The organism is Variovorax sp. GW821-FHT10D07 (assembly GCF_059415325.1).
In genome coordinates this window covers 501,237-558,907 of the sequence record NZ_JBWKMZ010000001.1, presented here as the reverse complement: position 1 = coordinate 558,907, position 57,671 = coordinate 501,237, and the positions used below count along the sequence as shown (strand labels likewise).

Annotated in this window: 45 protein-coding genes and 1 pseudogene (2 of these 46 cut by a window edge); 28 read left to right on the top strand and 18 right to left on the bottom strand. The window is 69.8% G+C overall.

What is annotated here, in order from left to right:
* Positions 1 to 86: the beginning of a cyclase family protein gene (locus AC07PU_RS02580; RefSeq protein WP_495314975.1), read on the bottom strand. Its footprint begins 937 nt before the window's first position; 86 of the gene's 1,023 nt are visible here — the first part of the coding sequence; it begins with the start codon at positions 84 to 86; the stop codon falls past the left edge of the window.
* A gap of 290 nt (positions 87 to 376) precedes the next feature.
* Between AC07PU_RS02580 and AC07PU_RS02575 the strand changes: the two genes are divergently transcribed.
* The gene (locus AC07PU_RS02575; RefSeq protein ID WP_495314973.1) at positions 377 to 1,066 is read left to right on the top strand and encodes a hypothetical protein; all 690 of its coding nucleotides are present in this window, start codon (positions 377 to 379) and stop codon (positions 1,064 to 1,066) included.
* Here AC07PU_RS02575 and AC07PU_RS02570 read toward each other — a convergent pair.
* The 6 genes from AC07PU_RS02570 to AC07PU_RS02545 all read right to left on the bottom strand — a co-directional run bounded on the left by AC07PU_RS02570 (position 1,063) and on the right by AC07PU_RS02545 (position 17,559).
* Positions 1,063 to 1,677 (bottom strand): RNA polymerase sigma factor, encoded by a 615-nt coding sequence (locus AC07PU_RS02570; protein WP_495314971.1) that lies wholly within the window; start codon positions 1,675 to 1,677, stop codon positions 1,063 to 1,065. The genes AC07PU_RS02575 and AC07PU_RS02570 overlap by 4 nt on opposite strands.
* Positions 1,678 to 1,768: 91 nt before the next feature.
* Positions 1,769 to 13,945, bottom strand: a complete 12,177-nt coding sequence (locus tag AC07PU_RS02565; protein WP_495314969.1) for a filamentous hemagglutinin family protein — start codon at positions 13,943 to 13,945, stop codon at positions 1,769 to 1,771.
* 203 nt (positions 13,946 to 14,148) lie between these two features.
* A complete protein-coding gene (locus AC07PU_RS02560) occupies positions 14,149 to 15,129 on the bottom strand; it encodes a FecR family protein (RefSeq protein ID WP_495314967.1) in 981 nt (326 codons plus the stop codon).
* 5 nt (positions 15,130 to 15,134) lie between these two features.
* Complete coding sequence (locus AC07PU_RS02555; RefSeq protein ID WP_495314965.1) at positions 15,135 to 15,683, bottom strand: RNA polymerase sigma factor; 549 nt, start codon at positions 15,681 to 15,683, stop codon at positions 15,135 to 15,137.
* An 8-nt stretch (positions 15,684 to 15,691) separates the two neighbouring features.
* Entirely contained in the window at positions 15,692 to 16,441 is a 750-nt protein-coding gene (locus AC07PU_RS02550; protein ID WP_495314963.1) for an STN domain-containing protein, read from the bottom strand.
* A gap of 236 nt (positions 16,442 to 16,677) precedes the next feature.
* A complete protein-coding gene (locus AC07PU_RS02545) occupies positions 16,678 to 17,559 on the bottom strand; it encodes a LysR family transcriptional regulator (protein WP_093352438.1) in 882 nt (293 codons plus the stop codon).
* Positions 17,560 to 17,711: 152 nt separating this feature from the next.
* Between AC07PU_RS02545 and AC07PU_RS02540 the strand changes: the two genes are divergently transcribed.
* The 4 genes from AC07PU_RS02540 (at position 17,712) to AC07PU_RS02525 (ending at position 19,890) form a co-directional block, all read left to right on the top strand.
* Positions 17,712 to 18,365 (top strand): hydrolase, encoded by a 654-nt coding sequence (locus tag AC07PU_RS02540; RefSeq protein ID WP_208508035.1) that lies wholly within the window; start codon positions 17,712 to 17,714, stop codon positions 18,363 to 18,365.
* A 242-nt stretch (positions 18,366 to 18,607) separates the two neighbouring features.
* A complete protein-coding gene (locus AC07PU_RS02535; protein ID WP_093352444.1) occupies positions 18,608 to 18,964 on the top strand; it encodes a hypothetical protein in 357 nt (118 codons plus the stop codon).
* 77 nt (positions 18,965 to 19,041) lie between these two features.
* Complete coding sequence (locus tag AC07PU_RS02530; protein ID WP_495314960.1) at positions 19,042 to 19,440, top strand: hypothetical protein; 399 nt, start codon at positions 19,042 to 19,044, stop codon at positions 19,438 to 19,440.
* 69 nt (positions 19,441 to 19,509) lie between these two features.
* Positions 19,510 to 19,890, top strand: a complete 381-nt coding sequence (locus tag AC07PU_RS02525; RefSeq protein WP_495314958.1) for a hypothetical protein — start codon at positions 19,510 to 19,512, stop codon at positions 19,888 to 19,890.
* 652 nt (positions 19,891 to 20,542) lie between these two features.
* Here AC07PU_RS02525 and AC07PU_RS02520 read toward each other — a convergent pair.
* Positions 20,543 to 21,334 carry an SDR family NAD(P)-dependent oxidoreductase gene (locus AC07PU_RS02520; protein ID WP_093352452.1) on the bottom strand — a complete coding sequence of 264 codons (792 nt, stop codon included), beginning with the start codon at positions 21,332 to 21,334 and terminating at the stop codon, positions 20,543 to 20,545.
* 39 nt (positions 21,335 to 21,373) lie between these two features.
* Complete coding sequence (locus tag AC07PU_RS02515; protein ID WP_495314956.1) at positions 21,374 to 22,321, bottom strand: alpha/beta fold hydrolase; 948 nt, start codon at positions 22,319 to 22,321, stop codon at positions 21,374 to 21,376.
* Positions 22,322 to 22,440: 119 nt separating this feature from the next.
* Here AC07PU_RS02515 and AC07PU_RS02510 point away from each other — a divergent pair, with 119 nt between their 5' ends.
* Entirely contained in the window at positions 22,441 to 23,346 is a 906-nt protein-coding gene (locus AC07PU_RS02510) for a LysR family transcriptional regulator (protein ID WP_093352459.1), read from the top strand.
* A gap of 678 nt (positions 23,347 to 24,024) precedes the next feature.
* Positions 24,025 to 25,641, top strand: coding sequence for a patatin-like phospholipase family protein (locus AC07PU_RS02505; RefSeq protein ID WP_495314954.1), 1,617 nt, complete (start codon positions 24,025 to 24,027; stop codon positions 25,639 to 25,641).
* Positions 25,642 to 25,668: 27 nt separating this feature from the next.
* On the opposite strand, the gene AC07PU_RS02500 is transcribed toward AC07PU_RS02505, so the two are convergent.
* Together AC07PU_RS02500 and AC07PU_RS02495 are read right to left on the bottom strand one after the other, a co-directional pair.
* Positions 25,669 to 26,160, bottom strand: a complete 492-nt coding sequence (locus tag AC07PU_RS02500; RefSeq protein ID WP_495314951.1) for a GNAT family N-acetyltransferase — start codon at positions 26,158 to 26,160, stop codon at positions 25,669 to 25,671.
* A gap of 31 nt (positions 26,161 to 26,191) precedes the next feature.
* Positions 26,192 to 27,142, bottom strand: coding sequence for an AraC family transcriptional regulator (locus AC07PU_RS02495; RefSeq protein ID WP_495314949.1), 951 nt, complete (start codon positions 27,140 to 27,142; stop codon positions 26,192 to 26,194).
* Between the two features lie 258 nt (positions 27,143 to 27,400).
* Here AC07PU_RS02495 and AC07PU_RS02490 point away from each other — a divergent pair, with 258 nt between their 5' ends.
* From AC07PU_RS02490 to AC07PU_RS02480, 3 genes are read left to right on the top strand one after another with little or no spacing between them, the layout of a single operon-like run.
* Positions 27,401 to 28,888 (top strand): aldehyde dehydrogenase family protein, encoded by a 1,488-nt coding sequence (locus AC07PU_RS02490; RefSeq protein WP_495314947.1) that lies wholly within the window; start codon positions 27,401 to 27,403, stop codon positions 28,886 to 28,888.
* A gap of 58 nt (positions 28,889 to 28,946) precedes the next feature.
* A complete protein-coding gene (locus AC07PU_RS02485) occupies positions 28,947 to 30,050 on the top strand; it encodes an NAD(P)-dependent alcohol dehydrogenase (RefSeq protein WP_495314945.1) in 1,104 nt (367 codons plus the stop codon).
* Between the two features lie 32 nt (positions 30,051 to 30,082).
* Complete coding sequence (locus AC07PU_RS02480; protein ID WP_495314943.1) at positions 30,083 to 31,573, top strand: DUF1214 domain-containing protein; 1,491 nt, start codon at positions 30,083 to 30,085, stop codon at positions 31,571 to 31,573.
* A 9-nt stretch (positions 31,574 to 31,582) separates the two neighbouring features.
* Here the strand turns inward: AC07PU_RS02480 and AC07PU_RS02475 are convergent, their stop codons facing one another.
* From AC07PU_RS02475 to AC07PU_RS02465, 3 genes are all read right to left on the bottom strand, one after another.
* Positions 31,583 to 31,969 (bottom strand): response regulator, encoded by a 387-nt coding sequence (locus tag AC07PU_RS02475; RefSeq protein WP_093352478.1) that lies wholly within the window; start codon positions 31,967 to 31,969, stop codon positions 31,583 to 31,585.
* 30 nt (positions 31,970 to 31,999) lie between these two features.
* Positions 32,000 to 33,022, bottom strand: coding sequence for an alpha/beta hydrolase (locus tag AC07PU_RS02470; RefSeq protein ID WP_495314940.1), 1,023 nt, complete (start codon positions 33,020 to 33,022; stop codon positions 32,000 to 32,002).
* A 144-nt stretch (positions 33,023 to 33,166) separates the two neighbouring features.
* Positions 33,167 to 34,708, bottom strand: coding sequence for an alpha/beta hydrolase fold domain-containing protein (locus AC07PU_RS02465; protein WP_495314938.1), 1,542 nt, complete (start codon positions 34,706 to 34,708; stop codon positions 33,167 to 33,169).
* Positions 34,709 to 34,887: 179 nt separating this feature from the next.
* Here AC07PU_RS02465 and AC07PU_RS02460 point away from each other — a divergent pair, with 179 nt between their 5' ends.
* The 15 genes and pseudogenes from AC07PU_RS02460 to AC07PU_RS02390 all read left to right on the top strand — a co-directional run bounded on the left by AC07PU_RS02460 (position 34,888) and on the right by AC07PU_RS02390 (position 50,691).
* Positions 34,888 to 35,763 carry a fumarylacetoacetate hydrolase family protein gene (locus AC07PU_RS02460; RefSeq protein WP_093352675.1) on the top strand — a complete coding sequence of 292 codons (876 nt, stop codon included), beginning with the start codon at positions 34,888 to 34,890 and terminating at the stop codon, positions 35,761 to 35,763.
* Positions 35,760 to 36,557, top strand: a complete 798-nt coding sequence (locus AC07PU_RS02455) for an alpha/beta fold hydrolase (RefSeq protein WP_495314936.1) — start codon at positions 35,760 to 35,762, stop codon at positions 36,555 to 36,557. The genes AC07PU_RS02460 and AC07PU_RS02455 overlap by 4 nt, the downstream gene beginning before the upstream one ends.
* Before the next feature lie 2 nt (positions 36,558 to 36,559).
* Entirely contained in the window at positions 36,560 to 37,867 is a 1,308-nt protein-coding gene (locus AC07PU_RS02450; RefSeq protein WP_495314934.1) for a metal-dependent hydrolase family protein, read from the top strand.
* Positions 37,868 to 37,895: 28 nt separating this feature from the next.
* Positions 37,896 to 39,191: a metal-dependent hydrolase family protein gene (locus AC07PU_RS02445; protein WP_208512425.1), complete on the top strand. Its 1,296-nt coding sequence runs from the start codon at positions 37,896 to 37,898 to the stop codon at positions 39,189 to 39,191.
* Complete coding sequence (locus tag AC07PU_RS02440; RefSeq protein WP_208512424.1) at positions 39,188 to 40,138, top strand: branched-chain amino acid ABC transporter permease; 951 nt, start codon at positions 39,188 to 39,190, stop codon at positions 40,136 to 40,138. The genes AC07PU_RS02445 and AC07PU_RS02440 overlap by 4 nt, the downstream gene beginning before the upstream one ends.
* Complete coding sequence (locus AC07PU_RS02435; RefSeq protein WP_495314931.1) at positions 40,135 to 41,292, top strand: branched-chain amino acid ABC transporter permease; 1,158 nt, start codon at positions 40,135 to 40,137, stop codon at positions 41,290 to 41,292. The genes AC07PU_RS02440 and AC07PU_RS02435 overlap by 4 nt, the downstream gene beginning before the upstream one ends.
* A gap of 13 nt (positions 41,293 to 41,305) precedes the next feature.
* Positions 41,306 to 42,568: an ABC transporter substrate-binding protein gene (locus AC07PU_RS02430; protein ID WP_208512422.1), complete on the top strand. Its 1,263-nt coding sequence runs from the start codon at positions 41,306 to 41,308 to the stop codon at positions 42,566 to 42,568.
* Positions 42,569 to 42,724: 156 nt separating this feature from the next.
* Positions 42,725 to 43,546: an ABC transporter ATP-binding protein gene (locus AC07PU_RS02425; protein WP_203207019.1), complete on the top strand. Its 822-nt coding sequence runs from the start codon at positions 42,725 to 42,727 to the stop codon at positions 43,544 to 43,546.
* Positions 43,546 to 44,043: pseudogene (locus AC07PU_RS02420) on the top strand (ABC transporter ATP-binding protein); the annotation flags it as partial. The gene AC07PU_RS02425 and the pseudogene AC07PU_RS02420, both read left to right, overlap by 1 nt.
* Before the next feature lie 537 nt (positions 44,044 to 44,580).
* The gene (locus tag AC07PU_RS02415; RefSeq protein ID WP_493206048.1) at positions 44,581 to 45,798 is read left to right on the top strand and encodes a Tm-1-like ATP-binding domain-containing protein; all 1,218 of its coding nucleotides are present in this window, start codon (positions 44,581 to 44,583) and stop codon (positions 45,796 to 45,798) included.
* A 31-nt stretch (positions 45,799 to 45,829) separates the two neighbouring features.
* Positions 45,830 to 46,660, top strand: a complete 831-nt coding sequence (locus tag AC07PU_RS02410) for a phosphoenolpyruvate hydrolase family protein (RefSeq protein WP_208512419.1) — start codon at positions 45,830 to 45,832, stop codon at positions 46,658 to 46,660.
* A gap of 17 nt (positions 46,661 to 46,677) precedes the next feature.
* Positions 46,678 to 48,366, top strand: a complete 1,689-nt coding sequence (locus tag AC07PU_RS02405) for a flotillin family protein (protein ID WP_495314928.1) — start codon at positions 46,678 to 46,680, stop codon at positions 48,364 to 48,366.
* A 3-nt stretch (positions 48,367 to 48,369) separates the two neighbouring features.
* Positions 48,370 to 48,810 (top strand): SRPBCC family protein, encoded by a 441-nt coding sequence (locus AC07PU_RS02400; RefSeq protein WP_203207015.1) that lies wholly within the window; start codon positions 48,370 to 48,372, stop codon positions 48,808 to 48,810.
* Positions 48,810 to 50,282 (top strand): SRPBCC family protein, encoded by a 1,473-nt coding sequence (locus AC07PU_RS02395; RefSeq protein ID WP_495314925.1) that lies wholly within the window; start codon positions 48,810 to 48,812, stop codon positions 50,280 to 50,282. The genes AC07PU_RS02400 and AC07PU_RS02395 overlap by 1 nt, the downstream gene beginning before the upstream one ends.
* Positions 50,283 to 50,313: 31 nt before the next feature.
* The gene (locus tag AC07PU_RS02390; protein ID WP_431514265.1) at positions 50,314 to 50,691 is read left to right on the top strand and encodes a VOC family protein; all 378 of its coding nucleotides are present in this window, start codon (positions 50,314 to 50,316) and stop codon (positions 50,689 to 50,691) included.
* A 4-nt stretch (positions 50,692 to 50,695) separates the two neighbouring features.
* Here AC07PU_RS02390 and AC07PU_RS02385 read toward each other — a convergent pair whose 3' ends face one another.
* The 4 genes from AC07PU_RS02385 to AC07PU_RS02370 all read right to left on the bottom strand — a co-directional run bounded on the left by AC07PU_RS02385 (position 50,696) and on the right by AC07PU_RS02370 (position 54,171).
* On the bottom strand, positions 50,696 to 51,670 hold the full coding sequence (locus AC07PU_RS02385; RefSeq protein ID WP_495314922.1) for a hypothetical protein: 975 nt from the start codon (positions 51,668 to 51,670) through the stop codon (positions 50,696 to 50,698).
* Positions 51,671 to 51,847: 177 nt separating this feature from the next.
* A complete protein-coding gene (locus AC07PU_RS02380; protein ID WP_495314920.1) occupies positions 51,848 to 53,068 on the bottom strand; it encodes a type II toxin-antitoxin system HipA family toxin in 1,221 nt (406 codons plus the stop codon).
* Positions 53,058 to 53,336, bottom strand: a complete 279-nt coding sequence (locus AC07PU_RS02375) for a helix-turn-helix domain-containing protein (RefSeq protein ID WP_495314918.1) — start codon at positions 53,334 to 53,336, stop codon at positions 53,058 to 53,060. Before AC07PU_RS02375 ends, AC07PU_RS02380 begins: the two co-directional genes overlap by 11 nt.
* 64 nt (positions 53,337 to 53,400) lie before the next feature.
* The gene (locus AC07PU_RS02370; RefSeq protein WP_495314916.1) at positions 53,401 to 54,171 is read right to left on the bottom strand and encodes an IclR family transcriptional regulator; all 771 of its coding nucleotides are present in this window, start codon (positions 54,169 to 54,171) and stop codon (positions 53,401 to 53,403) included.
* 175 nt (positions 54,172 to 54,346) lie between these two features.
* Between AC07PU_RS02370 and AC07PU_RS02365 the strand changes: the two genes are divergently transcribed.
* The 3 genes in view from AC07PU_RS02365 to AC07PU_RS02355 are tightly spaced (at most 53 nt apart) and all read left to right on the top strand, a layout consistent with a single transcriptional unit that may run on beyond the window.
* Positions 54,347 to 55,336, top strand: a complete 990-nt coding sequence (locus AC07PU_RS02365; protein WP_495314914.1) for a tripartite tricarboxylate transporter substrate binding protein — start codon at positions 54,347 to 54,349, stop codon at positions 55,334 to 55,336.
* A 23-nt stretch (positions 55,337 to 55,359) separates the two neighbouring features.
* Positions 55,360 to 56,367, top strand: coding sequence for a 2Fe-2S iron-sulfur cluster-binding protein (locus AC07PU_RS02360; protein WP_495314912.1), 1,008 nt, complete (start codon positions 55,360 to 55,362; stop codon positions 56,365 to 56,367).
* A gap of 53 nt (positions 56,368 to 56,420) precedes the next feature.
* Positions 56,421 to 57,671, top strand: the 5' portion of a protein-coding gene (locus AC07PU_RS02355; protein WP_203207009.1) for an aromatic ring-hydroxylating oxygenase subunit alpha. 114 nt of this gene lie beyond the right edge of the window; 1,251 of the gene's 1,365 nt are visible here — the first part of the coding sequence; the start codon lies at positions 56,421 to 56,423; the stop codon falls past the right edge of the window.

Below are 57,671 nucleotides of genomic sequence, written 5' to 3'. Positions count from 1 at the left end.
AGGTTCATGCGGCCGATCTGGTCGTCGGGGCCGAAATCGCCCCAGTTCGATCCTTCGGGGCGGTGTTGCCAGCGTGGCTTGTCCATGGGCGGAGCTTTCTTGAAGAGAGAGGCCAAAGAAGGGCTGCGCGCGTGGAGTCGTGTCCCGTCTGCCGGCAGCAGACGAAACATACTATTAGGTATGGCACGCAGTCAATCGAGGCTGACCCTCGGGCTCGAGGACAGGTTCTATATCGATCCCTTGACCATCGAGCGCCGATCATTGCCATTCTTCTCGATAGATACCAATCAGTATGTACTGGCAGGGGATGGCTCGTGCGAGAGCGGTCCGTCACCGATACGGATGCGATGGCAGTCGCCGCCGATACCATCGGTCCATGCCGAGCGATTCCTCCTCTCCTCCCCACGCCCCGGAATCGCCCGAGGCCCTCTCGGCGACTGCGCGACAGACGCTCGATGCGTATCTCGCGCGAATCGATGGCCAGGACTTCTCCGGCGCGTCATTGCTTTCCGCCGCCGACATCGTCCGCTGGAGCCTGGACCTGCGATCGCTCCCGATACCGCGGCGGCTCGATGGCCTGGTGCTCGACGATCCGCAGACGAGCAACCATCACCTGCTGCTGGCCGCGCCGCCGCTGGCCGGCGCGGTCCTGTACCTGAGCCATGACGGCGACTCGCGCGTGGTGTTCGCCGACGTCGAGGACTTCCTCGATGCGGTCCGGCGCGCCGCCGCCGACGATGGGGAGGTCGAGGACTTCCATCCTTCGGTATCGCCGCTCGCGGACGACCAGGCGGGCGTGGGCGCGCTGATCCGCTCGCTGCTCGCCTCCGCGGACGACGAGGATGCGGCCGTCGCCTTCATTCCCTCGCTGGACCTGCGCGATACCGGGCTGTTGCGCGAACTCGCGTCGCACGAGAACTTCTTCGTGACGGAAGCGCTCGCGGTGGAGATAGCGAAGCGTCCATCCGCAGCGCTGCGCGACATCGCATCGATGTGCGCGGCGCACGCGCACCCGCAGGCGGCGAATGCGGGCAAGCGAGCCGTGGCGGCGGTGGCGTCGCTCTAGAGCCGGTCGACGCTGACCGACGACGCGCAGTGGTCCAGCGTCCGTCGCAGCACCGTGTCGACCCGCCGCAGGCTCAGGTCGCAGCGCCGGGCGACCTCCTCGCGCGTCATCTCCTCGATGCGCAACCCGATCAGCACCGAGCGATGGCGCTGCGGCAGGTGCTGCAAGGCGCGCTCCACCGCCGCGAGTTCGGAACGCGCATCGGCAATGGCCTCGGGGCCCGGCGAGAGATCGGCGAGGTGCTCGAGCTCGGTCTCGGCATCGCTCGCGTACTGCCACGGCCTGTCGGCGCGCAGCCGGTCAGTCGCCGCGTTGCAGGCGACGCGGTAGACATAGGCCTCGGGGCTTTGCGCCGCCTGCGCGGAGGTTCGATCGCCAAGGCGGATCCACGCATCGTGCAGGCTGTCGCTGGCCAGGTCGGGGCATCCCAGGTGGTGCATCAGGCGCCGGTGCAGGCGCGCGTAGTTCGCCACCAGGAACACCTGCAGATCGGGGCCGATGCCCGCCGCGCCGCGGTCCTCTTCGCGCCCGAAGGCCAATGGCTCGAAGGACGCGGCCCAGCGGCCACCGGATGCCGGACGCGCCGCGCTCGCATGAAGGGAGGGGGTCATGGTGGTGATGCTCGGGTGAAGAAGGCATGCGGCGGCCGGGCCTGCCGGTCGCGGCAGCCCGAATCCACCGAAGGCGCGCCGGTCCGGCGCGCTACAGGCCGAGGTTGGCGCGCTCCCGCGGCGTGAGTTGCCTGCGTGCCGAATCGGGCAGGTCGCCGACGCCCAGCACGCGCACCGAACTGGTCGCGTCGTAACTGGCGGGTTCCCTGCGCGGCGCGTTCACCGGCGCATCGGGACTGCCCGCCGGGCTCTCGTTGCCGAAGCCCAGCACGCGCACCGTGAAGACCGAGGGCAAGGCCTGCCGCGCGGCCGTGCGTTCGCGCTGCACCGTGTCCTGCGCCGCCATCGCGGCCTGCGAGGCGGCGGCGCTGGCATTGGTCAGCGCACCCACGTTCACCGCGGCCACCACGGGAATGCCGGCGCTCTTTCCCTGCACCTGGATGTTGGCCGCGTTGACCACCTGCAGCGCCGCGAGGTTGACGTTGCCCGACACGCGGATGCCCGCCTCGCCCGCGTCGATGGTGCCCAGCGGCGCGATCAGGTCCACGTCGCCCGGCGGCACTTCGGGAATCGGGTTCAGCGTCGCGATGCCCGCGCCCGTGCTCGGCACGTTGGGCGAAAGTTTCACGTTGCCCAGCGTGTCGTACTCGCGCTTGGGCGGCGTGTAGACCAGCGTGGTCTTGGCGCCGCGGCCGGCGTTGATGTCGCCCGTGGCCGACCACGCGAGGATGTCGCCGCCGAAGGTGGTCATGATGCGCGACAGGCCCAGCAGGATGCTGCCCTCGCTGTACATGTCGATGCTGCCCTCGCCCTGCGTCACGAGGCCCGCGGGCGTGACGCCCGCGAGGCTCGATGGCGTGATGCCCTCCACGCCCACCAGCGTCGTGCCGCCGGGCGCCAGCGTCTGGATGTCGCCGCCCGCCACGGTGCGCACGCCGGCATTGGTGTTCGCGCCCTGGTACAGCGTGATGCCACCGTCGTGCACGATGACCCGGCCCTGCGCATCGACGCCCGGGAACAGCGCCGCGATGGCATCGCGCCCGCGCAGGTAGCTGCCGAAGCGCTTGCTGCTCGCGTCGTTGTATTCGCGCCCGCCGGCCGTGAGCTCGGCATAGAACACCTGGCGCACGAAGATGCGCTGCTGCTCGGGCGCCAGGGCCTCGAAGTAGGCCAGCGCATCGGCGGCCGACGCGGCCGCGTAGCCGAAGCGCTCCCGCAGCCATTGCGCCAGTTCGGCGTCGTAGGTCTTGGCCACCTTGCCCGGCTGGTCGGCCAGCGCGCGCGAGGCATCGCTGGCATGGGCCGGATCGAGGTAGCGCGCCGCGAAGCCCGCGAAATCGCTCGCGCCCTGGCCGGGCAGCCCGGCGCCCAGTCCGGCCTGCAGCACGATGCTGGCGCCCGGGCGCAGGTCGCCGCTCTCGATGCCGCCCAGGCTGGTGAGGCTGGCGCTGTTGCCCTGGTAGATCTGCCGCCCCGCGCTGACCTCGAGCGTGCCCGGCCCGGCGATGTCGAAGTTGCTCTGGATCACGCTGCCGCCGGCCGCGATCATCGACACGTCGGTGGTCGCGTCGTGCACGATCAGGCCGCGGCTGCCGACGATGTCGCCGCCCGCGAGAACGCGCACCGGCTTCGAGGCCTGGTAGTACAGCGGCCCCGGCGAGTTCGGCGCGCTGGTGTCGGTCACCAGCTCCAGGCCCAGCTGCAGCCCGAGCACGTCGCCGTGCACCGCATAGACGTGGATCGGCGTGCCGTTGCCGGCCGCGCTGTCGTCGGTCAGGGTGTTGGGCCCGAACACGAACGGCGTGCCGCCGATGCCCATGTAGCCGTGGGCGCCGTAGTAGTCGTACAGGTGCTCGTAGATCGCCGTGTAGTCGAACGGGTCGATGTACGAGAAGGGATAGGGCGCGGTCCAGTAGTTGCTCGCGACGATGTAGTCGCCGACGGTGCCGGTCTGGACCACGCGCCAGGCCGGGTTCAGCGGCGTCGCCAGCGTCGCGCGCGAGCTGCCGAGCAAGCCGATCTGCCCGGTGTTGTTGGCCGGGTTGTTGGCCGAGTCGCCCACCACGCTGCCCTTGGCGAGCAGGTCGAGCGCGCCGCGCGGCGAGGGCAGCATCAGGGTGGCCGAATTGGCCGGGGCGTTGTAGATGCTGCCGCCCGCGGCCACCGCGCGCATCACCGGCGGCAGGAACTGCGTGAGCGTGGTGCCGAAGGCCGTGAGGTTGCCGCCGGCCGAGAACAGCTCGGCGCCGCTGTCCTCGGACCACAGCGTGAACCAGGTCGCGCCCGCGCCGCCGGTGGGATTGCCGTCCAGCGGCACCGCGGTGTCGACGTGCTGGCCCACACGGCCCGGGTCGATCAGCGTGTTGAGCGCCAGGTCGCCCAGCGTGCGCACCGACACCGTGCCGTCGCCGGGCGCGAAGTTCAGCGCATCGCGCGTCTCGGCCGCATAGGCGGTGCGCGGATCGAGCGTGCGCGGGTCGGTGTTGCGCGCGCCGTAGTTCTTGAGCTCGAGCGTGCCCGCATGCTGCGCGTCGACCAGGGTGTCGCCGCGCAGGTTGGCGTACACGCCGGCGTAGATGCCGCCGCCCGCGCTCACGCGCAGCGTGCCGCCGCCGGTCTGCTGCAGCCGGCCGTCGACCACGCGCCCGCTGCCGCCCACCGCGACCGCGATGCCGTCCAGGCCGGGCTTGGAGGTCGAATCGTTCCAGCCATGCGGGCTGCCGATGTTGCCGCCGGCGCGCACCGACACGTTGCCGCCGCCGAGCGCGCCGATGCCCGAGAAGGCCGGCAGCGTGAGCGAGTAGTTGAAGCCGTCGCTGTCGACCGCATAGCTGCCGAAGTTGATGCCCCAGCCGGTCTTCTGGCCCAGCGCATCGCCGCCCTGGCGCCAGAGCCATTCGCCGACCGATTGCGTGCCGGCGTCCTGGAAGCCCGTGATGTCGCCCTGTGTCCAGAGGTTCAGGTCGCCGCCGCCGCCCGTGTACCACATGCGCTGCGCGCCGAGGGTGGCGCCGTAGGCGTCCTGGTAGGGACCGAAGGCCGTGCCGTCGGACTGCAGCGAGCGCGGCGCGTTGTAGCCCGAGTCGGGGCCGGTGTCCGCCAGCTGCGTGCCGGCGGTGTAGACGCCGAACGGCGACTTCTGCACGTAGCTGCCGCCGGCATAGAGCCCGAGGTCGCCGGTGCCGGTGCGCACCACGCTCACCGCGGCGAAGGGCGCATCGCCCGGCATGCCCGCAGTGCCCGCGTAGTGCAGGTCGTCTAGCACCAGCGCGCCCTTGCCGCCGAGCCGCGACGACGGCAGCACGACGCGGCTGTCGGCGCTCTGCAGGTCGGCGCCGCTGACCAGCCGCATCGACCAGGACTGCATGCCGGGCGCGAGCATCGGCGCCGTCGCCCACATGCGGCCCTGCGTGCCGTCGGCACCGGTCGGGCGGTCCGCCCAGCCGTTGTCGTCGGGCGTGGCGCCCGGTGGCGCGAAGCCGTCGTTGATGCTGCCGCGGATGTTCAGGTCGCCCGCGGCGCGCAGCACGATCGTGCCCGGCTCGCCCGCGCCGCGCCGCGCGGGATCGGCCTGCGGGCCGTAGCGCAGGCCCGAGAGATCGAGGTCGCCCTCGGTGCTCAGGTCGCCGCTGGCGCGGATCTCCACGCCGGGGCGCAGATGGAAGGCATCGCCATAGGCCGTGAGCCCCGCGAGCCGGCCGCGCAGCCCGGCGTTGGCCCAGGCCGCGTCGATGAAGGCGGCGTTGCGCCGGTCGACCTGGTTCAGGCCCACCTTGCCATTGGCGCCGACCGCGCCGCCGGCCGCGTCGCCGTTGTCCTGCGTGACGGTGCCGTTCGCATCCGTGGGCGTGTAGGTCCAGAAGGCATCGAGCGCGATGCTCGCGGCGCCCTTGATCGACAGCGCGCCGCCGGCCTCGATCCTGAGGTCGCCTGCGGTCTCGCCGAGGCGCGGCGCCGCGAGGCCGAGCTGGCCGCGCGCCACGTCGTCGGCCGCGCGCAGGTCGACGCTGGCGCCGCCGGCCAGCCGCAGGGTGCCGGCCGTGGTGGCCAGCGACACCCGGGCCCGGTTCGAGGCATCGATGGCCTGGCCCTGGCTGTCGACCGCGAGCCGCGTGCCGTGCGCGTCGAGCACCGCGCCGGCACCCAGCGAGAGATCGTCGCGCGCCGCCAGCGCGATGCTGCCCACATCGGCGCCCGAGGCGTCGATGCGGCCGTCGATGGCCAGGCTGCCGCCATTGACCGTGATGCTGACTTCGTGGGCACGCAGGCTGCCCACGCGCAGGTCGCCGCTGCCGAGCGTGAAGTCGCGCGCGCCGAAGAAACCCGCGCCGTCGAGCTGCGTGTTGTAGGCCGCGAAGTCGGCATCGCCGAAACGGTCGGCCGCCAGCGTGAAGCGGCCGTCCGCGAAGCCGCGGCCCTCCTGCGTGCCGCCGCCCTGCCCGCGCAGCGTGCCGCCGAGCCGGACCTGCCCGCCCGCGCCGAGCGCGCTCGCGCTCAGCGAGCCGGCGTCGTTGTGGGCGGCCGAGACGTCGATGCGCGAGCCCGCGCCCTGCTCGATGCTGCCGCCGGTGCTGGTCAGCGTCACGCTGCCGCCCCAGCTGTAGCGCGTGAGGTCGAAGAAGGCGATGCCGCGACCCGCCAGGTCGATCTGCGCCTGGTCGCCGAGCGCGATGTCGCCCTCGGCCTGCACGTCGAGCCTGCCGCTGGGCAGCGCCACGGCGGTGTCGAGCGACACCGAACGCCCCTGCAGCGCGATGCGGCCGCCGAGTTCGTCGAAGGCGGCCGTGTCGGCGACCGCCACGCCTTCGGGCGTGGCGATGCGCAGCGCGCCGCCCGCGGCGTAGCGCATCGACGAGCCGGCCTGGCCCGCGAGCAGCGGCGTGTTCATGCGCAGGTCGCCGTCCACCAGCCGGCCGTCGGCGCCGCGCGCATGGCCGACCGAGAGCGAGCCGGCGCTGTTGGACACGATGCTGTCGCTGGCATTGATCTCGACGCCGGCGAAGCCCAGCGCGACGCGGTCGAGCGTGGCCTGCGCCTGCGGCCGGCTCAGTGCGTCGTAGCCGAACTGCACGCTCTGCGCATCGATCACCAGCCGGCCGCTGCCGGTGCCCGGGCCGCCGGCCTGCACCGGCGCGGGCAGCGCGCTGGCGTAGGGGCTGGCGACGGTGCCGGCACCGGTCGCGACGCCGTTCCACACCAGCGAGCGGGTCGCGATGCGCACCGTGTCCGCGCTGTCGCCCCAGCCGTAGAAGGCCGGCGTGTTGAGCACCAGCTGGGCCTGCGCGTTGCCGGTGTCGAGCGAGAGCGAGCCGAAGAAATTGAAGGCCCCGCCGGCCGACAGGCTCAAGCGCTCGAGCGCCGGAACGCCCGCGTCGGCGACCGGGCGCAGCAGCCGGTCGAGCACGTCCTGGGTCAGTTGCCAGCCCGCGGGCAGCGCACCGGCGGCCCGCGCCGCGGCGAGCGAATCGGCGGTGCCGATGTTGATCTGGTTCTGCGACACCGAGAGGTAGCGCGCGCCCAGCCGCGCATCGCCGAGCACCAGATCGCCGGGCGCGGCGAAGGCGATGGTGCCTTCGGTCAGCAAGGTGGCGCCGTCGGCCACGGTGACGCGGCCCGGCCCCACCGACGGCAGGAAGTCGAGCCAGCCGTTGCCCACCGCCAGCACCGCGGGCGTGTCGCTGGTGGCGCTGCTGCGCAGGTTGTTGGCATAGATGTAGCCGAGGTCGGAGTCGATGCCGGGGGAGCCGAAGCCGCGCGTGTCGAGCGTGGCGCCGCCGTCCACCGTGACCTCGTCGCGCCCGAGCAGGAAGATCTGGCCCGCGCGCAGGGTGGCGCCGTCGCGCACGTGCAGCGCGTTGCCGCCGTTGTAGACCTGCGTGAAGTACAGGCGCGCGCCGTCGCCCGACGAATCCAGGCCGTTGAAGTAGGTGTACCAGCCGCCCAGGGCCAGCGTGCTGGCGCCGAAGGCGCTGAGCTCGCTGGCCGCGAGCGAGATCGCGCCGGGCACCGGCGCCGCGCCGGGACCGGTGATCTCCATGTCGGCATTGCCGATCACGAAGAGCTGGCCCGGGATGCCGCCGGCCGCGGCGTCGAAGCGCGCGCTGCCGCCGAAGCGCAGCGGCGCGGCCACCTCGTCGCTCTGCCGGAAGTCCAGCAGCAGGGTCTTGCCATCGGACGGCAGGCGCGCGCGCCGGCCATCGAACTGCGCCGCCTGCGAGAGCGCGAAGTCGGCATAGCTGGTTTCGTTGAACTGGGTGTAGCTGCGCACCGCCTGGCCGGGCGTCAGCAGCAGTTCGCGCGGCAGGGATTCGCGGATGCCGGTGCCGGCCAGTTGCAGCGTGCCCTCGGTGCGCCAGGAGCCGCCGGGCACGGCCACCAGGCCCGACTGGCGCGCCGGCAGCAGTGCGTCCTGCGGCGCGCCGAGCTCGACGCGGAAGGCACCGGGCAGCAGCGCATAGCTGGCCGGCAGCAGCGTGTAGGTGCCCGCGGGCAGGCCCGGCACGCCGGCACCCACCGTCACCTTCTGGCCGACGGCGGGGTCGCCCGCGCCCTTGTCGGCGAGGGTCGGCGCATAGGCCGCGGCATAGCCGGGCACGACCGCATACACCGCGTTGCCGGCGCTGCTGTAGCGGTTGAGCGCCGGGTTGGCGTTGTACAGCGGCGTGGCCAGCACATTGACCGAGCCGCCGCGGCCCGAGACGAAGCCCTCGCCCATCAGTTGGCCGCCGCCCGAGAGATCGAGCACCGCGCCGGGCTCGACCTGGATCGACTTGCCGGCGATCGCGATGTTGACCTGCGCCTGCGCGAGATCGAACAGCGTGCCGCTCGCGCCCTGGTAGGTCAGGCCGTCCTGGGTGCCACCGAAGGGCATGACCAGCCCCTGCGCGCTGACCGAGGTCAGGCTGCCGTCGCGCAGCACCACCTTGCCGTCGAACAGGCGGTTCGCACCGGCCGCGGTCTGCCAGGCGATGTTGGTGAGCGGGCCGCCGAGTTCGTTGAGCGCGATGACACCGAGCGGCGCGCGCACCACGCCGCCCTGGTCGACCGTGCCGCCCGCCAGCAGCAGGGCGCCGAACACCGAGGCCGGCACCGGCGCGGCATTGCCGTTCGAGCGGATCGCGAGCACGCTGTCGGGATCGATGCCGCCGCTGGTGCCGCTGCCCCTGGCGCCCGCGAGCAGGCCGCCGTACTTGCCGCTCATCGGGTAGAGCTGCGCCGCGGTGGCCACGATGTCGCCGCTCGATGTCACCGCGCCCGCGAAGCGGATGTCGCCGCTGCTGGTGAGCGCCGTCGTGTCGAAGGCCAGCGCCGAGGCCGTGTGCGCCGGCACCATCGGCCCCGCGCCGCCGAGGTACACGCTCATGCCGTCGAGCACCTGGCCGTAGATGTCGATCAGGTCGCCCGAGAGCGACAGCAGGCTGCCCTTCGAGGTGCCGGGCCCGGCCGTCGGCCCGACCAGGCCGGGCTGGTAGCGGCTGCCGTTCGGCGTCCAGTCGACGCCACCGTCGAGCCGGATGTAGGGCGCCGCGATGCGGACCTGCGCCGTGGGCGTGCCGTCGGCCATGGTGAACACGCCGCTCTTGAAGTTGAGGCTGCGCCCGAGCGAGAGATCGACGTCGCCGTCGAACACCATCAGGTCGTGCGCATACAGCGTCAGCGCATCGAAGCCGCCGGCCTCGATCTGGTCGACGCCCAGCGCCGCATTGCCCCAGCGCAGCGCCGCATCGGCCTGGCCGGGCCGCAGCGTGGACGACAGCGCGGTCGGCAGGTGCCGCTGCGACAGCGTGATGCGGTGCAGGACCTGGTCGTCGTCGGTGGCCGTGTCGTAGATGCGGTTGTTCATCTCCAGCGTGAGCGTGCCGCCCGCCGCGCCGGCACCGCCGGCACGCGCCAGCAGCTGGCCGTCGAGGAACATGCCGTCGTAGGAGCGCAGCGCGATGCTGCCGCCGTCGCCCGCGATCTGCACCGGATGCGCGGGCGCCGACGCGGCGCCGCCGGCCGCGAGATCGATGCCGGCCTGGCTGCCCGAGGCATCGAGCACGGCGCCCGGCCGGATCACGATGAAGGCCTGCGCCAGGCCCAGTTCGATGGACCCGCCATCGGGCGCGATGCCGTAGGGCCGGCCCAGCGTGTCGCGCGCCACGTAGGGCCTCGCCGCCACGTCGAGCCGCGCGTCGTCGCCGATCCAGATCGAGGTGCCCGGCCCGCCCGCCGCCAGGTTCAGCGACGCGACCGAGATGCGGCCGCCCCAGGCGTTGAGCGTGCCGTCGATGGTGACCTGGCCGCCGCTGCTGAGCAGCGCGATCTCCTGGCCCGGATCGACCGTGACCACCGCGCCCGCGCCGATCGACAGCGGCACCACGTCGGACACCGCACCGATGGTGGTGCCCGCGACCTGCGAACCCAGCGCCAGGCTGGCGCCGCCGCGTTGCGCGAGCTTCGCGTGCAACGGGTCCTCGGTGTAGAGCGGCGGCGTCCACAGCTGCAGCGCGCGCGCCGTCTCGGTGCCGGTCGGCGGCAGCGGCGCGCTGCCGTCCCAGCGGTAGACCGGCATGCGCACCTCGAGCTGCGTGCCGTCGAGCACGGCGACGCCGTCGTGGCCCGTCACCGCGTAGTGCGAGAAGCCGCTGCGGAACAGCGAGGGACCGAGGCCGAGCACCGGCTGCACCGCGCTGTCGCGCTGCAGCACCACGCCCGGCGCGAGCAGCGTGCCGGCCGCGAGCCGGATCGGCGCGCTCGCGACGCTGCCGGGTGCGTAGTGCTGGGTGCTGGGCGGGATCGGGATGCCGTCGGGGAAGGCATCGGCCGGCACCACGTCGCCCGCCGCGAACTGCGAGATGTAGTAGAGGCTGATGCCGGCCGGCACCACGCTGCCGGACTGGAACAGGCTGGTGGCGCCGCGCGCGTCGATGCCGTAGGCGACCTGGCCCGGGCTCAGGCGCCACGCGGCCGCCGTGACCACCACCGAGGTGCCGTAGCTCAGCGCGGGCACGACCGTGGCCTGCACCTGCTCGCCCGGCGCGAGCCGGCTGACGGTGATCTGGTCGACCGGCACCGTCTCGCCGGGCTGGATCACGTAGTCGTGCAGCAGCCGCAGGCTCACCTGCGCGCCTTCGCCGGCCATCAGCTCGCCGGGGTTGCGCAGCACCTCGCCGCCGATGCCGATCGCCGTGCCCGACTCGATGCTGAGGCTGCCGCCGCCCGTGACGCCGTAGCCGCGCAAGGTGCCACCGAGTTGCAGTTCCGCATGGCCCGGCGCCCGGTTGCTGCCGTCGTTGAGGTTGACGCTGGCCGCGAGCGCGATGTCGCCGCCCTTGCCGCCGGTCAACGCGCCGTTCTGGCCGACCGAAGCGCCCGAGGAGACGTCGACCACGCTGCCCGCGCCCAGCCGCACGTCGCCGATGCTGCGGATCGACACGCTGCCGCCGTCGACGTAGGGCGCGAACGCGATGTCGCCGGTGTCCTGCTGCAGGTTGCTCCACAGGCCGCGCGCATCGAGCATCACGCCCGCGCTGACCGTGACCTGCGTCGTCTTGCCCGTGGCGGCATAGATCGCCTGGTCGACGGTCCGGCCCGTCGTCAGCGTGACGGCGCGCACATTGCCCAGCGCGATCTCGCCGCCGCGCGCCGTGAGGTCGGCATTGACGTCGACCTGCGGCGCGTAGAGCCGGATGGCGCCGCCGGGCGTCACCGCGAGCTCGCCGTCGACCGTCACACCGTTCTTCGCGGCGGCCATGAGCGTGCCCAGGCCGAAGCCGTCGACGAGGCGGCTGTCCACCACCACTTTGCCCTGCAGTTCCTCGGGCAGCGGCGCGGCCTGGCTGCCGCCCTGCAGGCTGTCCGCGACCGCGGCCGTGTCGGGCGCGAACACGATCTCGTTCGAGGTCGGCGCCAGGTTGTGGAAGATCCCCAGCGGGCCGTTCTTCGCGTCGGTGTTCAGCGCCGTGCGCCAGTCGCCCAGCATCCACTGCGCCGCGCGCGCGGCCGCGAACTGCGATTGCCCGTAGCCGTCGAGCCCCGCCTGCGGCTTCTGCACCTGCCGCGGCCCCTGGTAGGCGGTGGCCGTGACCTCGCCCTCGAGCACCGCCGCGCCGGTGGCCACGATCAGTTGCCCCGCGTCGCGGCCGATCGTGTAGCCGCTCTCCAGCCGCTGCTGCGGCCCGATCAGCGGGTTGTAGTAGTAGGCCGTGTTCTCGTCGCCCCAGCGCGGGTGCGCGTCCTCGTAGCCCTTGTACAGGCCCTGGTACTGCACGTCCGCCGGCGCATCGTCGACGCGGTAGAGCCGCCCGTCCGCGCCCTTGAGCCAGCTCTGGCGCAGCATGCCGGTCTGCACGTCCAGCGTGCCGCCCGAGAGGTTGAGGTTCGAGCCCTTCTGCGTGACGAGCTCGCCGCCCGCGAAGGCGATGCTGCCGCCCTGCGCGGCCCATTCGCCGATGCCGTGGCCCTGCAGGCCCAGGTAGCCGCCGACCTCGAGCAGGCCGCCTTGCGTGTACCAGCGTTCCTTGTCGTAGCCGCCGACACCGGCGGGCACGTAGAGCAGCTTCCGGCGGTCGATCCACACGTTGGCGTTGTTGAGCCGGGTGGTGTCGCGGTTGAGCGGCGCATCGCGCTGCTCGTTGCCCTGCACGTTGATCTCGACGTTGTTCGAGGCCATCGCCACCTGCACGCCGACCGCGCCGGAGACGTCGAGCCGGGCCTGGCTCGCGACGTTGCTGCGGCCCTTCGCGCTCACCGCGACCTGGCCGCCGGTGGCCAGGGTCAGCGAGCCGCCCTCGAAGCCGACATCGCCGCCCGAGACGATCTCCACGCGCGACAGGTCGCGGCGGTCGTCCATGCGCGCCAGGTTGTCGAACACGCCGGGCGTGACCGGCACCGTCAGCCGCGCCAGGTCCTGCTTCGCCGACTCGGCGATCAAGGCGTCGCGCTGGCTGTCGAGCGCGCTGCCGGCGCTGTCGTCGAGCACGATGGCGTTGGTGGCGTGCGCGCCGATGGTCACCCTGCCCAGCGCATCGCTGGCCGAGTTCAGCAGGTGGATGCTGCCGCGGGCATTGACGGTGGTGGTGGCGAGCGCGACGCCGTCCTGCACCACCTGGCGGCCCGCGAGCGTGATGTCGCCTTCGGGCGCCTGCAGCAGGCCGGTGTTGCTCACCGCGCCCGCCGTGCTGTCGACCTTGAACTGCGGCGAGACCTCGTTGCCGCGCGTGGTCGCATAGGCATTCGCCGTGGTGGCCTGGCCGGCACGGATGAGGAAGGAATCGCCGGCCGCCAGCTGGACCTGGCCACGCGGCGTGCCGATCTGCCCGGCATTGCCGACCTCGGTGCCCAGCAGCAGCACATAGCCGCCGCCCTGCGTGACGGAGGCGGGCGCCGTGGTCGCGATCCGCGCGCCGGCCTCGACCTTCACGCTGCCCAGCGCATCGGTGAAGCTGGGTGCATAGGTCCCGTCCTGCTGCGCGCTGTAGATGCCGCGCGCCTTGAACTGCTCGTCGCCGATCTTCGCGGCTGCCGCCACCAGGTTGCGCGTGTCGACCTGGCTGCTGCCCGAGAACACCACGCCGTTGCGGTTGGCGATCAGCACCGTGCCGTCGCCCTTGATCTGGCCCTGGATCTGCGAAGGCCGTGCCTGCGGATCGTTGACGCGGTTGAGCACCGCCCAGTCGGGCTGCTGCTGGAACTGCACCGTCGTGTTCCTGCCGACGTTGAAGCTCTCCCAATTGAGGATCGCCTTGTCGCCGGTCTGCTGGATCGCGACCTGCGTGCGGCCGCCGACCTGCGATTGCACGGGCGCATTGGCATTGAGCCAGCCCGCGGTCAGCGAATCGGTATCGACCTTCAGGCCGCCCTCTGCGAGGCCGTCGGGCACCGACGAGGGATCGTTCTGCGCGGCCTGACGCGCGGCCGCCTGCGCCGCCTGCTGCGCCGCGATTGCCTGCGCGGCCAGGTTGAGGTTGCCGATCGAACGCTGCAACTGCGCGCTGGCCTGCTGCTGCTGCGCCTGCGGGTTGGTCAGCGTGGAGGCCGGCATGCCGTTGGGCAGCCGGCCCGTGGCCATCGCCGTGCTCTGCGCCATGTTCTTCTGCGCCATCCAGCCCGCGCTGAAGGCGTGCTGCGCATGCGCGCTGCCGCCCGCACCCGCGGCGATCAGGAGCGCGGCGACGGCCGATGCCGGCGGCGTCAGGCGCCAGCCCAGCCCCTGCGAGGCCGGCGCAGACGACGCGGGCGGCCTGCCGAGGGCCTTGCGGCGCGCCGCTGCATGGAACGATTTCATGAGGGTACTTTCCTGGAACTGTTTGAAAGGGTGACGAAGGACGCCGGCCCCGGGCACGCGACGCATGGGAAAAGGACATCCATGCCTCGATGACGTGCCTCGTCGAAAGAAGTCGCAATGCTTCTCGAACTTTTTTTCTGGAATTTCGCGCGGCACCCGCGCCTGGGGCCGCCGCTACCGCGGTTGAAGAGCGGCGAGGCCGCTCAGCTCATCAGCACGATGTTGCCCGGCAGCGCCGTCAGCTTGGCGCCGTACAGCTCGCGGATCATCGTCAGCGCCGTGTCGGTCTGATGGATGGTGAAGCGCATCTGGACCGGCCGGCGTCCCATCTCGGCATTGCGCAGGATGACGCGGCCCGGCCGGTAGCGGTTGATCTCGTCGATCACCTCGGCCAGCGGCACGTCGGTGAAGATCAGCGCGCCGCTGCGCCAGGCGCTGACGCTCGCCGGATCGACGGCCACCGCGGCGCGCGCGCCCTGCGCGTCGTAGACCAGCTGCAGGCCGCGCTCGAGCACGCGGTGCTGGCCCGCCAGGTCGACGTCGACCGTGCCCTCGAGACAGCTCACGCACACCTGCGGGCCGGTGTGGCGCACGTTGAAGCGCGCGGAACGCGCCAGCAGCCGCCCCGCGCCCGCATACACCGCGAACGGCCGCTGCGGGCCCGCGAGGATCTCGGCCTCGCCCGCCACCAGCTCGATGCCGTCGCCGGCCTCGCCGGCTTTCAGGTTCATGCGGGTCTGCGTGTTCATCTGCACGCTGACCTGGTCGGACAGCGCCACCTGCCGCTGTTCGCCGGTGCCCGTGCGGTAGTCGGCGCCCAGTTCCGCGACCGACGGCCACAGCCCCAGCGGCGGCCTGAAGGCCAGGAAGGTGGTGGCCGATGCCGCCACCGCGCCCGCGACGAAGGCACGCCGGCCGGGCCGGTAAGCCGGTGCGGCCACGCGCCGCGACCGCTCGGGAAACGCCGCCGAGGGATCCGCCTGCACCGCCCGGGCGGCGGCCGGCTCCAGCGCCTCCCAGGCCTTCTTCACTTCGCGCCAGGCCCGTGCGTGCTCGGCGCTCTGCGCGCACCACTGGCGCAGCGCTTCGGCATCGGCGCGCGTGGCCCGGCCCGAGCGCAGCCGCGCCCACCAGGCGTCGGCCTGTTCGCGGATCGAGGCGTGGGCGTTGCGGTCGGCGCTCATGAACATCAGTATCTCCGACGGCCCGCGACGTTCGAACGCTCGACCGCATCGGACTGCGCCATGCGCTCGCGGCAATGGCGCATGGCGTGGCGCAGCTCCTTTTCCACCGAGCTCTCGGAGATCCCGAAGCGCTCGGCGATCTCGGTGTTGAGCAGCCCGTCCATGCGCGCCGCGATCAGGATCGCGCGGCGCCGCGGCGGCATCTCCGCCAGCACTTCATCGAGCGTCGCGAGCTCGCTGCGCGCCGCGACTGTGCGCAGCGGATCGCCCACCTCGTCGGCGATGTTCATCAGCGCCTCCACGTCGCCATCGGTCAGCAGCACGCTGTTGTGGCGGTGCGTGTCGATCGCGATGTTGGCGGCCATGCGCAGCAGGTAGGCGTCGGCATTGCGCACCGAGCCCGCCGTGGCCGTCGCCTCGAGCCGCACCCAGGTTTCCTGCAGCGCATCGGCGGCGTCGTCGCGCGAGCCCACGATGCGCTCCAGGCTGCGGCGCAGCTCCGCATAGCGCGCGGTCAGGCGCAGGCGCAGCGTGGAGCGAAGCGAATCCGGCATGGCGTGGCTCAGGGTCCGACGATCCGGAACGCGTCCGGCGTGCGCGCGGCGGTCAGGGCCGCGCCCTCCCCTTGGCCCTCGATGGCGGACGGGCATTGCGGGCGCGCCGAGGGCCCTTCGGGCAGCAGCAGGATCGAGACCGGCTGCGCCATCGCGGCGGGCGGCGGCGCACCCACCGCCATGCGCCGCAGCACCCGGGCGATCGCCGCGTCGCGCGCTGCCTGCCCCGTCGTGTCGAGCAGCCGGAAGCGCTCGACCATGCCACGCGCATCGAGGCGAAGCTGCAATGCCAGCCGGTACGGGCCGGGCCGGGTCTGCGGCGACGCGCACAGCGCATCGCGCAGGCTCTGCTGCACCCGCGCGATGTAGGCCATGAAGTCGGGGTTCCTGCCGGTGATGCCCGGGATGTCGGGGCTTCCCGTCGTCGCAACCGGCGGCACCGCGGTGGCCGGCACCGGATCGTCCGTTGGAGAGATCACGACGGACTGCGCATCGGCATGGCGCGCGCGCAGCCCCGTTCCCGCCAGCAGTTGCCGCAGCGCTTCGTCCGCGCCGAAGCTGCCCCGCACGGCGCCGGCCTGGCGCTTCGCATCGGTGCTGTCGATCATCACGGCGAGGCCGGTCAGGCGGCTGTAGGCGTTGAGCGCGCTGCCCAGGTCCTGGGCGGCAATGTCGAAGAGGAATGGATTCGTGATCACGGCATCGGATGCCGCCGGCCCCTGGGCCCGAGCCTCCACGGCGACCAGCAGCGTGCCCATGGACGCGAGGCAGCCCCACAGCAGGCACCCTGTCAGTGCCAGCACACTGACCGATGCCGGGTTAGCTGTCATCTGCTATCGCACACGTCCGGAAGTTGAAATGAAGTGCCCGAGGCAGACCGCTCAGCAAGTTGTCGGCGAGGCTAGTTCGATTTGTTTACATGTACGTGACAGAACGGCGACAAGCCGCTTCGCTCGCCGCACGGCAAGCGCGACGAAAACGACGAAGCACCCGCTCACGCCGGGTGCGACAACCGCTCGCAGTGCTCGATCAGCAGTTCGGTCAGCACGCGTATCTTCCTGGCCGGATGCTGGCCGGGCGGCCGGATGACGTAAGCCCCCGCGGGGGGCGGTGGATAGCGCGTCATGACCGGCACCAGCGCACCGGCGGCCACGTATTCGTGCGTGAGCCAGTCCGGCACATAGGCGATCCCAAGGCCTGCCACCGCGGCGGCGACCAGTGCCGTGCCGTTGTCGGCCTTGAATCGTCCCTGCGGTCGGACCGTGATGATCCGGTCGCCGTCCATCAGTTGCCAGGCCTCGGTGCCCTGCATCAGCGCTTCATGCGCACCGAGTTCGTCCGGGGTCTCGGGCGACCCGTGCGCGCTGATGTAGCTCGGGCTCGCCACGAGCTTGCCGTAGATCGGTCCGACGCTTCTTGCAATGAGGTTGGAGTCCTCGAGATAGCCGACCCGGATCGCGCAGTCGAAGCCTTCGGCAATCAGATCGACGAATCTGTCGCTGTAGCAGGTCTGGATGTGGAGCTGGGGATGGCGCTTCGCCATCTCGGCGAGCATGGGCGCGAAGTGCGTCGGGCCGAAACTCAATGGCACCGCGATCCTCAGGCGGCCGCGAAGCTCGCCCGCGGGCAGGATCGTCTCCATGGCCGTGTCGATGTCGACGCAGACCTTGGCCGCGTAGTCGCGGAACGTGCTGCCGGCTTCCGTGAGCGCCGCGCCGCGTGTGGATCGCGCGAGCAGTTGAACACCCAGTTCCGCTTCGAGCCGAAGCAGTCGCCGACTCACCATCGACTTGGAGATGCCCAGTCGCACCGCCGCCGGCGACACCCCTCCGGCACTGGCCACTTCGACGAATGTACGCAGGTCCTCGATGTCCAAGCTGGCGTTCCTCCAATCGCGACACAGTTCGCCGAAGAATGGTACTACCGGGCGAAGAGGGGGATCGCAATACTCCCTGCGGACGGCATCGCCACGAGCGGTGCCGTCGTCCAGAACCCCTTCCGCTGACAGCGGCAACACAGGAACCAGCAATGACTTCTCGCAACGGCCTCTCTTCGCTTCTTCGTCCCGAAGATTCGGTCCTCGTCCTGATCGACCACCAGCCCTACCAGCTCGCAAACCTGAACAGTCACGAACCGCAGATGGTCATCAACAACACCGTCGGCCTCGCGAAGGCCGCCAAGGCCTTCGGCGTCCCCACCATCCTGACGAGCGTGATCGCCGAACGCGGCGGCCTCCTCTTCCCCCAGCTCACCGAGGTCTTCCCCGGGCAGGAGGTCATCGACCGTACGTTCATCAACACCTGGCAGGACAAGGCGGTGGTCGATGTGGTCAAGGCCACGGGCCGCAAGCAACTGATCATCGCGGGCCTGTGGACCGAGGTGTGCGTCGCGATGCCGACGATCCAGGCGCTCGGCGAAGGCTGGGACGTCACCGTGGTCACCGACGCGTCCGGCGGCGTCTCCGTCGAGTCGCACCAGGTCGCGATCCAGCGAATGATCGCGGCCGGCGCGAACATGCTCACCTGGCTCGCGGTCGCCTCGGAATGGCAGCGCGACTGGGCGCGCACCGAGAGCGCCGCTGCATTGACCCAGGTGATCACGCAACACGCGGGAGGCAGCGGCATCGCATACCTCTGGGAGCAGCAGTTGCTCAACACGCCGGTGCCTGCCAAGGCGGCCTGACGGAAACAAGGGGGATGGACGCGCTTCCGTCTAGGCGTTGCGAAGGCTGAACGCCGGCTCGAGCCACTTCATCCCCGAAAGGCCTGGGCGCTCGCGCATGGACCGCGGCCAGGCCGAATGGCGCGGACAGCATCGGGACAACCGAGGAGCCAGCTGTCGGAAAATGCGGCGAAGGCCACGCCGTGGCCGCGACGGCTTCGTGACGAATCCGTGCTTTCGACCGCCCTCGCCCCTTCGATGCCATGCGTGACTTTCTCTATTACTCGCTGATGCTCCTGCTGGGATTCGCCTGGTACCGCTTCGGGCAGAGCCTGCTGAAGAAGGGCAACCGCGACGAGAACGACGAACTCACCAAGGGCTTCGTCGGACCGGTCGGCTTTCTCGTGGCGGGCGCCATCGCGTGCTATCTCTTCGTCTCCACCTTGCGCGCGCTGATCCGGGGCGAGGTGCCGTGCCTCGGCAAGGCCTGCTCGGGGCAGGTGTATGCATTGGCGACGCATGCGGGGGAGTATTGGTCGAACGTCTTCTACATGGTGTGGCTCGTTCTCGCGCTGGGGTATGCGCTGTACGTGACGTTCAAGATCTGGTTCCGGGTCTGATACCCGGCCTTGGACGAGAATTGCGCGCCGCGCCGATGCATGAGGCCGGCGTGACCCGTCATGCAAGGAATCGACCCATGCGCCTGTACAGGCTGTTCATCCCGATGATCGTTTCGACCGCCGCCTTGTGCGCGGGGGGCGCGAGCGCGGCCGAACTCTGTTCCCGGGCTTCACCGCACGCGGGCGCCGAGGTCACCCACACGCACGGCTTCGACTTCATCGTCGATCCCCAGCCGGTTCCGAATGCGTTCACCGGTTGCCAATACGGCTGGATCGGCGATGGCAATGCGCCGTCCACCATGGAGAAGGTCATCACCGCCTACTTCGTCGCTGGCCGCGTGCAGTGGTACGAAGCGCGCTGGCCCGATCGCCCGCTGCATCGTTGCGTGTACGAAGGCGGTGTCATCGCGCCCGGCAAGTCCGTCAATGCTTCGGCATGTCCGGTCAAGGAAGCCGATGCCCAGGTGCCGCGTTGAAGCTGCAGCGACATCGATACCATCGACGGCAGATCCATTCGTCGCGCCCCACCTGCACAACTTCGACAGATGCATATGAAGCAAGGTCTATGGTTCGCGCTCGCCGTGCTCGTCTCGTCGACCCACGCCACGGAAAACCGCGGTGCGGAACAACAACTCGCCTACTGTGTCGCGCTGGCCTCCCGGACCGTGGAAGACATCTCCAAAGACGGAACGCGTGCCGCCGCGATGCGCTGGATGCGCTTGTCGGCGCGCTACATCGACAGGCTCGAGGAACTGGCTCCCACGACCGCCCAGCGCCGCGCCTTGCTGGATCGGGCGCTCGAAGACATCGGCGCCGAGAATGCGCGGCTTCGAGCTTCGGAGCGGCCACTCTTCGAATCCATTCGAAGCACCGATCAGGCGCTCGCTGCCTGCGACGAATTGGCTGCAGCAAGGCCCCGCCGATAGCTCCTCACATGTTGAGAATCCCGGATTCCGTGTACGCACCAGACGAAAAAGCGCGAGCGACACGTCGACGGACATGGATCGGCGTGCAGCTGCTCGTCACACTTCCATTTCTGTTCGCGCTGGGCATAGCCACCGAGATGCTGTTCGCACAACCTGGCAAGGGCTACAGAACATCCTCCGGAACCTACGTTGCCTGCGAAGCCCTGGCACCAAGGGCCAAGAGCTACTCGCCTCCGCGTTGCGCCCGCTTCGGATCGATAGGCACCAACCCCGCCGGCTTCGCGTTGGCCATCGCATCGCTGGGCCTGCTCAGCGCCGTCATCTGGGTGAGCTGCAGACCTGGCCGCGGGTTCCGCTTCTCACGGTAGGCCAACACCGATCGTGCAGCGCCATCCGATCGATGTTCGTTGCTACGATCCCGCACCCAGTCGCCGCGGCCACCCAAGACGCACGCCGAAGGCGCCCGATGCGGATCGGCGGCCGTGTCGCTGCGTGCTCGCTCACCACTGCCGCACCACCATTGCGTGTCTCCTCGCGATCGTTGAACCCGTCGTCGGGTGTCGAGCCCACATCGCCAGGCGGCGTACACCACCCTGCGATTCGACCGCACGATACCAAAGACGGCCTCGAGGAGCGCCCCGCGCCGGCGAGCTCAGAAGGCGCTCTTGACCACGCCCCCATCCACGCGAAGCGCCGCGCCCGTGGTCGCCGACGCGAGCGGACTCGCCACATAGGCCACGAGCGAGGCCACCTCCTGCGGCGAAGCAAAACGCTTGATCAGCGAGGTCGGGCGAACATGGTCGAAGAACTCCGCCTCGACCTGCTCGAAGCTCTTGCTGCTCGAGCGTGCCATGCCCTCGACGAAGTCGCCGACGCCACGCGATTTCGTCGGGCCGGGCAGCACGCTGTTCACCGTGATGTTCGTGCCGGCAACCGATTCCGCGAGCCCGCGCGACACCGCGAGCTGCGCGGTCTTCGTCACGCCGTAGTGGATCATCTCGGTCGGTATCTGCACCGCGCTTTCGCTCGAGATGAAGATGATCCTGCCCCAGTTCGCCCGCTTCATCTCCGGCAGCACCAGGCGCGCGAGGCGCACGCCGCTCAGCACGTTGACGTCGAAGAAGCGCAGCCAGTCCTCATCGGGAATGTCCTCGAAGGCCTTGGCCTCGAAGATGCCGAGGTTGTTGACGAGGATGCCGATGCCGGGATGGCGGCGCACGAGTTCCTCGGCGGCGTCGGCGCGGCTGAGATCGCCGGCGTAGCCGACCACCGTGCCCTGCGTCTGCGAGCGGATGCGCTCCACCGCCTCGTCGACCGCGGTCTGCGACCGGCCGTTGACGATGACGCTGGCGCCCTCCTGGGCCAGCGTGTGCGCGATCGCATAGCCGATGCCGGCCGTGCTGCCGCTGACCAGGGCCAGCTTGCCCTTCAGTTGAAGATCCATGTCGATGCTCCTTGTGTCGATGACGAGATGGGTTGCCTGTCAGCCCAGGAAATTGACCAGCGCGGGAATGACCTGGTCGGGCGCCTCTTCCATCAGCCAGTGGCCGGATCCCTTGACGATCACGCCCTGCACGTGGGTCGCGACCATCTTGCCCTGTTCGATCAGGAAAGTGCCACCGGCCTTTTCCCCGGAGAGCACCAGCATCGGCATGGGCAGCGGCGTCTTGCCCAGTTCGGCGAACTCGGCCGCGTCCTGCTCGAAGGCCTTGAAGTACTCGAAGCCGGCGCGCATGCCGCCGGGCTGCGAGTAGGCCTTGGCGTAGAAGCGGCGATCGGCCTCGGGCACCGAGCGCTTGGGGTCGGCCGCGAAGTCGTTCCAGAAATGCTCGAAGTAGATGCGCTCGCGCCCGTGCACCAGCGCCAGCGGCGTCGCGCCGTGGAAATGGAAGTGCCAGAGGTCGCGCAGCAACCAGACGTTCTGCCATTGGCCGATGCCGGGCAGGAAGGCGTCCATGAGCACCACCTTGTCGGTCTCCGAAGGGAACTGCGCGGCATAGGCGTAGGCCACCATCAGGCCGATGTCGTGGCCGACGATGCTCACGTTGCGGATGCCGAGCGACTTGACGAGCTCGTGGATGTCGACGGCCATGTTCTTCTTGCCGTAGCCGCTCTCGGGCTTCGACGAATTGCCCGCGCCGCGCAGATCGGGCACGAGCACGGTGTGCGTCTTGGCCAGCAGCGGCATCAGCGGGTTCCACATGTGGCCGGTCTCGGCATAGCCGTGCAGCAGCACGATGGCCGGCCCGGTGCCGCCGATGCGGTAGTCGATGCGGGTGCCGTTCACCTCGGCGCTGCCTGCGCGAAAGCCTGGCACCGCGTCGACTGCGGGCGCGGCGTGCACCACGGGGCCGAAGCTCAGCGCGGCGCCGAATGCGGCGGCACCGGCGATCAGCGCACGGCGGGTGGGGGCGGAATGGGGGGTGTTCATGTCTGGGCCTTTCGGTCTGTTTTTGGGGTGAAGCGAATTTATGATTCAGCTTCACTTCCAGAAAGGCCCCAAAAGTGGTTTACTCATTCAGCTTTTGTGAATGATTGGAGCCTGGGGCCATGGACCGATTGCGTGCGTACGAGGTGTTCGTGACCGTGGTCGCGCGCGGCAGCTTCGTCAAGGCGGCCGACGCGCTCGATACCTCACCGGCCAACGTGACGCGCTACGTCAACGAGCTCGAAGCCCACCTGCGCACGCGGCTGATCAACCGCACCTCGCGCCGCCTGTCGCTCACCGAGGGCGGCGAAGCCCTGTTCGACCGGGCGAAGTCGATCCTCGAGGAGGTGGCGGAGACCGAAGCACTCGCGACCACCGCGTCGCTGCAGCCGCGCGGGCGGCTGCGCCTCAATGCGCCGCTGAGTTTCGGCAGCCTCGTGCTGGCGCCGCTGTGGCCGAAGTTCATGGCGAAGTACCCCGATGTCGAACTCGACATCGCGCTCATCGACCGCGTGGTCGACATCGTCGAGGAGGGCTACGACCTGGCGATCCGCATCTCGCGGACCACGTCGGGCAATCACATCGCGCGCAACCTGGGCCGTTCGCAGAACCTCGTGTGCGCCTCCCCCGACTACCTGGCGAGGCATGGCATGCCCGAGGTGCCGGCGGACCTGTCGCGGCACCTGTGCCTGGGCTATACCTACGGCGCGACCTCCGACGAGTGGCAGTTCGCCGGCCCCGGCGGGTCGCTGGAATCCGTGCGCGTGCGCTGGGCGCTGCGGGCGAACAACGGCGAAACCGCTCGTGCGGCGGCGCTTGCCGGCGCCGGCGTCATCTGGCAACCGAGTTTCGTGATTGGTGAGGACGTGCAGGCCGGTCGACTGGTCGAGGTGATGCCCGGCTATCGCATGCCGCCGATCGACATCCTCGCGATCTACGCCAGCCGTCGCCATCTCAGCGCGAAGGTGCGGGTGATGGTCGACTTTCTGGTCGATGCCCTCCAGAGTTCGCCGCGGGGATCGAACTGAGTCTGAAGCGGTCGACGCCAGGCATTCGCTGATCATTTCGGCGGGTGCCTGAAGGCCGATCGTCTCGTGCGGCTCCCTGTTCAATTAGCTCGCTATTTCCTCGCTATTGCGACCCAATTGCATCTCCATGTCGCCGCTCTCTGCGTGAACTAATTTCGGCTTGACGAATGGACAAGCCTCGCGCAATCTCCACCGAAGGGAGCGGCCGTGGAGAGAGGGGTCGACATGATGGTTCGTATTCGCCTGCAGTACGCGCGCCTGGCTCTTCAACGCGAGATGCTGGCCATGTTCTTCGCATACAGCTCTGTCGGCATCTGGGTGATTTTCTGGTTCGGCGACTAGCGGCATTTCGAAGAAATTTCCCCCGACGCGGCGGCAAGAATGTGCGAATGGCGCTTCGCACTCCATGGCCATGGGTGGCCGAGGTCGCGACACCCCGAAACTTCCTGCCTCACCGATTTCGGTGATCGATCCATCGCGAACTTCGCGGGCGCCTGATTGACCCCACGACCTCCGCCATTCCCCACTGAAATCCGTTGTCAGCCAATAGGCCTAATTGGCAATTTCTCCATTGCATCGAGATAGCCACTGCAAGAAAAAGTAAGGTGCAATTGCAATAACGGCACTCGACACTGCGACTCCCCGCATGGGGTCAACTCATCTGAAGGAGCTTTCGCAATGTCGACTCTTCCCGGCCATTACACAATTCTCTCGTTCGTCGGCGGCGGCATCCGCGGCCTGCTCTCCGCCACCATCCTCCAGCGGCTGTACGACGCCAACAAGGCGCTGCTGGACGAAACGAGAATGTTCGCCGGCTGCTCGACCGGCGCGATCATCTCGAGCGAATTGCTGGGCCACAAGACGCCGAAGGACCTGATCGACATGTTCACCGGCGATGAACTGAACTTCTACAACGCCATGAACCCCGACCCGAGGACGCCCGCCTACTCGATCGACAAGGTGCTGGGCAGCCAGAAGGCCATCCACTTCGACACGAAGATCGCCGACGCGCGCAAGGACGTCCTGCTCGTCTCGTTCAACGTCGGCCAGGTCGAACCCGACCGCGACAACAAGATGATGCCCACGCCGTGGAAGCCGATGATGTTCACGAACATGCTCGGCAGCGACCGGGACCGGCTGGACGGCCTCGACGGCAACGGCGACACCCCCATCGCGGTGGCCGCGACGTCCAGCGGCGCCATGCCGGGACAGTTGGGGTCCCTCGACGGGAACGTCGATGGCGCCTTCTTCAACCACGACCCGACGGTGGCGGCGATCGCGCTCGCGGTGCGCAGCGGCTACGCCCTCGACCAGATCGCGGCCATCACGATCGGCACGGGCTACATGCCCTACTGGCTGCAGAGCGACACCCACGACTGGGGCGCCCAGCAGTGGATGGAAGGGGACGGCAATCCCTTCGACAACATCACGCCGTTCCTCATGAACCAGAAGCGGTCGTCGCCCGTGCTCGACCTCAGCCTGAACGGGACCTCGTCGGAACTCATGCCCCACATCGCCAAGATGCTGCTGGGCGATCGCTACGTCAACATCAATCCGCGGCTGCCCTGCTTCATCCCGGAGAACTCGACCAATACCCAGGCGATCTCGCTGCTGCAGCGCCACGGCCAGACCGTGGACATCACCGACGCCCTGGCGTTGATCGAGAACTACTGGAGCAAGAACGTGGTGACGACGGGCACCACGTCCCGACCCGTTGCCAAGAGCCCTGCCGCCGCGACGCCCAAGGCCGCGACCCCGCCCAAGGCCAGCCAGACCACGCCCGTCAAGGGCGCGCTGTTCTTCATCCGGCACAAGGGCAGCATCGTCCGCGTGCTCGATGTGAAGGACGCGTCCTACCAAGCCGGCGCGCAGGTGATCGCCTACAGCAAGAAGTCCATGGCCGACCCCGATGTGAAGAACCAGCTCTGGGAATTCGTGCCCTCGGTCGAGGCCCCGGGATGGTGGTACCTGAAGACCGCCATGGGCACGAACTTCGTCATGACGCTGGCGGGCGACGACACCGGCGTGGCCTCCAGGGTCACGGTTCAGGCGCGGCAGGACGACATCCGGGATCGCCAGTTGTGGAATCTTGTGTCGACCGAGGAACTCGGCTACTTCTTCATCCAGAACAAGTACCAGGCCAGCGACGTGCCGATCGTCAATACCGATTCGTACGTGCCCACGGTGATCGGCGTGGAGATCGACCACACCGAGGACTGCTACGGCGTGGCGCTGGACTACCAGAAGGACACGCCGATGGCGTTCTGCTTCCTGCCTCCGACCAACGAAGGCTGAGAGCCCGCGGCGCGCTGATGGTGCCCGCTAGAGCACCATCAGCATCTCGTGCCAGGACATCCCGCCATGGTCGGAAGGCGAAGGCCTCACATAGCCGTACCCCTGCCGGGCATAGAGCGCCACGTGGCGCTCCTTGCACATCAGGTGGATCGTTTGCTTGCCGGCCTGCCGCATCCGGTCGACGAAGGTCTTCATCATCACGCTGGCATACCCGCGCCCCTGGAACAGGGGATCGATGACCACGGACATGATCACGACGTTGGGCGCCGCGGCGTCGTGGCCGACCAGCTCCTTGAACGCCTCGTCCGACATCACGACCTCGTGCGCGCACCCGCCGTTGATGAAGCCGATGAGCTGCCCCTCGAGCTCCATGACGAGGAAGCCCTGCGGGTACTGGTCGATGCGCGTGCGGATCTTGGCCAGGGTGGCGGCTTCGTCGCCCTCGTAGGCGCCGATCTCTATCGCGTAGCAGCGTTCGGCATCGGAAGGAAGGGCCTGGCGGAAAACGGGTTCTGGCATGGATGACGGGTTGGAACGAGGCATGCGCCCATCATGCCGTCCGGCGATGGCGCGCGCGCAGGGTGTCCGATGGCGCCTCGCCGAATTGCGCCTTGTACTGCTGCGCGAGGCGGCTCAGATGAAAGAAGCCGTGGGCGAACGCGATGTCCGTCACCGTGTCGTCGTCCGCGCCGTCCAGCAGCCGCTCGCGCACCTGCGCGAGGCGGATCTGACGCAGGTAGGCCGTCGGCGTCATCCCCCGGTGCGCCTGGAACGCCAGCTGCAAGGCACGCACGCCCACGCCCAGCGAAGAGGCGATGTCGGACACCGTCAGCGACAGGTCCGCGATGCGGTCGTGAATGAACGACTCGGCCAGGGTCGCGAGGCGCGCGGGCCGCGATGCGGGCCGCTCTCCGCGCATCCAGCCGGTGTAGTTGTGCGGATGCCCGTGCAGCAGGGACATGAGAACGAACTGCTCGAGCGAACGGTACGCCGGGGCCGGCAGCGCCGCGGGCAAGGTGTCGACCAGGTCCCACACGCCGGACCATGAACGCTCGAGCGCCGGCGTGAACGGCACGGGGTCGAACTTCAGCCCGTCGTCGAGCGGACGGCCGACGAGGCTGGCGCAGCACGCCTCCAGCGTCGCCGTGTCGGGCCGGAAGGTGATCTGCTCGAAGCTGGCACCGAAATCGAAGCGGGTCGGCCGGCCCGCCGATACGGGGATCGTCGTGCCGGCGCGCCAGGTGGCGCTGCGGTTGCCCTGGGACACGGTGCCTTCGCCGGCGGTGCAGCGCATGAACAGGAACAGGCCGGGGAACTCGCCCGCGTCGACCTCCACGCGCGCGCCGTAGGCGAGCTGGACCAGCGCCAGCGGCCTCGCCTCGGTCGCGCTCAGCCGGGTGTCCAGGGCCTTGGCCCGGCGATCCAGGTGGAGCTCGTGCGGGCAGTACACGGCGCCCACGGCGTGGATGGCTTCGTCGAGATCATGGGTCCGATAGTGCATGGTCGCCCCTTCCACAGACGGCGCGACAGCTTCTGCATGCTGCCGCCGGGCCCGCATTCTAGGGGTGCGTTCCCTCGCGCTCCCTCGCTGAGCGACGCGATGCGGGAACGCCCGGAGCCCCCGTCCTGCGCATCGCGGATAGCGCTTCGCATTCCGGATCGCGGCGCGGCGCGTCTTCCTGAAGACTGGCGCCAGCCGAGCCGACCGTGCCCCACAGGCCGGTCGCGCCCCCATCCATCCATGCACAGGAGTCCCTTGATGAGCTCGATCCACGACCTCGGTCTTTCCGAAACCTACGGTGCCTTCATCGACAACGCGTTCCAGCCGGTCGACGGCCCGACCTTCGAGGCGCGGCATTCGGGCACGGGCGAGCAGGTCGCGCGCATCGCGCGCTGCGGCGCGGCCGAGGTCGATGCGGCCGTGCGGGCCGCCGCCAGGGCCTTCCCGGCCTGGCGTGCCACCGCGCCCGAGGAGCGCTCGGCCCTGCTGCTGAAGCTGGCGGCGGCCGTGGAAGCCGACCAGCAGCGCCTCGCGCGCATCGATTCGATCGACATCGGCCGGCGCCTGTTCGAGACCGGCCTCGATCACCAGTTCGCGATCTCGCAGTACCGCTACTTCGCGGCCGCGGCCCTCACGCACGAGGGATTCGGCCGCCCGATCCCCGGCGGCTACCTGATCGCCAGGCGCGAGCCCTATGGCGTGTGCGGCCAGATCATTCCGTGGAACGTGCCCGCGATCATGGCGGCCTTCAAGATCGCGCCGGCGATCGCGGCGGGCAACACGGTGGTGCTGAAGCCCGACGAGAACGCCTCGCTCAGCACGCTGGAGCTGTGCCGGCACATCGCGAAGATCTTTCCGCCGGGCGTCATCAACATCGTGCCCGGCTTCGGCGAGGAAGCGGGCGCCGCGCTGACCGCGCACCCCGGCGTGGCGAAGCTGGCCTTCACGGGCAGCAGCGAGGTCGGGCGGATCATCTCGCGCGCCGGCGCCGACCGGCTGGTTCCGGTGTCGCTGGAACTGGGCGGCAAGAGCCCGAACATCATCTTTCCCGACATCGAGGACATCGACGCGGTGGTCGACAACGCGATGTTCGCGACCCTGTACTGCAACGGCCAGTCCTGCCTCGCGGGCACCCGGCTGTTCGTGCACGACGCGGTCTACGACGCCGTGATGGACCGCCTCGTCGCCGGCATGGAGCGCGTGCGGGTCGGCGCAGCGCTCGCGCCCGACACCGTGCTCTCGAACCTCGTCTCGCCCGAGCAGGGCCGGCGCGTGATGAACTACATCGACATCGGCAAGGCCGAGGGCGCGCGGCTGATGACCGGCGGCCAGCGCGTCGACGTCGAGGGGCAGGCCCACGGCCACTTCATCGCGCCGACCGTGTTCGAGGCCGACAACCGCATGCGCATCGCGCAGGAGGAGATCTTCGGCCCGGTGCTCAGCGTGATCCGCTGGAAGGACCACGACCGGATGATCGAGGAGGCCAACGGCGTGCGCTACGGCCTGGCCGCCGGCCTCTACACCAGCAACCTGCGCAACGCCTGGGACACGGCCGAACGGCTGCAGGCCGGCTCGGTGTGGATCAACCACTACTTCAACCTCGCGAGCGGCTCGCCCTTCGGCGGCTTCAAGGAGAGCGGGATCGGCAGCGAGTACTGCCACGAGACGCTCAACATGTACACGCACCTCAAGGCCGTGACGATCCAGACCCAGGTGGCCGCCCCGTGGTTCGCCCCCAGGGCCTGAGCCCGCGGCACGCAGCACTTCGCCCTCCCCCACTCCCCACATCCGAAGAGGTCATCCCATGCAGATCACAGCCGCCGTCATGCGCGAGAAGGGTGGCAAGTTCACCCTCGAGGACATCGAACTGGAGGCGCCACGCGACGACGAGGTGCTCATCCGCATGAAGAGCTGCGGCGTCTGCCACACCGACACCCTGCCGCGGGACCAGGTGGTGCCGGCGCCCTTCCCCGCGGTGTACGGCCACGAAGGCGCTGGCATCGTCGAGCAGGTCGGCAGCCGCGTGAGCAAGCTGAAACCCGGCGACCACGTCGTGATGAGCTGCAACTTCTGCGGCCATTGCGATACCTGCCAGACCGGCAAGCCCATGTACTGCCGGCACTTCTTCAAGGCCAATTTCGGCTTCGCGCGCATGGACGGAACGCCCACCATGCACCAGGGCGGCGACGTCGTGCACGGGGCCTTCTTCAACCAGTCCTCGTTCGCGACCTATGCGCTGGGCACCGAACGCAGCGTGGTGAAGATCCCGTCCGACGTGCCGCTCGAGATCATGGGGCCGCTGGGCTGCGGCGTGCAGACCGGCGCGGGCGCGGTCATCAACTCGCTGCGCCCGCAGGCCGGCGATTCGATCGCCATCTACGGCGCGGGATCGGTCGGCCTCTCGGCGCTGCTCGCGGCCAACGTGACCGGCTGCGCGATCCGCATCTGCGTCGACCCGAACGAGGCGCGCCTGCAGTTCGCGCTCGAGCTCGGCGCCACCCATGTGGTCAACCCGCGGACCACCGACCCGGTGCGGCGCATCCAGGAGATCACCGGCGGCGGCGGCACCCAGTTCTCGCTCGAGACCTCGGGCAATCTCACGGCCCTGCGCCAGGCCGTCGATTCGATCCAGATCATGGGCGAGTGCGGCATGATCGGCGCACCCGCCTTCGGCAGCGAGATCGGCCTCGACACCTGGGGCCTGCTGCTGGGCCGCAAGATCCGCGGCATCTGCGAAGGCGACTCGGTGCCCGACCTGTTCATCCCGAAGCTGGTCGAGCTGTATCGGCAGGGGCGCTTCCCCTTCGACAAGCTGATCCGGTTCTATGCCTTCGACCAGATCAACGAGGCCGTGGAAGACGGCGAGCAGGGCCGGACCATCAAGGCCGTGCTGCGTTTTCCCGACTGACGCAGGCTGCAAGCTTTCGAGGACCGATGTTCATGGCATTGAATCGACGAGGCGCCTTCAAGCTGGCCACGACCCTGGCGCTGCTGAGTTCGAAACCCACGGCCGCGGGCACCGGCCAGGGCGCGGGCACGCGCGCCGCGGTCGACACGCAGGCCGGCGCGCTCGAGTTCGAGCTCGGCATGCCCACGGCGCGCACTGTGGACAGTCTCTACCAGGCGCTCGACCATCAGAGCGCCGTGATGAGCTATCTCTGGGCCATCCCGATCGTCGGCATGGAAAGCGCGCGGCAGATGCTGGTCGACAACGCGGGCGCGCGCAGCGGCGACTTCGTGCGGGTGTCGGGCTACCGCGACGTCAGCGCGATGCTCGGCTCGAACGTCACCACGCCCTATGTCTTCGCCTTCTTCGATCTTTCGCGGCAACCGCTGGTGCTGCACTATCCGCCGGGCGCGACCGCGGGCTCGCTGATCGACTGGTGGGACCGTCCCCTGTGCGATGTCGGCATCACCGGGCCCGATGCGGGCCGAGGCGCCGTGTTCGTGCTGCTCGGTCCGGGGCAGCAGGCGCCGGGCGAGCTGCCGGCCGGCGCGCAGCTGCTGCGATCGCGCACCTTCAAGGTCCTGCTGTTCTGCCGCGGACTCGATGCCGACCTGGCGCAGGTGGAAACGGTCTTCTCGGCCCTGCGGGTCCATCCGCCCGGCCAGCAGCCTGCCGCGGCGAGTACACGCCTGCTGCGCTTCAAGCCCGAGGGCGAACTGACGAGCATGGCGCATCCGCAAGGCCTCGCCTACTGGCAACGGCTGGCGAATGCGCTGCGGGGAGAGCCCGTGGAGGATCGCGACCGCTTCTTCGCCGCCCTGCTCGCGCCGCTCGGCATCAAATTCGATCGCCCCTTCGCGCCCGATGCTCGGCAACAGGCCGTGCTGGAGAAGGCCGCGATCGTGGGCGAGGCGACGGCCAAGGCCATCGCCTTCCGCAAGCGCATCCCCGGCATGCGCTATCGGCCCGACACCCACTGGGAATACCTGATCGCGCCCGGCTTCGACAACGCGCAGGACGTGCCCGGCGGCACGCTGTTCGAGGAGCGCACGGCCTTCTTCTACGAAGTCACCGGCACCTCGGCGGCCGTGCTGACGCGAACGCCCGGCGTCGGCGCGGCCTATCTCGCCGCCTACTACGACGCGAAGGCGGCCCCGTTCGACGGTGCGCGCAGCTACCGCCTGCGCGTGCCGGCGGAGGTGCCCGCCAGGCTGTTCTGGTCGGTCACGCTGTACGACACGCAGACCCGCGGCCTGATCCAGAACGCGCAGCAGATCGTCGACCGCTCCTCGCGCCAGGACCTGGCGAAGAACGCCGACGGATCGGTCGACATCGTGCTGGGCCCGACGCCTGCGCCGGGCCTCGAGAAGAACTGGATTCCCACCACGCCAGGGCATTCCTGGTACGTCTATTTCCGTCTCTTCGGCCCACTCTCGGCCTACTTCGACCGCACCTGGGTGCTGCCCGACATCGAGGCGCTGTAGCGCGCCGCTTCAGGACCGATCGACCGCGCGCTCGGTCTCCTCGAGAAAGCGCAGCAGGCCCTCGATCTCCGTCGACTTGTCGAACACCGCATCGGCGCCCAGCAGCAGCGCGCGCTCGCGCATGTCTTTGGTCGCGAAGTTCGAGAAGATCACCATGCGCTGGCGCGGCAGGCGATCCCTGCAGCCCATGAGGACGCCGAAGCCGGTGCCGTGGCGCAGGAAGAGATCGACCACGGCCACGTCCCATTGGCCATCGGCATCGTGCAGCCAGGCCACGGCCTCGGCCTGGGTCTCCGCGCTGCCGACCATGTGCACGGGCGCGAGCTCTTCCAGCGTCGCGATCAGGCTGTCGCGAATCAGGGGGTTGTCCTCGACGAGGTAACCGGTCAGGCTCATGGTGTTTTCGCCATCGTGTGGGTCCGGCCTTCAGGGCGCGAACGATCGCCGCAGCCGCTCGCCCGCGAAGGCCTGCGCGTCCCTGGCCTTCTCGAGCACCGCCGCGGCGCCGAAGAACTCGTGCGCCACGCCCTCGAACTCCTTGCGCGCGACCTCCACGCCCGCGTCGATCAGCGCGCTTTCGAGCCTCGCGCCATCGCTGCGCAGCGGATCGAGCCGCGCATTGACGATGGTGACCGGCGCCAGCCCGGCCAGCGGCGCATCGACCAGCGACAGCCGCGGGTCGTCGAGGTCCTGCTCGGTGCGCGTCACATGGGTGAAGAACCAGTCCATCATCGCGCGGTTGAGCGGCTTGGCGATCGCGTTCTCGAGGTAGGACTCGGTGTTGCGGCTGGTCTGCGTGACGGGGTAGACCGACAGCACGTGGCGCGGCGCGCGCAGGCCGGCGTCGCGCGCGGCGATCGCCGTGGCCACCGCGAGATTGCCGCCGGCCGATTCGCCCGCGAGCGCGAGGCGGGTGGCATCGCCGCCGAATGAGGCCGCGTGCTCGATCAGCCAGCGGTAGGCCGCGAGCGCGTCGTCCCATGCGGCCGGAAACTTGTGCTCGGGCGCGAGCCGGTAGTCGACCGACAGCACCATCGCCCGTGCGGCGGCGGCGAGCCCGCGCGCGCCGCCGTCGTACACCTGCCGGTTCGCGATCACCCAGCCGCCGCCATGGAAATACAGGACGACAGGAAAGGGCCCCTGCCCCGCGGGCGTGTAAAGCGTGGCGGCCAGCGGGCCGGTGGCGCCATCGACCGACAGCTCGCGCGTGGTGACGCCGGGCACCAGGGTCTCGCGCACGGCCGAGCGGTTCTGCTGCTCGAGCACCTTCTTCACGGCATCGGCCACGGTCGGCTGCCGGCGTGCCTCCTCGGGCGTGAGTTTCTCGATCGCCTCGGGCTCGAGGGATTCGTGGGCCTTGGCCACCGCGATCTGGTCGTCATCGGCGCGCAGGGCCGCCACGACGTTGGACACCGCATTGATCACGGGATTCGGCTTCTTGTCGCTCATCGGTCGCTCTCCTGGGAATGAAGTTGAAGCAGGTTGAGCAACTTGTACGACGCGAGGCCCCCCGGTGGCTTGTCGGACGTGGGCGCGCCACGTCGTGGGGCTTCCAGACCCCCGCCGTGGCGCGGCCCGCGCGAGGACCGGGGATCAGCGTGGCGGATCGGCGAGCCCGAGCAGGCCCAGCGCCTGCCGGTGCGTGCCCGATGCCGGGTCCGCGAGATCGGCCAGCACGCTCATGTGGTTGCGGTTCGCGGGCCGTTCGGCGCCCACCACCACGCGGGGGCCCCAGGCGCTGGCGATCAGCTCGGCCTGGCGGTGGAACTCCTCGCTCTCGTCGCCGCCGACCACGGTCACCAGCGTGCCCTGCTTCGGCGCGGGCATCGCAGCCGGACTCAGCCGCAGCGCCGAGGCCTCGGTCAGCCCGATGTCGGCCGCGAGGAAAGGCGCATGCCGCAAGGGCTCGAGCTCGTAGACGCCCGAGATCGGCAGCGCCGCTTTGACGAGATCGCGCGGCAGGTCGGGCCCGACCCGTTGCCAGTCGCAGGCCAGCAGCATGGTGGCGAGGTGGCCGCCGGCCGAATGGCCCGCGACGACGATGCACGCGGGATCGCCGCCATGCGCCGCGATGTTGCGATAGACCCAGGCCAGCGCCTGCGCCATCTGCCGCGCGATGTGCTCGATGTCGACCGCCGGACACAGCGCGTAGTTGAGCTGCACGAAGGTGGCGCCGGCATCGGCCAGCGGCGGCGCGAGGAAGGCATGGTCGCGCTTGTCGAGCGCGCGCCAGTAGCCGCCGTGGATGTAGACGAAGACCGGCGCCTTCCCGGCACCCGATGCGGCCGGCAGGATGTCGAGCCGCTCGCTCTCGTCGTCGCCGTAGGCCAGGTCGCGAATCCACTCGGGCCGCTGCAGTGCCTGCGCCGATGCATCGGCCCAGTACTTCAGGATCGACGGGTGTTCGGGAATGCGCGCGCGGTTGTTGTACTGCGCATCGAGCCATTCGGGCGCAGGCGGCGGTGTCGACGCGGCCGCCGCCTCGGCCGCCGCGCGCTTCGCCGCCGAGTCGCGCAGCGCCGCATCGACCAGCGCGTCGGCCATCCACAGCGCGGTGCGTTCGACCTCGCGGTCCTCGAGGCCCCAGATGTCCTTGAGCACCACGTAGGGCTCGATGCCGTAGACGATCGAGAGGGCATGGTGCAGCCGGTCGCGCATGCGCGGGCTCAAGAGCGGCGACATCGGCTCGAGCGCGTGCTCGAGGATGCGCACGCGATGGCCGCGCCGGTACGGTTCCTCGGCCAGCAAGCCCGCGCGCTCGAGGCCCCACTGCTCGAGCGAGAGCTGCGCCGCGGCGCGCATCGGTGCCTCGAATTCCTTGAAGCGCGGAAAGGTCTGGCAGAACAGCTCGTGCAGCCGCTCGCGGCCGTTCGGGTTGTCCGACGCCATCTGGCGCACCGGGCCCAGCGAGCTGTCGACCACCGCGGTGACCAGCGCGCTGCGGCTCGGAAAGTAGCGGTAGGCGGTGGCGCGCGACACGTTCGATCGCGCCGCCGCTTCGGCCACCGAGGGGATGTGGCCCTTCAATCGAATGATGTCCATCGCGGCCTGCAGCAGCTCGCGGAAGGTGGCGGCGCGAACGCCGCGTTCCGGCGCGCGCGGCGCCTCGCTCGGTGTGTGCTTGAGTCTTGCCATCGGGTTTGTACGGGGTTCGGAAATGCGGAAGTCGTCTTGTGGAGATGGTGACACGGCTCGTATGATCCGCGCACCCAGATTTGAGACGCAAGTCTCAAAAATCCCTAGATGACTTCCGGAGCCACCGAGGCGATCGGCGCACAGCGCGACGACCTCGGGGCCATATGGAGACAAAGTCGATGCGCTTCGCAAGCTGGAGTTGGGGTGGCCGCAACCATGCGGGCACGATCTCGGCCGACGGCCGGGAAGCCACGCCATTGGCGGTGGGCGACGCCTCGCGCGGCGTGCTGCCGCTGATCGAGGCGCTGGCACGCAACGAGCCGCTGCCGCAGCCCTCGGGCACGCGGCTGCCGGTCGAGGTGATCACCTTGCGCGCCCCGCTGCCGCGCCCGCTGCGCGGCCTGTTCTGCGTCGGGCGCAACTACCGCGCGCATGCGGCCGAACTCGCGGGCTCGGTGTTCCGCAGCAGCATGCCCGAGAGCGATCCGTGGCCGATCGTGTTCGGCAAGCTCGGCGAATGCGTGATCGGCCCGCACGATCCGGTGCGGCTGCCGCGGTCCTCGGTGTCGGTGCAGATCGACTACGAATCCGAACTCGCGGTGATCATCGGCCGCGGCGGGCGCGACATCCCGCGCTCGCAGGCGATGGAGCACGTGTTCGGCTACACCATCGTCAACGATGTCACGGCGCGCGACGTGCAGATGCGCCACCAGCAGTGGGACCTCGGCAAGAGCTTCGACACCTTCTGCCCGATGGGCCCGTGGATCGTGACCGCCGACGAGATGGATGGCCGCGCCACGCGCGTGCGCGGCTGGGTCAACGGCGCGCTGCGCCAGGACGGCCTGACGCGCGACATGATCTTCGACATCCCGACGCTGATCGAGACCTGCTCGCGCGGCATCACGCTGCATCCGGGCGACGTGATCGCCACCGGCACGCCCTCGGGCGTGGGCATGGGGCTGAACCCGCCGCAATGGCTGGGACGGGGCGACACGGTGCGCATCGAGATCGACGGCATCGGCGTCATCGAGAACCGCTTCGAGGCGCTGGCATGAGCTTCCAGCTCATCGACCGCATCGCGGTGGAGGACGAGGGCGAAGGCCCGGTGGTCGTCTGCGTGCATGGCCTGGGCGGCAGCTCGAACACCTACACGCCGCTGATGCCCGCGCTGGCGCGCCATCGCGTGGTGCGCATCGACCTGCCCGGCAGCGGCCGCTCGCAGCGCGCCGAAGGACCGCTCACGATCGAGCGCTACGTCGAGACCGTGCTCTCGGTCTGCGAGCGCCTGGGCATCCAGCGCGCGCACTGGATCGGCCATTCGATGGGCACCATCGTCTGCCAGCACATCGCCGCGGCGCATCCCAGGTGCGTGGCGAGCCTCGCGCTGTTCGGCCCGCTGATCGCGCCGCCCGACGCGGCGCGCACCGCGATGAAGGCCCGCGCCGACAAGGCGCGCGGCGGCGCGGCGGGCATGCACGAGATCACGCAGGCGCTGCTGCAGGGCGCGATCTCGGCCGACACGCGCCAGCGGCTGCCGGTGGCGGTGGCCTTCGTGCGCGAGAGCCTGATGCGGCAGGAAGGCGAAGCCTATGCGCGCAGCTGCGAGGCCCTGGCCGGCGCGCAGCCCGCGGCGGTGGAGAACATCGAGGCCGCGGTGCTGCTGGTGACCGGCGACGAGGACGGCGTGGCGCCGCCGCAGGCCGTGCGCGCCATGGCCGACCGGCTGCACCGCGCCGCGAGCAAGCGCGTGGTGGTGCTGCCGAAGTGCGGCCATTGGACACCCGTCGAGCGCCCCGACGAGTGCCAGCGCGAGTTGCGCGAATTCCTGGCGGCGCAGGCGAGGAGCTGACCGTGGCCGACGTGCTGTTCACCAACGTCCGCATCTTCGATGGCGGCGGCGAGGCGCCCTTCACCGGCGACGTGCTGGTGCAGGGCAACCGCATCGCGCGCGTCCTGAAGACCTCGCACGGCGCGCGCTCCGCGCCCGTGCACGGCGCCCAGGTCATCGACGGCGCGGGCGCCTTCCTGATGCCCGGCATGGTCGAGGCCCACACGCATTTCTCGTGGAACGACCAGCCCAGCCTCGACGCGATCCAGCGCATGCCGCCCGAGGAGCACATCCTGTGGTGCGCCGAGGTCGCGAAGCGCTACCTCGACATGGGCTGGACCAGTTGCGTGGGCGCCGCCACCGCCAAGCCGCGGCTCGACGTGGTGATCCGCAACGCCATCAACGACGGCACCATCGTCGGCCCGCGCTACCTGGCCGCGAGCCAGGAGATCACCGTGCCCGGCGGGCTCGGCGACACCACGCAGCCGCACCTGCCGCAGCCCGAGTTCGCCTTCGGCGCGGTGGTCAGCGGCGCCGAGGAGATGCGCCGCTGCGTGCGCATGTTCGCCAAGTACGGCGTCGATTCGCTCAAGATCAATCTCTCGGGCGAGTCGATCACCGGCATGCCCAGCGAGATGAGCCAGTTCACCGAGGAGGAGATCCGCGTCTGCGTGGAGGAGGCCAAGGCCTGGGGCAAGCGCGTGGCCGCGCATGCGCGCTCGACCTGGTCGATCAAGCAGTGCGTGAAACACGGCATCGAGGTGATCTACCACGCGAGCTTCACCGACAACGAGACGCTCGATCTGCTCGAGGCGCACAAGATGGAGCACTTCATCGCGCCCGGCCTCGCGTGGCTGATCAACACCTGCCACCACGCGAGCCAGTGGGGCCTGACGAAGGAAGTCACCACGAAGATGGGCTACCACCGCGAGCTCGATGCCGCGGTGGAGAGCATGCGCGCGATGCGCAAGCGCGGCATCCGCATCCTGCCCGGCGGCGACTACGGCTTCGCCTGGACACCGCACGGCACCAATGCCAAGGACCTCGAGTACTTCGTGAAGTACGTGGGCATGAGCCCGATGGAGGCGCTGCTGTCGGCCACCGCCTGGGGCGGTCCGATGATGCGCATGGGCAAGGTGCTGGGCTACATCCGCGAGGGCTACCTGGCCGACATCCTGCTCGTCGACGGCGATCCGCTGGCCGACATCACGGTGCTGCAGGACAAGTCGCGCATCCTGGCCGTCATGAAGGACGGCGAGTTCCACCGCGCCCCACCGCTGCGCCAGGCGCAGGGCCTGCGCGTCGCCCCTCCCACCCGCTGGGCCGCCTAGGCCTTCCGAACCCCGACCGGAGCACCGCATGGCCGACGTCGTCTTCACCAACGTGCGCATCCTCGACGGCACGGGGCAGAACCCCTACAGCGGCAGCGTGCTGGTGCGCGGCAACCGCATCCGCCAGGTCGGCCGCAGCACCGCGCCGATCGCGCCCGGCGGCGCCACCGTGATCGACGGCGCGGGCGCCACCCTGATGCCCGGCATGTGCGAGGCCCACACGCACTTCTCGTGGAACGACGCCGCCACGCTCGCGGCGATCCAGACCCTACCGCTCGAGGAGCACGTGCTGTGGTGCGCCAAGGTCGCGAAGCGCTACCTCGAGGCCGGCTTCACTTCCTGCGTGGGCGCGGCCTGCGCCAAGCCGCGGCTCGACGTGGTGATCCGCAACGCGATCAACGCGGGCCAGATACCGGGCCCGCGCTACCTCGCGGCGAGCCAGGAGATCACGGTGCTCGGCGGCCTGGGCGACGAGACGCTGCCGCACCTGCCCTTTCCCGAGTTCAGCTTCGGCGTGAACATCTCGGGCGCCGACGAGATGCGCAAGGCGGTGCGCCTGTTCCTCAAGTACGGCGTCGACTCGATCAAGCTCAACCTCTCGGGCGACAACTTCACGCCGCAGTCGCCCTCGGAAACCACCTGGATGCTCGACGAGGAGGTGGCCGCGGCGATGCGCGAGGTCAAGATCCGCGGCAAGCGCGGCGTGGCGCATGCGCGCTCGTCGGAGAGCGTGAAGCAGGCGCTGCGCCACGGCATCGACCTGATCTACCACGCGAGCTTCGTCGACGAGGAGGCGCTCGACATGCTCGAGGCCGCGAAGGACCGCGTCTTCGTCGCGCCCGGCATCGCCATCCTCTACGCCATGCTGCACGAGGCCGAGCCCTATGGCGTGACCTACCAGATGGCGGCCGACATGGGCTACCAGATCGAATGGGACGCGGCCTGCGTCTCGCTCGCCAAGATGCACAAGCGCGGCATCCGCGTGCTGCCCGGCGGCGACTACGGCTTCGCCTTCACGCCGCACACGCAGAACGCGCGCGACCTCGAGTTCTTCGTCAAGTACCTGGGCTTCACGCCGATGGAGGCGATCCGCTCGACCACGCTGTACGGCGGCCAGATCATGATGCGGCCCGACGAGCTCGGCCTCGTCAAGGAGGGCTACCTCGCCGACCTGATGCTGGTCGACGGCGATCCGCTGGCCAACCTCTCGATCCTGCGCGATGCCAAGCGCATCCTGGCCGTGATGAAGGACGGCGAGTTCGCCAAGGCACCGGCGATCGCCTCCGAGCGCGGCTGGGACCGGGGCTGGGAGCGCGCGGCATGACGCGCGCCGCACTCACGCGCTGGGCCCTGTGGCTGGTGCTCGGCGTGCCGATCGCGGTGTTCGCGGTCTGGGCCGTGGCCGACAACGCCTCGCTGTTCTTCAAGACCCTGCTCAACGGCCTCACGCTGGCCTCGCTCTACTTCCTCGTGGCCAGCGGCTTCACGCTGGTGTTCGGGCTGATGCGCAACGTGAACCTCGCGCACGGCTCGCTCTACCTGTTCGGCGCCTACGTGGGCTGGTTCGTCGGCGAGCACACCGGCTCCTGGGTGCTCGCGGTGATGGCGGGTTTCCTCGCGGCCGCGGTGCTGGGCCTGCTGATGCAGCTGCTGGTGTTCCGCCACATGCAGGGTCAGGACCTGCGCCAGACGCTGGTGACCATCGGCCTGTCGATCGTGTTCGCCGACCTGATGCTGTGGATCTGGGGCGCCGAGATCTACACCTTCGATCCGCCCTCGTGGATCTACGGCTCGACCACGCTGCCGCTGGTCGAGAAGTTCCCGACCTACCGGCTGGTGGTGCTGCTGGCCTCGGTGCTGATCGGCGTGGGCCTGTGGCTGCTGCTGGCGCGCACGCGCATCGGCATGATGATCCGCGCCGGCGTCGACGACCGCGGCATGCTGGCCGCCTCGGGCGTCAACGTGCAGCTGGTGTTCGCGCTGACCTTCGCGATCGGCGCCGGCCTCGCGGGCCTGGCCGGCGTGGTCGGCGGCACTGCCCTGTCGATCTCGCCGGGCGAGGACACGCGCTACCTGCTGGCCTCGCTGGTGGTGGTGATCGTCGGCGGCATGGGCAGCGTGGTCGGTGCCGCCATCGGCGCGCTGCTGATCGGGCTGGCCGAGCAGTTCGGGCTGGCCTATGCGCCGACCTACAGCGTGGTCTTCACCTTCGTGATCATGGTGGTGGCGCTGGCCTTCAAGCCGCGCGGGCTGATGGGGAAAGCCGCATGAGCGCGGCACAGTGGCGCCGTGCCATGAAGTCGGGCGGTGCGATGCCCGCGCAGGAGGCGCGCGTCACCGCGTTGCCGCGCGCGGTCGCATCGCCATCGCAACCCGCCGAGCCGCCGCCGGCCCACGGCGAGCTGCCGCGCTGGCTGGGCAGGCTGCTGCGCCCCGTGCGCTGGCGCCATGTGCTGGTCGCGCTGCTGGTGCTGGTCTATCCCTTCGTCGCCTCGCCCTTCTTCACCTTCCAGATCGGCGCCCAGTCGCTCGCGCTCGGCCTGATCGCGCTGTCGCTGACCTTCCTCGGCGGCTACGGCGGCATGGTCTCGCTCGCGCAGATGACGGTGGCGGGCTTCGCGGCCTACGTGGTCGCGATCGTCGGCAGCAGCAGCAACACGGCGATCAGCCTGGGCTGGCCCTGGTGGCTCGCGGTGCTGGTGGCACTGGCGCTGGCCACGCTGTTCTCGGCCGCGGTGGGCTGGCTCTCGGTGCGCACCGAGGGCATCTACACCATCATGATCACGCTGGCCGTGGGCGTGGCCTTCTTCTACCTCGCGCAGCAGAACTACACGCTGTTCAACGGCTTCCAGGGCTTCAGCAAGCTGGCCGCGCCCACCGTCTTCGGGCTCGACCTGCGCGAGCCCGTGCCCTTCTACCTGCTCACGCTGGGCTGCTCGGTGGCGGGCTACTTCTTCATCAAGCACCTGATCCGCGCGCCTTTCGGCGTGGCGCTGCAGGGCATCCGCGACAACCCGCGCCGCATGCAGGCGCTGGGCTTCGACGTCACGGCGCACCGGGTCGCGGCCTATGCGGTCTCGGGCTTCCTGGCCGCGGTCGGCGGCGTGCTGCTGGTCTGGTACAACGGCCGCATCTCGCCCGGCACGCTCGGTATCGGCGCGATGATCAACATCCTCATCATCGCCGTGCTCGGCGGCATGAAGCACCCCATCGGTGCCTTCATCGGCGCGATCGTCTTCGTGCTGCTGCAGAACTTCGCCATCGACCTGGTCGACCGCGAACGCTTCAATCTCGTGATCGGCGGGGTCTTCCTCGCGATCGTCCTCTTTTCCCCCGACGGACTGCTGGGCCTGTGGCATCGCTTGCGCACGCGCCTGGGCGCACCTTTCCCCACCCGTGGCTCAGGCCGCATTCACCAGCGATAAGAAGGAGCGAGACATGAAGAGAGTCGAGAACGTGTTCGGACGCAGCATCGTCGCCGCCGCGGCATTGTTTGCGATGGCCGGGGCCGCCGGCCTCGCGCAGGCGCAGGAAACCCTCAAGATCGGCCTGCTGGCCTCGCTCGAGGGACCGTTCGCGGCGCCGGGCCAGGACGGCATGCGCGGCGCCGACCTCGCGCTGAAGGAGAAGAAGGGCATGGCCGGCGGCAAGAAGATCGAGTTCGTGAAGGTCTCGTCGGACGCCACGCCCGACAAGGCCGTGAACTCGACGCGCAAGGCGGTCGAGCAGGACAAGGTGCAGATCATGATCGGCCCGCTGTCGGGCGACGAGGGCATCGCGGTCAAGAACTACGCGAAGACGCAGCCCAACGTCACCTTCATCAACGGCTCGGCCGGCGCGCAGGCCGCGACGCTGCAGGACCCGGCGCCCAACTTCTACCGCTTCAACACCGAGGGCGCGCAGTGGATGGTGGGCCTGGGCGAGCATGCGCTGTCCAAGGGCTACAAGCGCACCTTCCTGATCGCCGAGGACTACGGCTTCCCCTACTCGCAGGTGCAGGGCTTCATGGCCAGCTACTGCGCCAAGGGCGGCAAGGTGGTCGACAAGGCCTGGGTGCCGCTGGGCACCAAGGACTACGCCTCGGTGATCGCCAAGATCCCGAAGAACGTCGATGCGCTGGTGGTGGTGCTCGGCGGCTCCGACGCGGTGAACTTCCTGACCCAGTACGAACAGGCCGGCGGCGACAAGCCGATGATCGGCGGCTCGATCACGGTCGACCAGACGGTGCTGAACTTCAAGGGCAAGCGCCGCGAATCGCTGCTGGGCACGGCCTCGGCCGGCCCGATGGCCGACTCGATCGACACGCCCGAGTGGAAGAAGTTCGTGGCCGACTACAAGGCCAGCTTCAAGGACGGCTTCCCGAGCCCCTCGCTGTTCGCCTACCTCTACTACATCAACACCAAGGCCACGCTCGATGCGCTCGACGCGGTCAAGGGCGACCTGTCGAACAACCAGAAGGCCTACCGCGAGGCACTGCAGAAGACCAACTTCAAGGGCCCGGCCGGCGACGTGAAGATCGATGCCAACCGCAACGGCGTGGGCACGACCTACATCACCGAGGTGAGCAAGGCGCCCGACGGCTCGTTCTACAACAAGGTCGTGAAGTCGGTGCCGAACATCTCGCAGACGCTGGGGCTGTCGGAGGCCGAATTCAAGAAGATGGGGATGGGCACGCGCGACGTGCCGGACTGCCGCACGTGATCCACGCGTGCGCTCTGTCTCCCTCCCCCGCTGGGGGAGGGTCGGGGTGGGGGCCCGACGGCCCGCGCGACCGCGCGGCGTTCGTCGGGCACCGCCCCCATCCCGGCCTTCCCCCAGAGGGGGAAGGAGCAAGACATCGCCCCACACGGAACTGAGATGGCCACGATCACCACGCTGCGACCGCCCGCTTCGCGCGCGCCCCAACCCGCGCGCGGCGGGAGCACGCAGCTCCTGTCGGGCGACGCATTGCGCCTGGACGGCGTGACGCGCGCCTTCGGTGCGCTGCGCGCGGTCGACGGCGTCTCGCTCGCGGTCACGGCGGGCCAGAAGTACGCCATCCTCGGATCGAACGGCGCCGGCAAGACCACGCTGTTCAACGCCATCACGGGCGACTTCCCGCCGACCGCGGGACGCATCCATTTCTTCGGCGAGGACATCACCGACCTGCCGCCGCAGGACCGCATCCGCAAGGGCCTGCGGCGCACCTACCAGTCCTCGCTGCTGTTTCGCGACCTTTCGGTGCGCGACAACCTGTTCCTCGCGGTGCGCGGCGTGGCCAGCGGCCGCTTCAGCTTCCGCCGGCCCGGCGCCGGCCATGCCAGCACGCGCGCGACCGAGGACCTGCTCGAGCGCGCGCGCCTGTCGCACATCGCCGACGAGAAGGTGGCCAATCTCGCGCACGGCCAGCAGCGCCAGCTCGAGATCGGCATGGCGCTGGCCGGCGCGCCGCGGCTGATCCTGTTCGACGAGCCCGCGGCCGGCCTCTCGCCGGCCGAGCGGCGCGAGCTGGTGGCGCTTCTGACCTCGCTGCCCGCGCACATGAGCTTCGTGCTGATCGAGCACGACCTGGACATCGCGCTGCGCGTGGTCGACCGCGTGACGGTGATGCACAACGGCCGCGTGCTGCGCACCGGCAGCCCGGCCGAGATCGAAGGCGATGCGCAGGTGCAGGCGATCTACATGGGGAGCAAGCACTGATGGCCTGGTTCGGCGGCGGCGATCGCGACACGGCGGCCGGCCGGTCCACCGCGCTGGTGGTCGAGGGCCTCGACGTCTATTACGGCCGCGCCCATGCGCTGCAGGGCGTGAGCCTGTCGCTGGAGCGCGGCGTGCTCGGCATCGTCGGGCGCAACGGCATGGGCAAGACCACGCTGTGCAACGCGCTCACCGGCCTGGTGCCGGCGCGCGGCAGCGTGCGCTTCGGCGGCGAGGAGATCCTGGGCCTGGCGCCCAACGAGATCACGCGCCGCGGCATCGCCTACGTGCCGCAGGGCCGGCGCGTGTGGCCCTCGCTCTCGGTCGACGAGACGCTGCGGCTGGTGGCGAGCCGCCGGCGCGAGGTCGACCGCGTCTATGCGATGTTCCCGCGGCTGGCCGAGCGGCGCGGCAATGGCGGCGCCCAGCTCTCGGGCGGCGAGCAGCAGATGCTCGCGATCGGCCGCGCGCTGCTGTTGAACCCCAAGCTGCTGGTGATGGACGAGCCGACCGAGGGCCTGGCACCGGTCATCGTCGACCAGGTGGCGCAGGCGCTGCGCGATCTCGCGGCCGAGGGCCGCATCGCGGTGCTGCTGATCGAGCAGAACCTCGGCGTGGCGATCTCGGTGGCCGACCGCATCGGGCTGATGGTCAACGGCCGCATCGCGCGCGAGATGCCGGCGGCCGAGCTCGCGGCCGACCGCGAGCTGCAGGAGAAGCTTTTGGGCGTGCGCTCGGGCGGCCATGGCGACGAGGCCGAGGCGGAGCAGCCGGCACCGCGCATGACCGAGGACGACGGCCGCGACAACGCGCCGCGCGTCTACACCGTGCGCCGCGCCCATGGCGACGGGGCGCCCTCGCTCGACGATCTCGCGCCGGCCAGCGTGCGCGGCTTCACGCGCTGGAATGCCGGCGGCACGGCCGCGCCCGCGGCCGACATCCCGCGCCTGATCGCACCGCCCGAGCCCGCGCCCGAACCGGCGCAGCCCACGGCTGCATCGGGCCAGGTGTTCGACTTCCCGGTGGCCGCTAGCAGCGTGCGCGCGGCCTACGTGGCCGGCACCTTCGACACCAAGAGCCGCGAACTGTTCTTCCTGCGCCAGTGCATCGAGCGGCTGGGCCTGCGCGTGGTCACGGTCGACCTCTCGACCTCGGGCAAGCCCTCGACCGCGAGCGTGCATCCGCGCGAGGTGGCGCGCCACCATCCCAAGGGCGAGTCGGCGGTGTTCAGCGGCGACCGCGGCAGCGCCACTGCCGCCATGGGCCTGGCCTTCGAGGCCTTCCTGCGCACGCGGCGCGACCTCGGCGGCCTGATCTCGGCCGGCGGCTCGGGCGGCACCTCGATGGCGACGCAGGGCATGCGCGCGCTGCCGATCGGCGTGCCCAAGCTCATGGTCTCGACCATGGCCAGCGGCGACACACGGCCCTACGTGGGCCCGAGCGACATCTGCATGATGTATTCGGTCACCGACGTGCAGGGCATCAACCGCATCAGCGAGAGCGTGCTGTCGAACGCGGCCAATGCGCTGGCCGGCATGGTGGCGCATCCGGCTTCCGTGTCGGCCGTGACCCGACCCGCCATCGGCCTCACGATGTTCGGCGTGACCACGCCCTGCGTGCAGGCCGTGACGCGGCGGCTCGAGGACGACTGGGACTGCCTGGTGTTCCATGCCACCGGCGTGGGCGGCCAGTCGATGGAGAAGCTCGCGGACTCGGGCCTGCTCGCGGGCGCGATCGACGTGTCGACCACCGAGGTGGCCGACGAGATCGCGGGCGGCGTGCTGTCGGCCGGGCCCGACCGGCTCGACGTGTTCGCACGCCACGCCCTGCCCTACGTGGGCTCCTGCGGCGCGCTCGACATGGTGAACTTCGGCGCCTGGGACACCGTGCCCGAGCGCTTCCGGGCGCGCAATCTCTATCGCCACAACACGACGGTGACCTTGATGCGCACCACGGCCGACGAGTGCCGCGCCATCGGCGAGTTCATCGCGGCCAAGCTCAACGCGATGCGCGGGCCGGTGCGCTTCCTCATTCCCGAAGGCGGCGTCTCGGCGATCGACCGGCCGGGCCAGCCCTTCCATGACCCCGAGGCCGACCGCGCGCTGTTCGCGGCGCTCGAGGCCGGCTTCCGGCCGGGGCCGAACCGCCAGCTCAAGCGGCTGCCGCTGCACATCAACGACGAAGCCTTCGCCGATGCGCTGGTCGAGGCCTGGCGCGAGGTCTCGCGGGCCGCGCCCGGCGCGCGCCGGGCATGAGCCAAGAACAACCCAGGAGGAGCCCATCACCATGACCCGCATCTCACGCACCGCGCTGCTGGAGCGCTTCCGCGCCAAGATCGCCTCGGGCCGGCCGCTGATCGGCGGCGGCGCCGGCACCGGCCTGTCGGCCAAGTGCGAGGAAGCCGGCGGCATCGACCTGATCGTGATCTACAACTCGGGCCGCTACCGCATGGCCGGGCGCGGCTCGCTCGCGGGGCTGATGGCCTACGGCAATGCCAACGAGATCGTCTGCGAGATGGCGCGCGAGGTGCTGCCGGTGGTCAAGCACACACCGGTGCTCGCGGGCGTGAACGGCACCGACCCGTTCATGATCCCTGACGAGTTCCTGCACCGGCTGATCGCGCTCGGCTTCTCGGGCATCCAGAACTTCCCGACCGTGGGCCTGATCGACGGCACCTTCCGCGCCAACCTCGAGGAGACCGGCATGGGCTACGGCCTCGAGGTCGAGCTCGTGGCGCGAGCGCGTGCCCTCGACCTGCTGACCACGCCCTATGTGTTCAGCGAGGCCGATGCGCGCGCCATGGCCGGCGCGGGCGCCGACATCGTGGTGTGCCACCTGGGCCTGACCACGGGCGGCGCGATCGGCGCCGAGACGTCGCTGAAGCTCGACGACTGCGTGCCGCTGATCAACCGCTGGGCCGCGGCCGCGCAGGAAGTGAACCCCGGGGTGATCGTGCTCTTTCACGGCGGCCCGATCGCCACGCCGGAGGATGCGCAGTACGTGCTCGCGCGCTGCCCCGCCTGCGACGGCTTCTATGGCGCCAGCTCGATGGAGCGCCTGCCCGCGGAGGTGGCGCTGACCGAGACCACGCGCCGCTTCGTTCAGATCACGCGATAAACCAGGAGACGACATCCATGTCAGGTTCTCAATTCGGAAGTTTCATCCTCGGGCTGCTGGTGGTGGCGATCGCGGTCGCGATCGTCGTCCTGCTGCTGCACTGGCTCTACCTGCGCAGTTCCAAGGAACGCGCCTTCGTGCGCACCGGCCTCGGCGGCCAGAAGGTGGTGCTCGACGGCGGCGCCTTCGTGCTGCCGATCGTGCATGACGTGATCCCGGTCAACATGAACACGCTGCGGCTGGAGGTCAGCCGCGGGCGCGACAAGGCGCTGATCACCAAGGACCGCATGCGCGTGGACGTGATCGCCGAGTTCTACGTGCGCGTGGCCGCCAAGGCCGAGGCGGTGGCGGTGGCCGCGCAGACGCTGGGCCTGCGCACCATGGAGCCCGAGCAGCTCAAGGAACTGGTCGAGGGCAAGTTCGTCGACGCGCTGCGCACCGCCGCGGCCGAGATGACGATGGAGGAGCTGCACGAGAAGCGCGGTGCCTACGTCAAGCGGGTGCGCGAGGCGGTGGCCGAGGACCTGACCAACAACGGCCTCGAGCTCGAGGCCGCCTCGCTCACGCAGCTCGACCAGACCGGCATGGAGTTCTTCAATCCGAGCAATGCCTTCGACGCCGAGGGCCTGACGCGGCTGACCGAGCAGATCGAGCGCCGCAAGAAGCAGCGCAACGACGTCGAGCAGGACACGCTGATCGCGATCCGCAACAAGAACCTCGAGGCCGAGAAGCTGTCGCTCGAGATCGACCGCGAGAGCGAGCATGCGCGGCTGACGCAGCAGCGCGAGGTCGAGATGGCGCGCTCGCGCCAGCGCGCCGAGGTGGCGATCGAGCGTGCGCAGCGCGAGCAGCATGCCGAGAGCGCGCAGATCGCGGCGCGCCAGAGCATCGACGCCGCGCGCATCCGCTCCGAGCAGACCATCGAGGAGGAGCGCATCGGCAAGGAGCGCGCGATCCAGAGCGCCGAGCTCGAGCGCCGCACCTCGCTCGAGCTGGCCGAGCAGCAGCGCTCGATCGCCGTGGCGCGCGAGAGCAAGGCGCAGAGCGAGGCCCAGGCCGAAGCCGAGGCCGCGCGCGCCCAGGCCGTGACGGCCGAGGAGAAGGTGTTCACCGCACGCGAGGTCGAGAGCGCCGAGCGCAAGAAGACCATCGAGCTGATCGCGGCCGCGCTGGTCGCCGAGCGCGAGGCGCTGCGGCTGACCTCCGCGGCCCAGGCCGAGCATGACGCGAGCGCGCACCGCGGCGCCGCGCTGCGTGCCCAGGCCGAGGCCGATGCCGACGCCGAGAAGATCCGCGCCGATGCCACGCGCGTACGCGCCGAGATCGAGGCCGAGGCCGCGCGCTGGATGAACGAGGCGCACAACATGCTCACGCCCGAGGCGCGCATGTCGGCCCTGCGCATGCGGCTGGTGGAGAAGGCCGAGGGCATCATCCGCGAGTCGGTGCGGCCGATGGAGCGCATCGAGGGCATCAAGATTCTGCAGGTCGACGGCTTCGGCGGTTCGTCGGGCGGCGCGCGCAATGCCGAGGGTGGCGGCAACTTCGCCGACGGACTGGTCAATTCGGCGCTGCGCTTCCGTGCCCAGGCACCGCTGGTCGACCAGCTGCTGCGCGAGATCGGCATCGAGGGCGGGGACATCCAGAAGCTGGTCAACGAGAGCAGCGGCGCGCGTGCCGCGCTGGGCGCCGGCACGCCCAAGGAATAAGGCATGGTGAACGTCTACGTCTCGAGCGTGATCGACGCGAGCGCCGACAACGTGTGGGCGCGCGTGCGCGACTTCAACGGCCTGCCGCAGTGGCATCCGCTGATCGCCGACTGCCGGATCGAGAACAACCAGCCGGCCGACCGCGTGGGCTGCATCCGCCATTTCCACTTGCGCGACGGCGGCATGATCCGCGAACGGCTGCTCGCGCTCTCGGACTACGACTACAGCTGCAGCTACGAGATCCTCGAGAGCCCGATGGGCGTGAGCCACTACACGGCGACGCTCAAGCTCACGCCGGTGACCGATGGCGGGCGCTGCTTCGCCGAATGGAGCGCCGAGTTCGACTGCGAGGAGCACCGCGAGCGCGAGCTGGCCGACTCGATCGGCGAGGGTGTGTTCCAGGGCGGCTTCGATGCGCTGAAGCGGCACTTCGGAGGCCGCTGATGCTGCAGCGGGTCGTGCGCTCCACCGTCATCGACGCGCCGATCGAGCGCGTGTGGGCGGTGCTGCGCGACTTCAACAGCCACGCCGACTGGCACGAGGTGGTGGAGGCCAGCCGCATCGAGGGCGACGAGCGCGGCGACCAGGTGGGCTGCGTGCGCAGCTTCACGCTGCGCGACGGCAACCGCATCCGCGAGCAGCTGCTGAGCCTGTCGGACAGCGAACACAAAAGCACCTACTGCATCGTCGAGGCCACCCTGCCGCTGCAGCGCTACGTGGCCACCGTCACCCTGAAGCCCGTGACCGACGGCAACCGCACCTTCTGGCATTGGGAATCGACCTTCGCCACGCCGCCGGGCCGCGAGCGCGAACTGCGCGACACGGTGGCGCGCGGCGTGTACGAGGCGGGGTTCGAGAACCTGCGGCGCTACCTGGAGCGCGGGGCGCCCACGTCTTCCGCGGGCATCGCCGCATCGGCCGCGCTCGCGCTGCCGCGGCGCAGCGTGGGCCTCGAAGCCTATGGCGGCCCCGAGGTCCTGCGCCCGCGCGACGACGAAGCGCCGGCGCCCGCCGAGGGCGAGGTGCGCATCCGCCAGCGCGCGATCGGCGTGAACTTCCTCGACGTCTACCTGCGCCGCGGCTGGATGCCGTCGATGCTGCCGGTGTCGGAGGGCGCGCCGGGCGTGCCCGGCATGGAGGCGGCCGGCAGCGTGATCGATGTCGGCCCCGGCGTCAGCGGGCTCTTTCCCGGCGACCGCGTGGCCTACCTCGGGCCCGTGCCCGGCGCCTACCGAAGCGTGCGATCGGTGCCCGCGGACTGGGTGGTGCGGCTGCCCGCGGCCGTCGAGGACGACGAGGCCGCGGCGCTGCTGCTCAAGGGCCTCACGGCCGACTACCTGCTGCGCGACCTCGGCCGCGTGCAGCGCGGCACGCGCATCCTCGTGCATGCCGCGGCCGGCGGTGTCGGCCTGCTGCTCTGTTCCTGGGCACGCAGCCTCGGCGCGGTGGTGGTGGGCACCGTCTCGAGCGAGGAGAAGGCGCGCGTTGCGCGCGACCATGGCTGCGAGCACGTGATCGTCACGCGCGACTACCGCTTCGCCGATGCGGTGCAGCGCGCCTGCGGCGGCGTCGACGTGCTGGTCGACGGCCTCGGCGAGGCCGCGCGTGCCGAGAATCATGCGGCGCTCGCGCGCCGCGGCCACTGGATCAGCCTCGGCCAGGCCAGCGGCGCGCTGGCCGCGTTGCCGCCCGACCTGCTGATCGCCAAGTCGCTGAGCTTCTCGCGCCCCGTGGTGTTCGACTACGTCGCCACGCCCGCGCAACTGGCCGAGCGCGCGCAGCGCCTGTGGGATGCGCTGGCCAGCGGCGCCATCCGCAAGCCGCCGATCGAACGCTTCGCGCTCGATGCCGCGGCGCGCGCCCACGAACGCCTCGAATCGCGCGCCAGCATCGGCGCATTGGTTCTGCTGGCCTAGGGCCTGTTAACACTATGCAAGGAGAACGCCCGTGATCGTCGGCATGAACCACTTCACCGTCACCGCGGAAGACGAGCACCAGACGCTGGACTTCTACACCGGCCTGCTCGGCCTGCGCGTGGGCCACCGGCCCGACCTCGGCTTTCCGGGCGCCTGGCTCTACGGCAGCGGGCCGCAGGCCGTGCTGCACCTGTACTTCGGCCGCCCCGTGCCCGCGCAGCGCACCGGCGTGATCGACCACATGGCCTTCACGGCGCAGGACCTGCGCGCGGTGAAGGCGCGCTTCGACGCGGCGGGCGTGAAGTACGAACTGCGGCAGCAGGCGGGCGCGGGGACCTGGCAGCTGTTCTGCCACGATCCGAACGGGGCCAAGGTGGAGCTGGATTTCGATCCGGCGGAGACGCTCTAGGCGATCAGCACAGCAGGCCCTTGCAGCCGCGGGCGGTCATGAAGACCGTGTATGGCCGTCCCCCGGGATCGCTGAATACCCGATAGGGCTTGGCGCCGGTCTCGCCTTCCTGGTTGAACAGCGCGACCGCCTTCACGGCCGACTCGATCGCGGTCGGCGCCTCGAAGGACGAGGTGTCCACGATGCGGTAGCTGAAGGTGCTGCGCTGGGTTTCGTCCCGCACGAACAGATTCTTCGGATCCTTCGGCGAATAGAGCTCCATGGCGAACTTCGCGCCCTTGGCGCCCTGCGCGTTCAGCTGCTCCACGTTCTCGCGATGGCCGGCCTCCGGGCGCGTGGGCACCAGCTCGAAGACGCAGCGCGAGGTGGTGGGCACCTCCCGCGCCAGCACCACCTTGCCTTCGGTGTAGCTGGGCTCGACCATGCAATAGCCCTGCTGTCCCAGCTTGTTGAACGTGGTCAGAAGATTCGACGGGATGCCGTCCAGCCCGAGTGCGATGCCGGTATCGAGGAACTCGTAGGTCGTGGTGCTGTCGGTGGCCTTGCTTAGGATCGCGTTGAACTCCGTCTCGGTCAACTGGTCGCCCGTGATCCGATAGCCCTCGGCGCCCTGCGACTGCAGGCTGGCCAGGGTCCTGGCCTCGTTCATGGGCCGGATCCGATGCTCGTAGCCGGCCGCGTTGCCCTTCTTCTGATAGAGCGCCCTCTGCTCGCCCTTGACCAGGTCATGGATGCCGAAGGAGAGGTAGACCAGGAAGCCGCTCATCCGGGTGCTGTGCAGCTCCGCCAGCAAGGCCTTCGGATCGCTGATGTCCTGCGCGCCCAGTTGGTAGGTATAGGGCGTGATCGCCATCGGATCGGCCTCGGGCTCCGGCGCCGGTTCCGGCGGTGCGGCCGGCGGCGCCACGGCCGCGGGCGGCGCGATCATCGGAAACCCGCCACCACCACCCCCACCGCCGCCACAGGCGGTCAGCAGCATCGCCACTCCGAGCCAAGCCGGAGGAGCGCATCGTCTCCCTGCCATCGCGAACTCCCTCTTTGTATGAGTCCGGACATCCTACGGATGTTTGTGACGGCCTCATGGCAGCGATGTGGGTGGAGCGCGCAGGCATTGGCCACCTTCCCCTGTGCCTGGAGGTTGATCGTTCTCAGCGAGCTACCGCGCCTTGGCATGGGCCATGCCATCGGTCCAGATGCTTCGCATCTGCGCCAGCAGGTCCTTCGGAATCCTCGGGTCGCGGGTCGCCAGGTCCAGCGTCTTGCCCATTCCCTCGGCAATTCGCGCGAGCACGCGTTCCGGCTTCGCGACCCCGCAGACCTTGCTGCCGAACATTCGCAGTTCCTCGGTCGTCGGATAGGCCTTGGTGTGGCCCTTGCCGGCGAAGAGCTTGAGCGCCAGCGTGCGGTCCTCGAGTTCGGGTCCGCCTTCGTAGCGCGTGTACCGGTAGAGCGCGGTCGTCACCACATCGAACATCGGTGCGAGGCGGCCATCGGCGGCCGAGGTGTAGAGCAGGCCGTAGTTCTTGAGGTGGCCGTCGCCGTTGCGCACCATGACGCTGAACGCGACCTGCTCGAAGAAGCGCTCGAGGTTCTCGCTCGGCAGCTGGAGGTATTGCATCAGCTCGGCGATGCGCTGGTAGCTCCCGTGGTACTTCCGATCGGACTGGATGTCGCGCACGCGAAGGCCCATCAGCGCCGCGATGTCCTCGAAGGCGATGCGGGAGCCGTCGGCCGCGATGTCGAAGCGGTCGACCAGCAGCAGCTGTCCGTCGTCCGAGAGGTCGAAGGTGGGTGTCTCGATGCCCGCGTGGCCGGCCGCCGTCAGGCACAGGAATTCGTTGGCCGACAGGCCGGGGTAGGACGGCGCGGCCGCCTTCACGATGATGGTGGGCACCGGAACGCTGACCCGGTCCGGCACCATGATCTTCGGCTGCATGCCGCCGATGCCTGCGCCGGTGCTCAGGTAGGCCCGCACCAGTTCGTCGAACACCTCGGGCGTGTAGCGGGTGGCGAGCAGGGTCTTGCGGTCGATGAGCCGGGGCGCGGCGAGCGCCGGCGCCCCGGGCAGCCGGAAGCCCAGTCGGCCGATGCCGTTCGACCCCACCACCGCGAGCAGGTGCATCGGGGTCAGCTCCTGCTTGGGAAACATCGCGCGCAGCCGCAGGTACAGGTCGCCCTCGGGCAGGTTCTGATCCATCACCGCGAAGAGGTTGCCGTCCTGGTAGGTCGGCCGGGTCGGCGGCATGAGCAATGCGACCGAGGGCTGCTCCGCGCGGCTGTCCAGGTACCGGAACTCGTAGATCGAATGCTTGAGCAGTTGGCCGGCCGGCGCGCCGGCGATCTCGACCTCGAGCTGCCTGATCTTTTCAGGAAGCATCGTCGTCGTCCTCGTCCTGCCCGAAGCGCTGCGCGACTTCCTCCAGCGTGGGCATGCCCAAGCGCTCCAGGCGGATCGTGAGATCCATGGCGCGCAGGATGTCCAGCAGCGACGCGACGGTGATGTCCTCCCCGCGCTCCAGCCGATAGAGGACGTTGCGCGCGCGGCCGGAGCGCGCGGCGATGTCGGTCGCCTTCAGGCGGCCTTCCTTGCGCGCGCGTTGAATGGCGTGACCGAGCTCGATGGGTAGCCGGATTTTGTCCTGCATGCGCCACATTTTGAGGAGAAAACTCCTAAATGTCCATCAAACAGGACACAAAAAGAGGCTAACGTTAAGGAGCCTCCCCCTCCCCCTTCACCCCCAACGCCTGCGACAGCCGCGCACAAGCCGCGACCACCTGCCGCCCCAGCGCCTCCACATGCCCCTCGCCGATGCGCGCGGCCGGGCCGAAGATGCCGATCGATCCCGCGACGCCGCGGCCGTTGTAGAACGGCGCGGCCACGGCCACGGCGCCTTCGATCAGTTCGTCGCGGCTCACGGCATAGCCGCGCTCGCGGGTGCGTTCGAGTTCGGCGCGCAGCTTCTTGAGGTCGATCTTCAGGTCCTTGGTGTAGTGCGCGAGGCCCTCGTCGGCCCCGGGCATGAAGGCCAGGATCGCGCGGCCGCTGGCGCCGCGCGCGATGCGCTCGGTGTAGCCGACGCCGCGCTTGAAGTTCAGCGGCTGCGGGCTCGGCATCTCGGCCAGGCACAGGCGCATCTCGCCCTGCGCCACGAACATCGCGACCGTCTCGCGGGTCTCGCTCCACAGCCCGCGCATGATCGATTCGGCCAGCGCCGACAGGTCCAGCGTCTCGGTCCACACATGCGACAGCCGCGCCACCGAGGGTCCGAGCCGGAAGCGCTGCGGGTCGCCGACCGAGACGATGAAGCCCTTGGTCTCGAGCGTGTAGAGGATGCGGTAGAGCGTGGGCCGGCTCAGGTCCACGCGCTGCAGCAGCTCGCCGGCGGTGAGCTCGGCGTCGTCCTTGGTGAACGCCAGAAGGATGTCGAGGGCGCGGTTGACCGCGCGCACGTTCTCCGAATTCTTTTCCTTCGGCTCCATGGCCCCTCCTGTGTTGTCGCTTTGCATCGCGGCATTTTCGCTTCCCGCCCGATCCCCTCCCCGCGCAGCACGGACGCGCCGGCGCGGCCCGATTGCGCGATCGAATCTTGTCCGTATAATGAGCTCACAGTCCATACAACGGACAATCAGTCATCAAAAAGCGATTGGAGACACGATGAACCCCGCCACCCCTTCCCGCCTCCGCGGCCGCTCGTTGCTGGCAGCCGCGGCCCTCTGCCTCGCTGCGCTGACCGCGCCCGCGCAGGCCGCCTACCCCGACAAGCCGGTGCGCGTGGTGGTCGGCTTCGCGCCAGGCGGCACCAACGACATCCTGGCCCGGCTGATCTCGGTCAAGCTCTCGGAGCGGCTCAAGCAGTCCTTCGTGGTCGACAACCGCGCGGGTGCCAACTCGATCATTGCGGCCGAGCTGGTGGCCAAGGCGCCGGCCGACGGTTACACGCTGTTCGTGGCCTCGTCGGGCGCGATGACGGTGAACCCGGCGGTCTACGGCAAGCTGCCCTACGACCCGGTCAAGGACTTCCAGCCGGTGGCGCTGCTGGGCTCGTTCCCGCTGGTGGTGACGACCAACGCCGCGTCGAGCGCGAAGACCATGGCCGAGCTCAAGGCGCTCGCGGCCAAGGCGCCGGCCGGCGGCCTCAACCACGGCGTGGCCTCGTCCTCGTTCCAGCTCGCGGCCGAGCTCTACACGAGCGAGGGCGGCGCGAAGTTCACGCACGTCAACTACAAGGGCACCGGGCCGGTCATCACCGCGCTGCTGGGCAACGAGGTCGACCTCGGCTTCCTCGACATCGCGGCGGTGCTGCCGCAGATCCAGGCCGGCCGGCTCAAGGCCGTGGCCGTGACGACGGCCAAGCGCTCGAGCGTGCTGCCGCAGGTGCCGACCATCGCCGAGTCGGGCACGCCCGGCTACGACGTACCGATCTGGACCGGCCTGGTGGCGCCCGCCGGCACGCCCACCGAGGTGGCGGACCGCATCCGCGCCGCGCTCAAGGAGGTGCTGGCCGAGCCCGACACCGTGAAGAAGCTGCAGGCCCTCGGCATGGAGCCGGGCCATGTGGACAGCGCGGCCTTCGGCAAACAGATCGCCGCCGACATCGCGCGCTGGACCGCGCTCGCGAAGAACGCCAACCTCAAGGTCGACTGACCGGCGCACCGAAGGAGCCACCGATGAGCGCCAGCGTCGCGATCACCCTGCTCTTCGCCGATGGCGGCACGCGCCGCGTCGACGCGCGTCCCGGCGACACCGTCGTGGCCGCGGCCGCCGAGGCCGGGCTCCACCTGCTCACCGACTGCAGCAACGGCCAGTGCGGCACCTGCACCGCGCAACTGGTCTGCGGCAGCGTCGAACTCGGCGACTACGACCGCGCCGTGCTGCCCGATGCCGACCGCGCGGACGGCGCCACCTTGTGCTGCGTCTCGCGCGTCACGGCGGAAGACTGCGTGATCGAGCTGCCCTACGACCTCTCCGAGGCCACGGCCGAGGAGCCGCCGCCGATCTCGGGCACGGTCAGCGCGCTCGAGCGCGTGGCGCTCGAGACGATGCGGTTCGAGGTCCGCGTCGATGCGCCCGTGAGCTTCCAGCCCGGCCAGTACGTGCGCCTGCGCGCCGCGGGCAGCGAGGCCTGGCGCTCTTACTCGATGGCCAATGCATCGGGCGACCGCACGCTGGTGTTCTACGTGCGGCTGGTCGACGGCGGCGCCTTCTCGAGCTGGCTCGCGCAGTCGGCCGCGGTCGGCGCCACGCTCGAACTCAGCGAGCCGCGCGGCAGCTTCTTCCTGCGCCAGGAACCGCGGCCGCGCCTGTTCGTGGCCGGCGGCACCGGGCTCGCGCCCTTCCTCTCGATGCTCGAGGCGATCGCCTCGCGCGAAGGCGCGGCGATGCAGCCGACCACGCTGCTGCTCGGCGTGCGCACCGGCGCCCACCTGTTCGCGCTCGAGCGCATCGAACAGCTCAAGCAACGGCTGCCGGCGCTCGAGGTACGGCTGGCCGCCGAGGCCGAGCCCGGCGACGCCTGTCATGGCGGCTATGCCACCGACCTGATCGGCACGCTCGCGCTCGATCCCGCCACTCGCATCTACCTGTGCGGCCCGCCGCCGATGGTCGAGGCCGGCCGCAGCGCCGCGGCCTCGGCCGGCCTGGCCCGCGCCGACATGCTCTGCGAACGCTTCAACTGAAGCGCCGCTCTCCGATTCCCCACCCGACGCACACGACGACAAGGACGCAACGAATGACGACGACGACACCGATGGTCTATCACCGGATGGTCGACCTCAAGCAGGGCACGATCAGCCGCGAGATCTTCTCGAGCAAGGACGTGTACGAGGAAGAGCTCGAGAAGGTGTTCACGCGCGCCTGGCTCTTCGTGGGCCACGAGAGCCAGATCCCCAAGCCCGGCGACTACTTCACCTCGCGCATGGGCGCGGAGTCGGTGATCCTCACGCGCGACAAGAAGAACAAGGTGCACGTGTTCCTCAACTCCTGCCGCCACCGCGGCATGAAGGTGTGCCAGTACGACCACGGCAACACGCAGCTCTTCACCTGCCCCTATCACAGCTGGAGCTACACCACCGAGGGCAAGCTGTTCGGCGTGCCGCAGTTCAAGGCCATCTACGACGGCTGCCTCGAGAAGGAGAACTGGTCGCTGATCGAGGTCGCGCAGCTCGCGATCTACAAGGGCACGGTGTGGGCCACCTGGGACAAGGACGCGCCCGACTTCCTCACCTACCTGGGCGACGCGCGCGCGCATCTCGACCTCGCGCTCGACTGCCGCGACGGCCGCGAGGGCGGCTCCGAGGTGCTGGTGGGCGTGCAGAAATGGGTGATCCCCTGCAACTGGAAATTCGCGGCCGAGAACTTCCTCGGCGACACCTATCACAACGTGAGCCACCGCTCGGTCGACCTGATCGGCATCGGCCCGAGCGCCGAGGTCGGCGTGAAGGGTCGGCGCGACAACGAGCTCGAGTACGCGCAGCACCTGTGGGTGAACTTCCCCGCCGGCCACGGCGTGCACAGCGCGCTGCTGCCGGAAGACACGCCCTTCGTCGACACCTACAAGAACAACCCGGTGATCGCCGAGTACTTCCGCCATTGCCACGAGGAGCGCAAGCGCCGGCTCGGCGCCGAGAAGAACCGGCTGGTGCCCTTCGTCGGCACCATCTATCCGAACACCTCGTTCCACGGCAAGCAGCCGCGCAACCTCTGCGTGTGGCATCCCAACGGGCCGGAGTCGACCGAGGCCTGGCGCTTCTTCCTGGTCGATGCCGACGCGCCGCAGGAGGTGAAGGACTTCCTGCGCACCTACTACATGCGCTATTCGGGCCCGGCCGGCATGACCGAGCAGGACGACATGGAGAACTGGAACTACGCCACCGCGGGCAGCCGCGGCACGATCGCCAAGCGCTATCCCTACAACTACCAGCAGTCGATGGGCAAGGTCACGACCGAGGGTCCGGTGCCCGGCAACGTGAGCCTGCAGGTC

Bases quoted from the DNA above. Each gene is read 5' to 3' on its own strand.
- AC07PU_RS02575 (WP_495314973.1), top strand. From the start codon at position 377: ATGCCGAGCGATTCCTCCTCTCCTCCCCACGCCCCGGAATCGCCCGAG.
- AC07PU_RS02570 (WP_495314971.1), bottom strand. From the start codon at position 1,677: ATGACCCCCTCCCTTCATGCGAGCGCGGCGCGTCCGGCATCCGGTGGC.
- AC07PU_RS02565 (WP_495314969.1), bottom strand. From the start codon at position 13,945: ATGAAATCGTTCCATGCAGCGGCGCGCCGCAAGGCCCTCGGCAGGCCG.
- AC07PU_RS02560 (WP_495314967.1), bottom strand. From the start codon at position 15,129: ATGAGCGCCGACCGCAACGCCCACGCCTCGATCCGCGAACAGGCCGAC.
- AC07PU_RS02555 (WP_495314965.1), bottom strand. From the start codon at position 15,683: ATGCCGGATTCGCTTCGCTCCACGCTGCGCCTGCGCCTGACCGCGCGC.
- AC07PU_RS02550 (WP_495314963.1), bottom strand. From the start codon at position 16,441: ATGGGCACGCTGCTGGTCGCCGTGGAGGCTCGGGCCCAGGGGCCGGCG.
- AC07PU_RS02540 (WP_208508035.1), top strand. From the start codon at position 17,712: ATGACTTCTCGCAACGGCCTCTCTTCGCTTCTTCGTCCCGAAGATTCG.
- AC07PU_RS02535 (WP_093352444.1), top strand. From the start codon at position 18,608: ATGCGTGACTTTCTCTATTACTCGCTGATGCTCCTGCTGGGATTCGCC.
- AC07PU_RS02530 (WP_495314960.1), top strand. From the start codon at position 19,042: ATGCGCCTGTACAGGCTGTTCATCCCGATGATCGTTTCGACCGCCGCC.
- AC07PU_RS02525 (WP_495314958.1), top strand. From the start codon at position 19,510: ATGCATATGAAGCAAGGTCTATGGTTCGCGCTCGCCGTGCTCGTCTCG.
- AC07PU_RS02520 (WP_093352452.1), bottom strand. From the start codon at position 21,334: ATGGATCTTCAACTGAAGGGCAAGCTGGCCCTGGTCAGCGGCAGCACG.
- AC07PU_RS02515 (WP_495314956.1), bottom strand. From the start codon at position 22,321: ATGAACACCCCCCATTCCGCCCCCACCCGCCGTGCGCTGATCGCCGGT.
- AC07PU_RS02510 (WP_093352459.1), top strand. From the start codon at position 22,441: ATGGACCGATTGCGTGCGTACGAGGTGTTCGTGACCGTGGTCGCGCGC.
- AC07PU_RS02505 (WP_495314954.1), top strand. From the start codon at position 24,025: ATGTCGACTCTTCCCGGCCATTACACAATTCTCTCGTTCGTCGGCGGC.
- AC07PU_RS02500 (WP_495314951.1), bottom strand. From the start codon at position 26,160: ATGCCAGAACCCGTTTTCCGCCAGGCCCTTCCTTCCGATGCCGAACGC.
- AC07PU_RS02495 (WP_495314949.1), bottom strand. From the start codon at position 27,142: ATGCACTATCGGACCCATGATCTCGACGAAGCCATCCACGCCGTGGGC.
- AC07PU_RS02490 (WP_495314947.1), top strand. From the start codon at position 27,401: ATGAGCTCGATCCACGACCTCGGTCTTTCCGAAACCTACGGTGCCTTC.
- AC07PU_RS02485 (WP_495314945.1), top strand. From the start codon at position 28,947: ATGCAGATCACAGCCGCCGTCATGCGCGAGAAGGGTGGCAAGTTCACC.
- AC07PU_RS02480 (WP_495314943.1), top strand. From the start codon at position 30,083: ATGGCATTGAATCGACGAGGCGCCTTCAAGCTGGCCACGACCCTGGCG.
- AC07PU_RS02475 (WP_093352478.1), bottom strand. From the start codon at position 31,969: ATGAGCCTGACCGGTTACCTCGTCGAGGACAACCCCCTGATTCGCGAC.
- AC07PU_RS02470 (WP_495314940.1), bottom strand. From the start codon at position 33,022: ATGAGCGACAAGAAGCCGAATCCCGTGATCAATGCGGTGTCCAACGTC.
- AC07PU_RS02465 (WP_495314938.1), bottom strand. From the start codon at position 34,708: ATGGCAAGACTCAAGCACACACCGAGCGAGGCGCCGCGCGCGCCGGAA.
- AC07PU_RS02460 (WP_093352675.1), top strand. From the start codon at position 34,888: ATGCGCTTCGCAAGCTGGAGTTGGGGTGGCCGCAACCATGCGGGCACG.
- AC07PU_RS02455 (WP_495314936.1), top strand. From the start codon at position 35,760: ATGAGCTTCCAGCTCATCGACCGCATCGCGGTGGAGGACGAGGGCGAA.
- AC07PU_RS02445 (WP_208512425.1), top strand. From the start codon at position 37,896: ATGGCCGACGTCGTCTTCACCAACGTGCGCATCCTCGACGGCACGGGG.
- AC07PU_RS02440 (WP_208512424.1), top strand. From the start codon at position 39,188: ATGACGCGCGCCGCACTCACGCGCTGGGCCCTGTGGCTGGTGCTCGGC.
- AC07PU_RS02435 (WP_495314931.1), top strand. From the start codon at position 40,135: ATGAGCGCGGCACAGTGGCGCCGTGCCATGAAGTCGGGCGGTGCGATG.
- AC07PU_RS02430 (WP_208512422.1), top strand. From the start codon at position 41,306: ATGAAGAGAGTCGAGAACGTGTTCGGACGCAGCATCGTCGCCGCCGCG.
- AC07PU_RS02425 (WP_203207019.1), top strand. From the start codon at position 42,725: ATGGCCACGATCACCACGCTGCGACCGCCCGCTTCGCGCGCGCCCCAA.
- AC07PU_RS02410 (WP_208512419.1), top strand. From the start codon at position 45,830: ATGACCCGCATCTCACGCACCGCGCTGCTGGAGCGCTTCCGCGCCAAG.
- AC07PU_RS02405 (WP_495314928.1), top strand. From the start codon at position 46,678: ATGTCAGGTTCTCAATTCGGAAGTTTCATCCTCGGGCTGCTGGTGGTG.
- AC07PU_RS02400 (WP_203207015.1), top strand. From the start codon at position 48,370: ATGGTGAACGTCTACGTCTCGAGCGTGATCGACGCGAGCGCCGACAAC.
- AC07PU_RS02395 (WP_495314925.1), top strand. From the start codon at position 48,810: ATGCTGCAGCGGGTCGTGCGCTCCACCGTCATCGACGCGCCGATCGAG.
- AC07PU_RS02385 (WP_495314922.1), bottom strand. From the start codon at position 51,670: ATGCTGCTGACCGCCTGTGGCGGCGGTGGGGGTGGTGGTGGCGGGTTT.
- AC07PU_RS02380 (WP_495314920.1), bottom strand. From the start codon at position 53,068: ATGCTTCCTGAAAAGATCAGGCAGCTCGAGGTCGAGATCGCCGGCGCG.
- AC07PU_RS02375 (WP_495314918.1), bottom strand. From the start codon at position 53,336: ATGCAGGACAAAATCCGGCTACCCATCGAGCTCGGTCACGCCATTCAA.
- AC07PU_RS02370 (WP_495314916.1), bottom strand. From the start codon at position 54,171: ATGGAGCCGAAGGAAAAGAATTCGGAGAACGTGCGCGCGGTCAACCGC.
- AC07PU_RS02365 (WP_495314914.1), top strand. From the start codon at position 54,347: ATGAACCCCGCCACCCCTTCCCGCCTCCGCGGCCGCTCGTTGCTGGCA.
- AC07PU_RS02360 (WP_495314912.1), top strand. From the start codon at position 55,360: ATGAGCGCCAGCGTCGCGATCACCCTGCTCTTCGCCGATGGCGGCACG.